Source organism: Sphingomonas aracearum (genome assembly GCF_003345355.1).
Taxonomy (GTDB): Bacteria; Pseudomonadota; Alphaproteobacteria; order Sphingomonadales; family Sphingomonadaceae; genus Sphingomonas; species Sphingomonas aracearum.
This window is the reverse complement of the sequence record NZ_QQNB01000001.1, coordinates 389,442-443,958: the sequence shown is the minus strand read 5'-3', so window position 1 is coordinate 443,958 and position 54,517 is coordinate 389,442. Positions and strand designations below refer to the sequence as shown.

56 protein-coding genes and 3 tRNA genes (2 of these 59 only partly in view) are annotated in these 54,517 nt (G+C 68.3%); 28 read left to right on the top strand and 31 right to left on the bottom strand.

What is annotated here, in order from left to right:
• The 4 genes from DVW87_RS02190 to proC all read left to right on the top strand — a co-directional run.
• A protein-coding gene (locus tag DVW87_RS02190) for a TspO/MBR family protein (protein WP_181814681.1) crosses the window boundary here: on the top strand, positions 1 to 463 show its 3' portion. The gene continues 92 nt to the left of window position 1, outside the view; 463 of the gene's 555 nt are visible here — the last part of the coding sequence; its start codon lies beyond the left edge, outside the window; the stop codon is at positions 461 to 463.
• A gap of 20 nt (positions 464 to 483) precedes the next feature.
• Positions 484 to 750: an accessory factor UbiK family protein gene (locus tag DVW87_RS02185; RefSeq protein WP_114686124.1), complete on the top strand. Its 267-nt coding sequence runs from the start codon at positions 484 to 486 to the stop codon at positions 748 to 750.
• 91 nt (positions 751 to 841) lie between these two features.
• Positions 842 to 1,345, top strand: coding sequence for a type III secretion system chaperone family protein (locus DVW87_RS02180; protein ID WP_114686123.1), 504 nt, complete (start codon positions 842 to 844; stop codon positions 1,343 to 1,345).
• A 4-nt stretch (positions 1,346 to 1,349) separates the two neighbouring features.
• A complete protein-coding gene (gene proC, locus DVW87_RS02175; protein ID WP_114686122.1) occupies positions 1,350 to 2,153 on the top strand; it encodes a pyrroline-5-carboxylate reductase in 804 nt (267 codons plus the stop codon).
• A 33-nt stretch (positions 2,154 to 2,186) separates the two neighbouring features.
• Here the strand turns inward: proC and DVW87_RS02170 are convergent, their stop codons facing one another.
• The 4 genes from DVW87_RS02170 to yaaA form a co-directional block, all read right to left on the bottom strand.
• Complete coding sequence (locus DVW87_RS02170) at positions 2,187 to 2,537, bottom strand: DUF952 domain-containing protein (protein ID WP_114686121.1); 351 nt, start codon at positions 2,535 to 2,537, stop codon at positions 2,187 to 2,189.
• Positions 2,534 to 5,290: a DNA gyrase subunit A gene (gyrA, locus tag DVW87_RS02165; protein ID WP_114686120.1), complete on the bottom strand. Its 2,757-nt coding sequence runs from the start codon at positions 5,288 to 5,290 to the stop codon at positions 2,534 to 2,536. Before gyrA ends, DVW87_RS02170 begins: the two co-directional genes overlap by 4 nt.
• Before the next feature lie 124 nt (positions 5,291 to 5,414).
• Positions 5,415 to 6,092 carry an SDR family NAD(P)-dependent oxidoreductase gene (locus DVW87_RS02160; RefSeq protein WP_114686119.1) on the bottom strand — a complete coding sequence of 226 codons (678 nt, stop codon included), beginning with the start codon at positions 6,090 to 6,092 and terminating at the stop codon, positions 5,415 to 5,417.
• On the bottom strand, positions 6,089 to 6,841 hold the full coding sequence (yaaA, locus tag DVW87_RS02155; protein WP_114686118.1) for a peroxide stress protein YaaA: 753 nt from the start codon (positions 6,839 to 6,841) through the stop codon (positions 6,089 to 6,091). The genes DVW87_RS02160 and yaaA overlap by 4 nt, the downstream gene beginning before the upstream one ends.
• 172 nt (positions 6,842 to 7,013) lie before the next feature.
• Here yaaA and DVW87_RS02150 point away from each other — a divergent pair, with 172 nt between their 5' ends.
• Positions 7,014 to 8,348, top strand: a complete 1,335-nt coding sequence (locus DVW87_RS02150) for a tetratricopeptide repeat protein (protein ID WP_114686117.1) — start codon at positions 7,014 to 7,016, stop codon at positions 8,346 to 8,348.
• 95 nt (positions 8,349 to 8,443) lie between these two features.
• On the opposite strand, the gene DVW87_RS02145 is transcribed toward DVW87_RS02150, so the two are convergent.
• Positions 8,444 to 8,908, bottom strand: a complete 465-nt coding sequence (locus DVW87_RS02145; protein ID WP_114686116.1) for an Lrp/AsnC family transcriptional regulator — start codon at positions 8,906 to 8,908, stop codon at positions 8,444 to 8,446.
• Between the two features lie 169 nt (positions 8,909 to 9,077).
• Between DVW87_RS02145 and DVW87_RS02140 the strand changes: the two genes are divergently transcribed.
• The 3 genes from DVW87_RS02140 (at position 9,078) to DVW87_RS02130 (ending at position 12,727) form a co-directional block, all read left to right on the top strand.
• Positions 9,078 to 10,895 carry a sensor histidine kinase gene (locus tag DVW87_RS02140; RefSeq protein ID WP_239017718.1) on the top strand — a complete coding sequence of 606 codons (1,818 nt, stop codon included), beginning with the start codon at positions 9,078 to 9,080 and terminating at the stop codon, positions 10,893 to 10,895.
• A 40-nt stretch (positions 10,896 to 10,935) separates the two neighbouring features.
• Positions 10,936 to 11,949, top strand: a complete 1,014-nt coding sequence (locus DVW87_RS02135; RefSeq protein ID WP_114687008.1) for a polysaccharide deacetylase family protein — start codon at positions 10,936 to 10,938, stop codon at positions 11,947 to 11,949.
• 94 nt (positions 11,950 to 12,043) lie between these two features.
• The gene (locus DVW87_RS02130) at positions 12,044 to 12,727 is read left to right on the top strand and encodes a tyrosine-type recombinase/integrase (protein ID WP_114686115.1); all 684 of its coding nucleotides are present in this window, start codon (positions 12,044 to 12,046) and stop codon (positions 12,725 to 12,727) included.
• Here the strand turns inward: DVW87_RS02130 and DVW87_RS02125 are convergent.
• From DVW87_RS02125 to DVW87_RS02120, 3 genes are read right to left on the bottom strand one after another with little or no spacing between them, the layout of a single operon-like run.
• Complete coding sequence (locus DVW87_RS02125) at positions 12,722 to 14,692, bottom strand: coiled-coil domain-containing protein (protein WP_147276182.1); 1,971 nt, start codon at positions 14,690 to 14,692, stop codon at positions 12,722 to 12,724. The genes DVW87_RS02130 and DVW87_RS02125 overlap by 6 nt on opposite strands.
• 37 nt (positions 14,693 to 14,729) lie before the next feature.
• Positions 14,730 to 14,861, bottom strand: coding sequence for a hypothetical protein (locus DVW87_RS18455; RefSeq protein ID WP_275402067.1), 132 nt, complete (start codon positions 14,859 to 14,861; stop codon positions 14,730 to 14,732).
• A gap of 11 nt (positions 14,862 to 14,872) precedes the next feature.
• Positions 14,873 to 15,235, bottom strand: coding sequence for a glycoside hydrolase family 19 protein (locus DVW87_RS02120; protein ID WP_239017717.1), 363 nt, complete (start codon positions 15,233 to 15,235; stop codon positions 14,873 to 14,875).
• A gap of 158 nt (positions 15,236 to 15,393) precedes the next feature.
• Here DVW87_RS02120 and DVW87_RS02115 point away from each other — a divergent pair, with 158 nt between their 5' ends.
• Positions 15,394 to 16,209, top strand: a complete 816-nt coding sequence (locus DVW87_RS02115) for a hypothetical protein (RefSeq protein ID WP_114686112.1) — start codon at positions 15,394 to 15,396, stop codon at positions 16,207 to 16,209.
• Positions 16,206 to 16,793, top strand: a complete 588-nt coding sequence (locus DVW87_RS02110) for a hypothetical protein (protein WP_147276181.1) — start codon at positions 16,206 to 16,208, stop codon at positions 16,791 to 16,793. The genes DVW87_RS02115 and DVW87_RS02110 overlap by 4 nt, the downstream gene beginning before the upstream one ends.
• 429 nt (positions 16,794 to 17,222) lie before the next feature.
• Here DVW87_RS02110 and DVW87_RS18660 read toward each other — a convergent pair whose 3' ends face one another.
• The 6 genes from DVW87_RS18660 to DVW87_RS02085 form a co-directional block, all read right to left on the bottom strand.
• The gene (locus DVW87_RS18660) at positions 17,223 to 17,537 is read right to left on the bottom strand and encodes a DUF6961 family protein (RefSeq protein ID WP_147276180.1); all 315 of its coding nucleotides are present in this window, start codon (positions 17,535 to 17,537) and stop codon (positions 17,223 to 17,225) included.
• 14 nt (positions 17,538 to 17,551) lie between these two features.
• The gene (locus DVW87_RS02105; RefSeq protein ID WP_114686110.1) at positions 17,552 to 17,815 is read right to left on the bottom strand and encodes a hypothetical protein; all 264 of its coding nucleotides are present in this window, start codon (positions 17,813 to 17,815) and stop codon (positions 17,552 to 17,554) included.
• A 212-nt stretch (positions 17,816 to 18,027) separates the two neighbouring features.
• A tRNA-Ile gene (locus tag DVW87_RS02100) sits at positions 18,028 to 18,104 on the bottom strand.
• A gap of 231 nt (positions 18,105 to 18,335) precedes the next feature.
• Positions 18,336 to 18,412: transfer RNA gene (locus tag DVW87_RS02095), tRNA-Pro, on the bottom strand.
• 140 nt (positions 18,413 to 18,552) lie between these two features.
• Complete coding sequence (locus tag DVW87_RS02090; protein WP_114686109.1) at positions 18,553 to 18,816, bottom strand: hypothetical protein; 264 nt, start codon at positions 18,814 to 18,816, stop codon at positions 18,553 to 18,555.
• Between the two features lie 144 nt (positions 18,817 to 18,960).
• Positions 18,961 to 20,358, bottom strand: a complete 1,398-nt coding sequence (locus DVW87_RS02085) for a M28 family peptidase (RefSeq protein WP_114686108.1) — start codon at positions 20,356 to 20,358, stop codon at positions 18,961 to 18,963.
• 142 nt (positions 20,359 to 20,500) lie between these two features.
• On the opposite strand from DVW87_RS02085, the gene ettA reads away from it, so the two are divergent.
• Entirely contained in the window at positions 20,501 to 22,180 is a 1,680-nt protein-coding gene (gene ettA / locus DVW87_RS02080; protein ID WP_114686107.1) for an energy-dependent translational throttle protein EttA, read from the top strand.
• Positions 22,181 to 22,208: 28 nt separating this feature from the next.
• Positions 22,209 to 22,625, top strand: a complete 417-nt coding sequence (locus tag DVW87_RS02075; RefSeq protein WP_114686106.1) for a ribose-phosphate pyrophosphokinase — start codon at positions 22,209 to 22,211, stop codon at positions 22,623 to 22,625.
• On the opposite strand, the gene DVW87_RS02070 is transcribed toward DVW87_RS02075, so the two are convergent.
• From DVW87_RS02070 to DVW87_RS02050, 5 genes are read right to left on the bottom strand one after another with little or no spacing between them, the layout of a single operon-like run.
• Complete coding sequence (locus tag DVW87_RS02070) at positions 22,622 to 23,194, bottom strand: Uma2 family endonuclease (RefSeq protein WP_114686105.1); 573 nt, start codon at positions 23,192 to 23,194, stop codon at positions 22,622 to 22,624. The two genes, DVW87_RS02075 and DVW87_RS02070, sit on opposite strands and share 4 nt — an antisense overlap.
• Positions 23,195 to 23,210: 16 nt before the next feature.
• Positions 23,211 to 23,990 carry an NYN domain-containing protein gene (locus DVW87_RS02065; protein ID WP_114686104.1) on the bottom strand — a complete coding sequence of 260 codons (780 nt, stop codon included), beginning with the start codon at positions 23,988 to 23,990 and terminating at the stop codon, positions 23,211 to 23,213.
• A gap of 58 nt (positions 23,991 to 24,048) precedes the next feature.
• A complete protein-coding gene (locus DVW87_RS02060) occupies positions 24,049 to 24,282 on the bottom strand; it encodes a hypothetical protein (protein WP_114686103.1) in 234 nt (77 codons plus the stop codon).
• A gap of 50 nt (positions 24,283 to 24,332) precedes the next feature.
• Positions 24,333 to 24,815, bottom strand: a complete 483-nt coding sequence (greB, locus tag DVW87_RS02055) for a transcription elongation factor GreB (RefSeq protein WP_114686102.1) — start codon at positions 24,813 to 24,815, stop codon at positions 24,333 to 24,335.
• Positions 24,816 to 24,820: 5 nt separating this feature from the next.
• Positions 24,821 to 26,809 carry a lytic transglycosylase domain-containing protein gene (locus DVW87_RS02050; RefSeq protein ID WP_114686101.1) on the bottom strand — a complete coding sequence of 663 codons (1,989 nt, stop codon included), beginning with the start codon at positions 26,807 to 26,809 and terminating at the stop codon, positions 24,821 to 24,823.
• 89 nt (positions 26,810 to 26,898) lie between these two features.
• Here DVW87_RS02050 and dapA point away from each other — a divergent pair, with 89 nt between their 5' ends.
• The 5 genes from dapA (at position 26,899) to DVW87_RS02025 (ending at position 30,148) form a co-directional block, all read left to right on the top strand.
• Positions 26,899 to 27,780, top strand: coding sequence for a 4-hydroxy-tetrahydrodipicolinate synthase (gene dapA, locus DVW87_RS02045; RefSeq protein ID WP_114686100.1), 882 nt, complete (start codon positions 26,899 to 26,901; stop codon positions 27,778 to 27,780).
• A gap of 76 nt (positions 27,781 to 27,856) precedes the next feature.
• Positions 27,857 to 28,285 (top strand): CBS domain-containing protein, encoded by a 429-nt coding sequence (locus DVW87_RS02040; RefSeq protein WP_114687007.1) that lies wholly within the window; start codon positions 27,857 to 27,859, stop codon positions 28,283 to 28,285.
• Positions 28,286 to 28,347: 62 nt separating this feature from the next.
• Entirely contained in the window at positions 28,348 to 28,830 is a 483-nt protein-coding gene (smpB, locus tag DVW87_RS02035) for an SsrA-binding protein SmpB (RefSeq protein ID WP_114686099.1), read from the top strand.
• Between the two features lie 46 nt (positions 28,831 to 28,876).
• Positions 28,877 to 29,389 carry a DUF2062 domain-containing protein gene (locus DVW87_RS02030; RefSeq protein WP_114687006.1) on the top strand — a complete coding sequence of 171 codons (513 nt, stop codon included), beginning with the start codon at positions 28,877 to 28,879 and terminating at the stop codon, positions 29,387 to 29,389.
• Positions 29,390 to 29,596: 207 nt separating this feature from the next.
• A complete protein-coding gene (locus tag DVW87_RS02025) occupies positions 29,597 to 30,148 on the top strand; it encodes a hypothetical protein (RefSeq protein WP_114687005.1) in 552 nt (183 codons plus the stop codon).
• 8 nt (positions 30,149 to 30,156) lie between these two features.
• On the opposite strand, the gene DVW87_RS02020 is transcribed toward DVW87_RS02025, so the two are convergent.
• The 3 genes from DVW87_RS02020 to DVW87_RS02010 form a co-directional block, all read right to left on the bottom strand.
• Positions 30,157 to 30,888 (bottom strand): extensin-like domain-containing protein, encoded by a 732-nt coding sequence (locus tag DVW87_RS02020; RefSeq protein WP_114686098.1) that lies wholly within the window; start codon positions 30,886 to 30,888, stop codon positions 30,157 to 30,159.
• Positions 30,888 to 31,658: an NUDIX hydrolase gene (locus DVW87_RS02015; protein WP_114686097.1), complete on the bottom strand. Its 771-nt coding sequence runs from the start codon at positions 31,656 to 31,658 to the stop codon at positions 30,888 to 30,890. The genes DVW87_RS02020 and DVW87_RS02015 overlap by 1 nt, the downstream gene beginning before the upstream one ends.
• 67 nt (positions 31,659 to 31,725) lie before the next feature.
• Positions 31,726 to 31,801 (bottom strand) — tRNA-Ala (locus DVW87_RS02010).
• Positions 31,802 to 32,046: 245 nt separating this feature from the next.
• Between DVW87_RS02010 and DVW87_RS02005 the strand changes: the two genes are divergently transcribed.
• Positions 32,047 to 33,189, top strand: a complete 1,143-nt coding sequence (locus tag DVW87_RS02005; RefSeq protein WP_114686096.1) for a DUF2171 domain-containing protein — start codon at positions 32,047 to 32,049, stop codon at positions 33,187 to 33,189.
• Positions 33,190 to 33,304: 115 nt separating this feature from the next.
• Here the strand turns inward: DVW87_RS02005 and DVW87_RS02000 are convergent, their stop codons facing one another.
• Entirely contained in the window at positions 33,305 to 34,648 is a 1,344-nt protein-coding gene (locus DVW87_RS02000; RefSeq protein ID WP_239017716.1) for a carbohydrate porin, read from the bottom strand.
• Positions 34,649 to 34,722: 74 nt separating this feature from the next.
• On the bottom strand, positions 34,723 to 35,628 hold the full coding sequence (gene ypfJ, locus DVW87_RS01995) for a KPN_02809 family neutral zinc metallopeptidase (protein ID WP_114686094.1): 906 nt from the start codon (positions 35,626 to 35,628) through the stop codon (positions 34,723 to 34,725).
• A 281-nt stretch (positions 35,629 to 35,909) separates the two neighbouring features.
• Between ypfJ and DVW87_RS01990 the strand changes: the two genes are divergently transcribed.
• Entirely contained in the window at positions 35,910 to 36,695 is a 786-nt protein-coding gene (locus DVW87_RS01990) for a 3-hydroxybutyrate dehydrogenase (protein ID WP_114686093.1), read from the top strand.
• Positions 36,692 to 37,357, top strand: coding sequence for a DUF4893 domain-containing protein (locus DVW87_RS01985; protein WP_114686092.1), 666 nt, complete (start codon positions 36,692 to 36,694; stop codon positions 37,355 to 37,357). The genes DVW87_RS01990 and DVW87_RS01985 overlap by 4 nt, the downstream gene beginning before the upstream one ends.
• Positions 37,358 to 37,368: 11 nt before the next feature.
• Here DVW87_RS01985 and DVW87_RS01980 read toward each other — a convergent pair whose 3' ends face one another.
• Positions 37,369 to 38,322: a cation diffusion facilitator family transporter gene (locus DVW87_RS01980; protein ID WP_239017715.1), complete on the bottom strand. Its 954-nt coding sequence runs from the start codon at positions 38,320 to 38,322 to the stop codon at positions 37,369 to 37,371.
• Positions 38,323 to 38,600: 278 nt separating this feature from the next.
• Between DVW87_RS01980 and DVW87_RS01975 the strand changes: the two genes are divergently transcribed.
• Entirely contained in the window at positions 38,601 to 39,986 is a 1,386-nt protein-coding gene (locus DVW87_RS01975; RefSeq protein WP_114686091.1) for a helix-turn-helix domain-containing protein, read from the top strand.
• Between the two features lie 8 nt (positions 39,987 to 39,994).
• Here DVW87_RS01975 and DVW87_RS01970 read toward each other — a convergent pair whose 3' ends face one another.
• The 4 genes from DVW87_RS01970 to DVW87_RS01955 are packed head-to-tail and all read right to left on the bottom strand — an operon-like array spanning position 39,995 to position 41,877.
• Positions 39,995 to 40,402 carry a hypothetical protein gene (locus DVW87_RS01970; protein WP_114686090.1) on the bottom strand — a complete coding sequence of 136 codons (408 nt, stop codon included), beginning with the start codon at positions 40,400 to 40,402 and terminating at the stop codon, positions 39,995 to 39,997.
• Between the two features lie 50 nt (positions 40,403 to 40,452).
• Complete coding sequence (locus DVW87_RS01965) at positions 40,453 to 41,409, bottom strand: aldo/keto reductase (protein WP_114686089.1); 957 nt, start codon at positions 41,407 to 41,409, stop codon at positions 40,453 to 40,455.
• Positions 41,406 to 41,588 carry a hypothetical protein gene (locus DVW87_RS01960; RefSeq protein ID WP_114686088.1) on the bottom strand — a complete coding sequence of 61 codons (183 nt, stop codon included), beginning with the start codon at positions 41,586 to 41,588 and terminating at the stop codon, positions 41,406 to 41,408. Before DVW87_RS01960 ends, DVW87_RS01965 begins: the two co-directional genes overlap by 4 nt.
• Positions 41,589 to 41,595: 7 nt before the next feature.
• Positions 41,596 to 41,877 carry a hypothetical protein gene (locus tag DVW87_RS01955; RefSeq protein WP_114686087.1) on the bottom strand — a complete coding sequence of 94 codons (282 nt, stop codon included), beginning with the start codon at positions 41,875 to 41,877 and terminating at the stop codon, positions 41,596 to 41,598.
• Between the two features lie 137 nt (positions 41,878 to 42,014).
• On the opposite strand from DVW87_RS01955, the gene DVW87_RS01950 reads away from it, so the two are divergent.
• The 5 genes from DVW87_RS01950 to DVW87_RS01930 all read left to right on the top strand — a co-directional run bounded on the left by DVW87_RS01950 (position 42,015) and on the right by DVW87_RS01930 (position 48,867).
• Positions 42,015 to 42,977, top strand: coding sequence for an ArsR/SmtB family transcription factor (locus DVW87_RS01950; protein WP_114686086.1), 963 nt, complete (start codon positions 42,015 to 42,017; stop codon positions 42,975 to 42,977).
• On the top strand, positions 42,974 to 43,915 hold the full coding sequence (gene metF, locus DVW87_RS01945; RefSeq protein WP_114686085.1) for a methylenetetrahydrofolate reductase: 942 nt from the start codon (positions 42,974 to 42,976) through the stop codon (positions 43,913 to 43,915). Before DVW87_RS01950 ends, metF begins: the two co-directional genes overlap by 4 nt.
• Positions 43,912 to 44,958: a homocysteine S-methyltransferase family protein gene (locus DVW87_RS01940; protein WP_114686084.1), complete on the top strand. Its 1,047-nt coding sequence runs from the start codon at positions 43,912 to 43,914 to the stop codon at positions 44,956 to 44,958. The genes metF and DVW87_RS01940 overlap by 4 nt, the downstream gene beginning before the upstream one ends.
• Positions 44,959 to 45,112: 154 nt before the next feature.
• The gene (gene metH, locus DVW87_RS01935) at positions 45,113 to 47,791 is read left to right on the top strand and encodes a methionine synthase (RefSeq protein WP_114686083.1); all 2,679 of its coding nucleotides are present in this window, start codon (positions 45,113 to 45,115) and stop codon (positions 47,789 to 47,791) included.
• 137 nt (positions 47,792 to 47,928) lie between these two features.
• Positions 47,929 to 48,867, top strand: coding sequence for a right-handed parallel beta-helix repeat-containing protein (locus DVW87_RS01930; protein ID WP_114686082.1), 939 nt, complete (start codon positions 47,929 to 47,931; stop codon positions 48,865 to 48,867).
• 372 nt (positions 48,868 to 49,239) lie between these two features.
• On the opposite strand, the gene DVW87_RS01925 is transcribed toward DVW87_RS01930, so the two are convergent.
• Positions 49,240 to 50,907: an alkaline phosphatase family protein gene (locus tag DVW87_RS01925; RefSeq protein ID WP_239017714.1), complete on the bottom strand. Its 1,668-nt coding sequence runs from the start codon at positions 50,905 to 50,907 to the stop codon at positions 49,240 to 49,242.
• Positions 50,908 to 50,976: 69 nt separating this feature from the next.
• Between DVW87_RS01925 and DVW87_RS01920 the strand changes: the two genes are divergently transcribed.
• Positions 50,977 to 52,965, top strand: coding sequence for a protein-disulfide reductase DsbD family protein (locus DVW87_RS01920; protein WP_239017713.1), 1,989 nt, complete (start codon positions 50,977 to 50,979; stop codon positions 52,963 to 52,965).
• A gap of 3 nt (positions 52,966 to 52,968) precedes the next feature.
• On the opposite strand, the gene DVW87_RS01915 is transcribed toward DVW87_RS01920, so the two are convergent.
• On the bottom strand, positions 52,969 to 53,442 hold the full coding sequence (locus DVW87_RS01915) for an Lrp/AsnC family transcriptional regulator (protein WP_114686079.1): 474 nt from the start codon (positions 53,440 to 53,442) through the stop codon (positions 52,969 to 52,971).
• A 121-nt stretch (positions 53,443 to 53,563) separates the two neighbouring features.
• On the opposite strand from DVW87_RS01915, the gene putA reads away from it, so the two are divergent.
• A protein-coding gene (gene putA, locus DVW87_RS01910) for a bifunctional proline dehydrogenase/L-glutamate gamma-semialdehyde dehydrogenase PutA (RefSeq protein WP_114686078.1) crosses the window boundary here: on the top strand, positions 53,564 to 54,517 show its 5' portion. It continues 2,619 nt past the right edge of the window; only the first 954 of its 3,573 coding nucleotides appear in the window; its start codon is at positions 53,564 to 53,566; its stop codon lies beyond the right edge, outside the window.

Below are 54,517 nucleotides of genomic sequence, written 5' to 3'. Positions count from 1 at the left end.
CTCCGGCCGCGTGGTGCCCGCCGGCGACGAGAGCGGCTGGTACCGGGCGCTTGCCAAGCCGGCACTGAACCCGCCCGGCATCGTCTTTCCGATCGCCTGGTCGATCCTTTACGTGCTGATGGGCGTGGCGCTCGCCATCGTGCTCAATGCACGGGGCGCACGGGCCCGGAGCGTGGCGGTGGCGCTCTTTGCGGCGCAACTCGTCCTCAACCTGATCTGGACGCCTTTGTTCTTCGGCGCGCATCAGGTGACATGGGCGCTGTTGGACCTGATCGCGCTGATCGTTCTGGCGATCGCGACCACGATGGCCTTCGGTCGCGTGCGGCGGGTCGCGGCATGGCTGATGGTGCCGTATCTGGTATGGATCAGCTTCGCCGCCTGCCTGACCTTCGGCATCCGCCAGCTGAACCCCGATGCCGAGAACCTTGCGCCAACCAGCGCGAGCACCCAGATTCAGCTCTGATTTTCAGGGATTCACAAGCCATGCAGACCGAGAACAAGCTTTTCGACGATTTCGTGAAGGTCGTGAACGGCGCCGCCGGCACCTTTGCCGGCATGGGACGCGAGTTCGAGGCCCGTGCCCGCGAAAAGGGCCGCGAGTTCTTCGGCGGCACGGATTTCGTCAGCCGCGACGAGTTCGAGGCGGTGAAGGCCATGGCGGCCGCCGCCCGCGACGAGAACGACGCGCTGCGCGCCCGCATCGAGGCGCTCGAAGCGGCGGCACGGCCGGCGGCGGAGCCGGCCGCCTGAGCCGCTTGTCCACAGCTTTCCGCTTGCACGGGTTGCCCGCTCCCGGGGGCTGGGGCAGGATGCTGGGCGGGGCACGGCAGGCTGGGGAGGCATGATGCTCGACGAGCACGAATTCGGGCGCGAGGACGCGGCGCCGATCGACATGCTGGAAAGCTATTTCGCGGCGCATGGCTGGGAGCACGAGCGGCAGGACGAGGAGATCGTCGCGCGGTTCAAGGGCAGCTGGACGCAGTACGAACTGCGCGCGTTGTGGCGCGAGGATGACGGCGTTCTCCAGTTCCTGGCCTTTCCCGACATCCGCGTCACCGAGGAGCGCCGGGCGGCGATCTACGAGACGATCGGGCTGGTCAACGAACAGCTCTGGGTCGGTCATTTCGAGCTGTGGGCGTCCACCGGGGTCCTGCTCTACCGCCACGCCGCGCTGGTCGACGGGGAGGACGGCACGCTGTCGCTCGGCTCGGCGGAGCTGATCGTGGACAGTGCGATCGACGAATGCGAACGCTTCTACCCGGTGTTCCAGTTCGTGTTGTGGGGCGGCAAGAGCCCCAAGGAAGCGCTCGCCGCGGCGATGACCGAGACGCAGGGCGAGGCCTGATCCGTTGATCGACGTTTCGCTGCTGCTGGTGGGCGCCGGCAACATGGGTGGTGCCATGCTGCGCCACTGGCTGGCGAGCGGATTGCCGGCGGAGAGGATCACGGTGGTGAGCCCCAGCGGTCGGCCAGCGCCTGCGGGCGTCAAGGTCGTGCGCGAAGTGCCCGAGCCCGATGCCGGTCTCGATTACGATGTCGTCCTGCTCGCGCTCAAGCCGCAGCAGCTCGCTGCGGTGCGTGGCGGCGCTTTGTCGCGGCACCGGCCGAAGGTGCTGATGTCGGTGCTTGCGGGTGTCGACGAGGCGACACTTTCCGGACTGTGCGAGGCGGAGGCGGTGGTCCGCGCCATGCCGAACCTTCCCGTCGCCATCGGGCGCGGCGTCACGGCGCTTTACAGCTCAAGCCAGGATGCGACGGTGCGCGAGGTGGCGGAGGCGCTGTCCTCGCCCCTCGGGTTGGTCGAATGGATCGCCGAGGAGCGCCTGTTCGATGCGGTGACGGCGCTGTCGGGCTGCGGGCCGGGCTTCGTGTTCCGTTTCGTCGAGGCGCTGGCATCGGCGGGAGCGGCGCTCGGCTTGCCAAAGGATCAGGCGATGCGGCTGGCGCTGGCGACCGTCGACGGTTCCGCCCGCATGGCGATCGCCGCCGAGGAGCCACCGTCCGTTCTCGCCGATCGCGTGGCCAGCCCCGGCGGATCGACGCGCCAGGGCCTCAACGTGCTGGACCGGGACGACGCTCTGGTGGAGCTGATGAAGGCGACGCTTGCCGCCTCGGCGAAGCGCAACGCGGAGCTGGCGGCAGCAGCGCGCTGACAACCGGCGCAGGTTCCGGCTTTTGCCGGAATATCAGCCCGTGACCGGCAGCCTCACCTGACCGTCGTCCTCGCGCTCCAGCGGGGAATAGGCGACCACCGCATCGAGCGGCAGCGTGCCGTATAGGTGCGGGAAAAGCTGGTCGCCGCGCGACTCTTCCCAGCGCACCTTGTCCTCCAGCGCCTCGAGGTCCACGGCGGCGACCCACAGATCGGACTGGCCGGCGAAGTGCTTGTCCACCGTCCCCGTCAGCTGCTTGTGCGTCGACAGGTGGATGTACCCGTCCTCGCGGTCCACCGGCGCGCCGGCGAAATTGCCGGTTTCCAGTTCCGCCACCTGCTCGGCGGTGAGCACCTTGTAGGCGAGGGTAGGGTGTTCGCTCATTCGCCGTCCTCCGGGCCTGCAATGCTGTCGTCGGACGTGTCAGCGTCCGGCACCGGCGACAGTTCCATATCGGCCTGCGTGCGCAGGTCGGCCTCGGCCTCGCCCTCCGTTTCCTCGACGCGCGCGGCCGAAACGACATGCTCGTTCGCGGCGACGTTGAACAGCCGCACCCCCGCCGAGCCGCGGCCGATCACGCGCAGATCGCCGAGCGACATGCGGATCAGCTTGGCCTGGTCCGTCACCAGCATCAGCTGGTGACCGCGCGTTGCCGGGAAGCTCGCCACCACCGGGCCGTTGCGCCCGATATTGTCGATGTTGGTGATGCCCTGACCACCGCGCCCGGTGCGGCGATATTCATAGGCGGAGCTGAGCTTGCCATAGCCGTTAGCGCAAACGGTCAGGATGAACTGCTCGCGATCCTTCAGCTCCTCGAAACGGGCCGGGTCCAGATCGGGCTCGCCCTCCTTGTCCGCCTTCCACGGCGCGAAGCGCAGATAGGCCTCGCGCTCCTCCGAAGAGGTGCCGACCCGGTGGAGGATGGAAAGCGAGATCACCTCGTCCCCCGGCTTCAGCGTGATGCCGCGCACGCCGGTCGAATTGCGGCTCTGGAACTCGCGCACGTCGTCGCCGGCGAAGCGGATCGCGCGGCCCTGTCGCGTGGCGAGCAGGGCATCGTCCTCGGCCTCCAGCAGGGCAACGCCGATCAGCCGGTCGTCGGTGTCCTCACCCTCGAACTTCATCGCGATCTTGCCGGCGGTGGGAACGTTGGTGAACGCGTCCATCGAGTTGCGGCGCACGGAGCCCTTGGCGGTGGCGAACATGACGTGGAGCTTGCCCCACTCCGCCTCATCCTCCGGCAGGGGCAGCACGGTGGAGATCGTCTCCCCTTCGGCCAGCGGCAGGAGGTTCACCATCGGTCGCCCGCGTGTGGCGGGACCGCCTTCGGGCAGGCGCCACACCTTCATGCGGTACACCTTGCCGAGCGTGGAGAAGAACAGGACGGGCGTGTGCGTGGAGGTGACGAAGAGGTTCGTTATCGCATCCTCGTCCTTGGTCGCCATGCCGGCGCGGCCCTTGCCGCCCCGCGCCTGGGCACGGAAGCTGTCCAGCGTGGTACGCTTGATATAGCCCTGCACCGTGACGGTGACGACCATGTCCTCGCGCTCGATCAGGTCCTCGTCGTCGATCCCATCGGCGGCCGCGGCGATCTCCGTGCGGCGCGGGGTGGCGAACAGCTGGCGCACGTCGGCCAGCTCCTCGCGCATGACGGCGTAGAGCTTGGCGCGGTCGGCGAGGATGGCCAGCAGCTCGGTGATCGAATCCGCCAGCTCCTTCAGCTCGTCGCCGATCTCGTCGCGGCCAAGCGCGGTGAGGCGATGCAGGCGCAGGTCGAGGATCGCGCGGACCTGCGTTTCGGACAGGCGGTAGACGTCGCCGGAGATTTCGGTCTCGATCGCCTCGACCAGGCGGATATATTGCGCGATCTCGCCGATCGGCCACTCGCGCGCGAGCAGCGCGGCGCGCGCCTCGGCCGGCGAGGCGGAGCCGCGGATGATGCGCACCACCTCGTCGAGGTTGGTGACCGCAATGACCAGGCCGAGCAAGATGTGCGCGCGGTCGCGGGCCTTGGCCAGCTCGAACTTCGAGCGGCGGGTGATGACCTGCTCGCGGAAAGTCACGAACGCGGCGATGATGTCGCGCAGGTTCAGGAGCTCGGGCCGGCCGCCGCGGATCGCCAGCATGTTGGCGGCGAACGAGCCCTGTGCGGGGGTGTGGCGCCACAGCTGGTTCAGCACCACTTCGGGCGTCGCATCGCGCTTCAGGTCGATGACGATGCGCACGCCTTCGCGGTTGGATTCATCGCGAATGTCGCTGATGCCTTCGATCCGCTTGTCCTTGGCGGCCTCGGCGATCTTCTCCACCAGGGCGTTCTTGCCCTGTTGGTAGGGGATTTCCGTCAGCACGATCGAGCGGCGGTCGCCGCGGCCTTCCTCGATCTTGTGGCGCGAGCGCACGATGATGGAGCCACGGCCGCCCTCATAGGCCGAACGGGTGCCGGCGCGGCCCAGGATAATCGCCCCGGTCGGGAAATCCGGGCCGGGCACGATCGCCATCAGCTCCTCGGTGGTGATCGCGCCGTTGTCTAGATAGGCGAAGCACGCATCGATCACCTCGCCGAGATTGTGCGGCGGAATGTTGGTGGCCATGCCGACGGCGATGCCGCCCGCGCCGTTGACGAGCAGGTTGGGAAAGCGCGCCGGCAGCACCTGCGGCTCGCGCTCGGACCCGTCATAGTTGGGCTGGAAGTCGACCGTATCCTTGTCGAGATCCTCGATCAGGTAGTTGGTCGCGCGGGCAAGGCGCGCCTCGGTGTACCGCATGGCGGCGGGCGGATCGGGGTCCATCGAGCCGAAATTGCCCTGGCCGTCGATCAGCGGCAGGCGCATGGACCAATCCTGCGTCATGCGCGCCAGGGCGTCATAGATCGCGGTGTCGCCGTGCGGATGGTATTTACCGATCACGTCACCGACGATGCGGGCGGACTTGCGATACGGCCGGTTGTAGAAGAACCCGCTTTCCTGCGCGGAGAACAGGATGCGGCGGTGCACCGGCTTCAGGCCATCGCGAACGTCCGGCAGCGCGCGCGCCACGATGACGCTCATCGCATAGTCGAGATAGCTGGTCTTCATCTCCTCGACGATGGAGATGGGGGAAATGTCGGACGGGTCGGCGAGGATGGTCTCGTCGGTCAATGCTCACGCTTTCGGGAAATTGGGTTGTCGCCGTGGTGTAACGATCCGGTGACTACCTGCCAACCCCGCGTACGCCCGCGCGTGGGGGCGTGCACGCGTACGCGCGCGTGCGAAGGGGCTGGAGCTAGGGCACGATCTCTGCGCCGTCCCAGGCGAAGATCTTGCCGCTGTCGGGCGGGCGCAGGCCGTCCAGGACGTCCAGCAGCTGCACCGCCGCGCGGTCCGGCCGGAACAGGTCGCGGCCGCTCTGCTGGAAGGGTTTGGAGAGCGCGGTGTCGACGGTGCCGGGGTGCAGCGCCACGACGATCGAGCGGTCGTTGCGCCGGCGCTCCTCGATCGCCAGCGTGCGGATGATCTGGTTGAGCGCGGCCTTGGCAGCGCGATAGCCGTACCAGCCGCCGAGGCGGTTGTCCGAGATGCTGCCGACACGCGCGGTCAGCGCGGCGAACACGCCGCGCCCCGACTTGGGCAGGATCGGCAGGAAGTGTTTGGCCACCAGCGCCGGGCCGATCGCGTTGACCGCATATTGCCGGGCAAGCCATTCGGGGTCGAGGTCGCGAAAAGCCTTCTCGGGCCCGTGATCGCCTTCATGGAGCAGGCCGGTGGCGACCAGCACCAGATCGGCACCAGCCGCATGTGCGGCGGCGGCGGCGATGCTCGCCTCGTCGAGCAGGTCGAGGTGCTGCAGGCCCGGAAGGCTGCGGCCGAAGCGCAGCACGGTGGCGCCTTCCTCCGCCAGCGCCTCTGCCAGCGCGGCGCCGATCCCGCCGGTGGCCCCGATGATCGCGGCGCGGGTGCTCATGCCTCGGCCCGCCGGAAGGACCAGCGGTTGTTCTCGCTGGCCTCGCGATCGAAGCGGTAACCGTCGGCGTCGAAGCCGCGCATGTCGTCGGTTGCGGCGATCCGGTGTTCGCACATCCAGCGCGCCATGGTGCCACGCGCCTTCTTGGCATGGAAGCTGACGAAGCGGCCGTCCGCTTCGTGGAACTCGACGTCGATCACCCGCACGTCCTGCGGCAGGCGGTCGCGCGCGACCTGCCAATATTCCTGGCTGGCGAGGTTCAGGACCGCGCCGGAGCCCTCCTCTGCCACATCGCCCGCGATCGCGTCGGCCACCCGGTCGCCCCAGAACTCGTACAGGCTCTTGCGCCGGGGTGCCCAGCGCACGCCCATCTCCAGCCGGTAGGGCCGGATGGCATCGAGCGGGCGCAGCAGCCCGTAAAGCCCGGACAGGATGCGGACGTGGCCTTGCGCGAACTCGATCGCTTCGGCAGGCGCGCTGGCGACGTCGAAGCCGGTGTAAACGTCCCCGGCAAAGGCGAACAGCGCGGGACGCTCGACCGCCTCGGCAAAGCCGGCGAAGCGATCCGCGTTCAGCTTGGCGAGCTTGGGCGAGATGTGCATCAGCTCGGCCAGCTTCTTCTGCGACAGGTTGGCGGCGGCGCGCGCCAGCCGATCCGCCTCGTTCGCAAAGCGCGGGGCGGTGGCGGCCAGCGGCGGCAGGGGCGTTTCATAGTCCAGCGTCTTCGCCGGCGAGAGGAGCGCGATCATGCGCTGCCGGTAGAGCGCCGCCGCCCTGCGTTCAATCGGCGTTCAGCGGCCCGGCAACAAAGGCTTTCCCGATCCGGTCCGTCGCTTGAACCGCCCGGTCCTGCGGTCTAGATGCCGCCCGGTACGATTGAACGGCCCCTGCCGCACAGATTGCCGCAAAAGGAGAGTTTCCATGAAGACCTTTCCCCGTTTCGCGCTCGCCGCAGCGCTGCTCGCCGGGGCGAGCGGCCTGGCGCTGACCCCGGCGCTGGCCAAGGACAAGAAGAAGGAAGAGCAGACCGGCCCGCAAAAGCCCTCCGTCAGCAATGCCGACGCGCTGAAGCAGATCCAGGCCGCGCAGACCGCGATCGGTGCCAAGGATTACGCCACCGCCACCACCGCGCTGACCGCCGCCGATGCAGCCGCCAAGACGGATGGTGATCGCTATTTCATCACCGCGCTGCGCCTGCAGATGACGGCGGGCCAGCTGGCGCCCAACGATCCCACCGCCGATGCCAAGCTTGCCCCGCTGCTGGACCAGCTGCTCGCCAATCCGGTGACGCCGCAGGAGGATCTCGGCCGCTACACTTATTCGCGCGGCAACATGTACTACAACGCCAAGCAGTTCCCGCAGGCGCTGGCCGCGTTCCAGAAGGCGCAGCAGCTCGGCTATCAGAACGAGAACCTCGCGCTGCAGATCGTCCGCGCCAAGACCGAGGGCGGTGACGTCGCGGGCGGGCTTGCCGACCTCGAAAAGTCGATCCTGGCGGAAAAGGCTGCCGGGCGCCCGGTGAGCGAGGACCAGTATCGCTTTGCCATCTCCCGCTACTACAAGCTGGGCGACAATGCCGGCACGCAGCGCGTGACCGCCATGTGGCTGCACGATTTCGGCACGCCCAAGAACTGGCGCGACGCGATCTACACCTTCGGCTTCCAGGGCGCCGGCGCCAAGCGCATCGACTCGCGCCAGCGCGTCGACCTGTTCCGCCTGATGCGGGCCACCAACTCGCTCGTCGGTGCCGATTACCTGGAATATGCGCAGCTCACCTATGACACCGGCCTGGCGCGCGAGTCCGTCTCGGTGATGGACGAGGGCGTGAAGAACGGGAAGATCCCGGCCGCGGGCGGCAAGCCGACCGGTTCGGCCGCGCAGCTCCTGGGCCTGGCACGCCAGCAGCTCGGCACCGAAGGCACCGCCGAGGCGCAGGAGGCCAAGGCCAAGCGCACCGGCACCGGCCGCGCGCTGGCCGACGTGGGCGACTTCTACCTGGGCAACAACAACTGGGCCAAGGCGGCCGAGCTGTACCGCGCGGCGCTTGCCGCTCCCAAGCCGGGCACGCCGGCGATGAACGCGGACGAGGTGAACACCCATCTCGGCATCGCGCTTGCCAATGCCGGCGACAAGACGGGCGCCAAGCAGGCGTTCTCGTCGATCAAGACGGCGCCGCGCACGGAGATCGCGCAGCTCTGGACCGTGTGGCTGGACGCGCCCGCCAACGGCGCGGCTGCCCCCGTGGCTGCCAACTGAGGCGGCTCCACCGACGGGACGGGAAGGGCGGCAGCGATGCCGCCCTTTCTTTTTGACCGCAGCTTCCGCCACGGCGTGGGGCCGCGCGGAGGCGGCTAGTCGAGAACGGGAATGCCCGGCTGGTTCTTCGCGGCGCGGATCGTCAGCGACGTCTTCACGCTGGCGACGTTGGGGGCGGGCGTGAGATGCGTGGTGAGGATGTCCTGAAAGCTCTTCAGGTCACCGGCGACGATCTTGAGGATGAAGTCGATCTCTCCGTTCAGCATGTAGCATTCGCGGATCTCGGGAATGTCCGCCACATGCGCCTCGAAGGCGGCGAGATCGTGCTCCGCCTGGCTGCGCAGCGACACCATCGCGAAAACGGTGATCGGAAAGCCCAGCGTCGCGGGATCGAGCTCGGCATGGTAGCCGCGGATCGCCCCCGCTTCCTCCAGCGCGCGAACCCGCCGCAGGCAGGGCGGGGCGGTCAGCCCTACTCGTTCGGCCAGGTCGACATTGGTCATTCGGCCGTCTTCCTGAAGCAAACGCAGGATGTTGCGGTCGATGGAGTCGAAGGTCATTGCACGCATACTCCCCCGCAGCCTCGCTTTCGAATGGGCTGCCTTTATGCTAGATAATAAAATTGCGGCGGAACGCAATTGTCCCACAATGCGACGTGCCGAAAAGAGCTGATTCTCACCCCCGCCGGGGCGAGTTAATGATCTCTTACGACGACGGCCGCCGCGTCGCATGAAGGACAACGTTTTGCGTTTCGACGACAGCCTCGACACCGTTCTCGCGCAGGATACCAGCACGCCGGTGGGCGCGCAGATCGCGTGGCGGCAGCTCGTCGATCTGGTCGGCCGCGGGCGGGTTTCCGCGCCGGAAGCGGCAATCGCGCGGCTGCGCACGCTGCGGGACAAGGTGCCGGCCGCCGTTCGCTCCGCAAGCGCCCGTGCGGTCGCCGCGGGAGCGCCGCAAGGGGCGATCGTCGGCTTCTTCGCGGAGGACGATGCCGCCGTCGCCGCGCCCGTGCTGCGAACGGGAAGGCTGGCCGACAAGGACTGGATCGCGCTTCTGCCCGGCCTTGCGCCGGGCAGCCGCGCGGTGCTGCGCCACCGCCGCGATCTGGGCGCGGCCGTGCGCCGCTCGCTGGAAAGCTTCGGGCCGGTCGATTTCGTGCTGCCCGCCGGGGAGGGCGCGGGGTTCGGTGCAGACGCGCAGGAGCTCGGCGACCCGGAGGAGGCGCCTGCACCGGCGGTGCCTGAGCCCGTGCCCGATGTTCCGCAGGAGCGCTCGCCCGAACCTGCGCTGCCCCCCGCGCCCTCCGCGCCGCAGTCGCCCGGCTCCTTTGTCGCCTTCGGCCATGTCGCGCGGGAGTTGCCGGTGGTGGCCGAAGCGCTGCGCCATGCCGGTTCGGCCGACCGGGAGCAGCCCGGCGGCACCTTCCGCATTTCGGATCTGGTCGCGCGGATCGATGCCTATCGGCGCCGGCGCGAGGAGGGCGGCGAGGCGCCCGAGCCGGTGGCGGCACAGGCGCAGCCGGCAGCGGCAGCGGAGAGCTTCCGTTTCGAGACGGACCAGGCGGGCACCATCCGCTGGGTGGACATCGCCGCGCGGGCGGCGCTTGTCGGCCTTTCCCTCGATCTGGCCGCGCCTGCCGGCCTGGGGCGGGTGGATGCCAGCGCGGGCGGTGCTTTTCGCGGACGCCAGCCGTTCAGCGGCGCGCGGCTGGAGATTTCCGGGCGGTCGCCCGTGGCGGGAAGCTGGCGCCTTTCCGCGGTTCCCGTGTTCGCGCAGGAAAGCGGCCGGTTCACCGGCTATCGCGGGGTTGCCCGCCGCCCCCGTCGCGAGGAGAGCGCCGCCTCTCCCGGTCCGGCACCCGATGCCTTGCGGCAGCTGGTTCACGAATTGCGCACGCCCACCAACGCGATATCCGGGTTTGCCGAGATGATCGAGGTGGAGATGCTCGGCCCCGTGCCGCCCCCGTATCGCGAACAGGCGCAGACGATCCGGCGCCATGCGGGCGATCTTCTCGCGGCGATCGAGGACGTCGACCTTGCCGCGCGGCTGCGCAGCCGCCGGCTGGAACTGCGCGCCGGCACGGTGCCGCTGACCGCACTGCTCACGCGGGTGGCGGAGGATCTTGCGCCCTTGGCGAGCCTGCGCGGCGCCACCCTGGTGCTGCCGACGGAACAGTCGCTGGCGCTCGCGGCGGACGAGGGGGCGGCAGAACGGCTGGCGGCACGGTTGATGGCGACGCTGATGGCGGCATGTGCGCGCGGTGAGGCGCTGATCGTGTCGGCCGAGCCCGCGGGCGAGCATGTCGCGCTGGCCTTCTCCCGGCCGGCGGCGCTCGCCGGCCTGTCGGAGCAGGCGCTGCTCACCGCGGACGAGGATGCGCCCGCACAGGCTGGCGCGCCTCTGCTGGGCACCGGCTTCGCGTTGCGGCTGGTGCGCAACCTCTCGGTCGAGCTCGGCGGCGCGCTGGACATTGCCGAGGATCGCTTGACTTTGCGGCTGCCAGCCGCCGTTATCGACAAGGTGGCACGGGCAAGCGCGAACTGACCGGGTGAAGGGGCGGGTGCCAGCGGCCGCCGGCTACGCCATGCCCGCCCCTCTTGCGGGCGAGCGGGCGGAATGGTCCGCCGAGTTCGGTCGCCGCTTCACGGTTTTCGTCGATACCGAGGAAGAATTCGACTGGCGCGCGCCGCTTTCGCGCGGCAACCGGCAGGTCACGGCGATGCGCGCGATCCCGGCGGCGCATGCCCGTTTCGCCGAGTGGGCCGTGCCGCTGACCTACATGGCGGACCATCCCGCGGTCGCGGAGCCTGCCGGGGCGGACATCCTGCGCGGCGTGCTGGCGGACGGCCGGTCGGCCATCGGGGCTCAGCTCCACGCCTGGGTGACGCCGCCGTTCGCGGAGACGCTGACGCCTGCGAACAGCTTTGCCGGCAACCTTCCCGAGGGGCTGGAAGCGGCCAAGCTGGACGCGCTGACAAGCGCGATCACCGAGGCGACCGGTGCCGCCCCGATCGCGTTCCGCGCCGGGCGCTACGGCCTGGGGCGCAACAGCCTGCGGCTGCTGGCGGAGCGCGGCTACCGCCTCGATAGCTCGGTTCGCGCATACTACGACTATGGCGGGGAGGGCGGTCCGGATTTCCGGTCGATCGGCAACGCCGCCTTCTGGCGCGACGGCATCCTCGAGCTGCCGTTCACGACATTGTTCACCGGGCGTGCGCGAGTTGGCGGCACCCGGCTGTTCGACCAACTCGGCCGGGTACCGCGGGGGCGAGGCATCGCCGCGCGGCTCGGCCTGCTGTCGCGCGTTTCCCTCACCCCGGAGGACATGCCGCTGTCCGATGTGCTGGAAGCCATTGCGGTGGCGGACGGCGAAGGGCTGCGCATGCTCAACTTCGCGTTCCACTCGCCCAGCCTGGCGCCGGGCCATACGCCCTACGTCCGCGATGCCGGCGATCTCCGCCTGTTCTGGCGATGGTGGGACGAGGTGCTCGCCGCGCTGGACCGCCGGTCGATCCGCCCGGCCAGCCTCCACGACGTCCTGGCGGCGGCAACGCCGTCCGTCGGTGGTGGGCCCGGCACCCACTTAACTGAGGCCTAAAAGCCGCAGAAAACCGTGGCCGTTCGCGTTGTGTTCTCTTACGGTACCCCCGTGGATACCCCCACGTGTGAGTCGATAGGAAGAACGAACGGCCATGCCGCTGACCGCCGCTGAAGTCCGCAACGCGAAGCCGGGCGACCAGCCCTACAAACTGGCCGACGGTGGCGGGCTCTATCTATTCGTCGCCAGGAGTGGCGCGCGGTCGTGGCGCCTCAAGTACCGCTTCGGCGGCAAGGAGAAGCTGCTGACCTTCGGGCTCTATCCGGAAGTGAGCCTTGCCGAGGCGCGCGACCGGCGCGACGAAGCGCGCACTGTGCTCCGCCAGGACAAGGATCCGGCGATCGAGCGAGCGCTTGCCCGCCGCAAGGCGGTAACGGCAGCCGCGAACACGTTCGAGGCGGTGGCGCGGGAATGGCACGCCGCCGAGCGCCCGCGCTGGTCGCCTGGGCAGGCGCAGCTGGTCCTACACGTTCCTGCTGGCGCCGAGCTCGGCCCTGTATGGCTTTTCGACCGCCACGCCGACGCTGGTGGCCAACAGCTGGAGCGCGCAGTGATGCTTGGGCGGCTGATCCTCGCCGCCGCCGCGCTGTGGAGCGCGGTGCTGCCGTGCGCCGCTTCGGCGCAGGCGATCGTCACCCGGCCGGCGGTGCTGCGTGCGAACCCGCCCGGCCTGCGGGTTTTTGCCGCGATTGCGGCGCTCCCAGACATTGCGCCGGTACAAAACTGGCGTTTCCGCCCCTATGGCCTGAGACCGAGCAGAAGGTTCGCGCCTTCATGACCGGCTACCAAGCGCAACCGGAAAGGATTGCCGCGTGATGCCGCGTTCAGCCCGCGCCGGTTGCCGGCGGCGGCTCAATGACGCCGGCCGCGCATCGCTCCCACACCCGCAAGGTGTAGGTCTCCATGCTTTCGCCCTCTTCGGGGGAGCCTCCGTATTCAGCGGCCATGATGTGGTCGAACAGCTTCTGAGCCGCCGCCATTTCGGTTGTGGTGAGCGCCCGATGGGGCATGGCCTGATTCCTTCTGCTGTCGTCGCCGCCAACCAGAAGTCCGCTGCCGCCGTGTCCACGCCGAAATACAGGCGGAGCACGCTCGACTTGCGCGAGGGGCTGAGCATGCCCGTGACCTGCACCTGGCCATCTGACCCGGTCTGCTCGATCGTGAGCTGGGCATAACCCTCTTCGCCGTTGGCGGACCGCAGAAGGAAATTGATCGTGTTGGTGTGGCCATCGACCTCGGTCGAAACCTGCTCCAATGAAGAGGCTTCGGCCTTGCCGGCGTCGAGGTCGGCAATGGCCTGATCCTGCCGTCCCACGGCTGCGCTCACGGCGGTTAGACCGGACACGGGATCGTTGACGCTTGCCTCCAGCAATTCGAGGCGCTCGCTGGTCGCACGGGCCAGCTCGGCCCGTGCCTCCTCCTCCAGGATCAGCCGGGCGCGTGTGGCAGCAAGGCCGGTCGTGGCGTCATTGAAAACCGCCTCGCCGGCCGAGATCCGCTGCACCAGCGATTGCGTCGTGTCCGCGAGCACCTTGGTCAGATCGCTGGTCGCCGCCTCGGCCCGGCCCATGCGAGCAAGCAGCGCCTGCCTCGCGATGGCGGATGCCGCCTCGTTCGCAACGAGGGTGGTGGTAAACTCCGTCTGAATTTGCACCAACTGCGCCGCGCGCGCGCGATCCGCCTGATCGCCAGCAAGCAGCGAACGGAGCAGCGCCTCATCAGCGTCATCCTGCCGGCCGATCTGCTGCCGGATTGTCGTCTGCACGCCCGCAATCCCGCCCTTGGCATCGATCGAGGCCTGCTCCAGAGTGGCGATGGCCGCGCCCTGGTCACGCGTCGTCACGACAAGGCCGTCGATCCGATCCGCGCTCACCTTGTCGCCGGCGATCCGAAGCGCCGTCTCCTGCACGCTGCGCGCATCGAGCAGGCCGATCTGGACACCGAGCTGAGTGCGGGCGATTGCCTCAGCTGCCTCGCCGCTCAGGATGCGAGTATAAAGTTCCTGGCGGATCAGCGCCGTCTCCACCTGCACGGTGAGCCCTACGCGCCCCGCCGCCGCGGCGCTGATGCTGGTGGGCGTGCTAGCCGTCAGCGCCGTGCGCATCGAGGTGACAACGCCTTGCCCAGGCAGCAACCGCCCGCCGCTGTCGGTGCGCAGCGCCCGCAGGATGGTGCCGTCCGTGCCGCCGATCTGCTGGGCGCTCACCGGTGCGACCGCGCCAGGCGCCGCGACAGTCGGCGTGCCGCCCGATGGTGCGGTGTAGACCGGGATGGCAGAGGTGCCCAGCCCGCCGCCGCCAAGGTTGAACGTCGGGGTGGCGGCGAATGCCGGCAGCGTGCCGGTGATGGCAAAGCCGGTGTTGGCAATCGAGCCGATGACGGCAGTCCCGGCGGGGAGTGGCGGCAGGCTGTTGACGTTGACCACCTGGCGACCACTTGGGTCGCTCAGACCGCGGCGGACCGCGGCACCGTCATAGAAGCCCTGCATGGAGACGTTCGCCGGAGCGGTCGTGCTGCCGCTTGCCCCGGTGGAACTCGGATCGCCAGCGGCACCGCTTTCGCCGCCGTTGCTGGGCGAACACGGCACCCAGATGGAGCCCCCATCCGTGGAGCAATAGGTCGCCTGCCCGGGCAGAAAGCCGGCGGGCGCCTTAGCGGGCGTGCCGGGCGCGATCTGCGCTGTGGCAGGCATAGAGAGACAGGCGAGCGCCGTCGCGCCCGCCCAACGAAGCAGGATCTTCATGCTGGTCCTTTCGAGAGAGAGAGAGAGAGAGCGCGGCTCAGGCCGCCGGCTTGTCCTTTTTCAGCGCGTCGAGCGCCGGCTTGATCGCTGCGATGATGACCGGGGCAGCAGCGGCGAGCTGAAGCGCGGCGGCCACAATGGTGCGCAGGTTGAGCTTGATCTTCGGCATGGGTCTTCTCCTCAGGTGAGCAGGGTGCGGGCAGCGATCAGGCGCGCTTTGCGATCGGCTAGGCCATTGAGGCCGCCGTTGATGGCGCGGGTGAGCCCCTCCACGTCGTCGCGATCGGCGAACGAGTTGAGGTTGTGGGCGGACCAGTACGCGCAGGAGGCCATCAGACCGATGCTCGGCACGCTCGCCAGATCAGGGCGGCGCTCAAGATCAATGCCGATCGCGCGGCCATAGGTGCGATAGTTCGCTCGGCCGGTCACCTGGATCGGGCCACGCCCCTTGAACCGGACGCCGTCGCCGGCCTGCGTGTTGCCGAGATCCTTGCGACCCTCGTACCCGCGCTGGGCGGCCGTCGGGCCCCAGATTTCCTCCATGTAGCGGAAGCCACCGCTCTCGTGTCCGAACTGGGCGAGCCCGTGCGCGAGCCGCTGGCTCGTGTCGAGCAGCCCTACGCGAGGAAAATGGATAGCGGCGGAGAGGCCGAGTCCAGGCGCTGGTCGCCGAACAGTTTGACGCCGCCCGCGGCGTGCCGATGCTCCACCCCTACTCGCTCGCGGTGCAGCGACCTTGGTATGTCAGCGGCGATGGCATCCACGAGACGGCACTCGGGTTTAATGTGCTGCGCCGGGAGATCGTGCGTACGATCATCGGGCGGATTATCAACGGGGCGTACCCTGCAAAGCCGTTTGAGGCGCTGCTAGTCGAAAAGGCAGAGGCGACCGCTTATTTCGGAGACAAGCAGGCGGCGCTTAACGCGCTGTCCGCTTTGCCGGACACTTCCTATCGCACGGTAATGCTAGCGCGGGTGAATGCGGTTGCGGCACCAATAGACCAAGTGCAGATCGCCTTGGGATCGACTGCCAGCCGGACAACGCCGAACTGGAATGTCGTACCCACCGCAGCCACGGCAGGCTCCAGCCTGTCGAGCCTCACCCGCGTCGACGGGGCGGTTGCAGTCGGCGTGTCGGTGCTGGTGACGGGCGCGGGCACCAGCGTATCGGCAAGTGGCGGTACGGATACCGGATACGACTCCGGACCTGTGCCCGACGATATCTCCGTCCAGAGCGTGCGAGCGGATACCGGCGTTACCTGGTCGATCGAGATTACCGTGCCCGGTTCCGGCTATACCGTGGAGGCCCTGAGCAATCAGGTTGGCACCTTTGCCACCCGCACAGCTGCGATCAGCGTCAACGGCTCCACCAGGACGCGCAATCCCAGCGACAATTTGGTGGTGGACACCTGGACCGGCATTGCCCCGATCGGGGGCAAGATCACCGTCACGCTGACAACCGCAGCCGGCAGCAGTCGGTCCTACCTGTCAATGATCCGCCTCACGAGGACGCAATGATCCGACTGTTTTGCGCAAGCCTAGCCATTGCACTGGCGGCGCCTGCCGCGGCGCAGCTGGCTGTGGTGCCCTCGCCGGTGGATACGTCCGCGATCCAAAGCCAGATCGCCGCAGCCGTTATCAAGGCAGAGCAGGCCGCCGCGGCGGCCGCCCAAGTGCAGGCGGCGGTGCCGCAGCCGGCTACCACGGTCGGCTCGGCCGAGATGGTGGGGGGCCAGGTCGGTACTGCCACAACCTATAAGCGCGGCGATTGGGTGCCGGCGCGGATCAGCCGGACGGGCAGCTGCGTGCTGGCGGCCAGCAACGCCTGCATGGCCGCCTGGACCAGCGCCTTTGCCGTTGGCACTGCACCGGTGATGCTCGGCGATCCGGTGGCGATCAACACGGCAGCGTTGCAGCCGATCGATTGCGACATCACCGGCGCGCCGACGGCGACCGGCGTGCCGGTCAAATGCTGGATTGCTCAAAGCTCCGCGTTGACGCTGACTGCGCTGACTGCGGGCAAGATCGATGTGCTGCCGTTTGGGGCGGCCAGCCTAGCGGGCACGACAGTAACGGTGTCGGCGATCCCACCTTCGCAGTAGAGGGCGAGCGCGAACGCTCGCCCTTTAGCCGGCGGCTTTGCTACGCGCGATCGCCTACCCGCGCAGTCGGCGGTGCAAGCGCTGCCAGTCGGCCTCCGTACGCGGAAACGGATCGGCGGGCGTTGGCGGCTCGGGTGAGGCGCGCAGGTTACCACCAGTCCTACCACAGGCGCCGCATCGCAGGCGGGCTCGCAGCGCCTCCAGCTGGGTATTCCAGCACCGAAGAAGCAGATAGCGATGCACTCGGTGCGCATCGAGTGCGTGCACTCGCCCGCAGCCGCAGGTGATCTTGAGATTGGCCTTGTGTTTGATAAGATCGGAGAGATTGTCGAGCCGAGTGTTAGCGGACATGCATCGAATCGCCTGCTGAGTTCAAGCGGAACAGAGCAGGAACGCGCTCGCGTTGCCAGCTGCAGAATCGCCGCAGGCCTATCCCGCAAGCAGCGCCCACACGCCACGCGCGCCGGACCAGAGCATCCCAACAGCCTGCCAGGCGACCAGCCCCGCCAAGGCCACCGCCTCGATCAAGACCAGCGCTCGGCGTTGCATCAGTTCGTCGGCCGCGCCCGCGCTGCGAGCAGCTGATCGAAGCGCTCCGCGATCTCGCGCCAGCGCTGCACACCGCCTTCGTCGCCGGCCAGCGCCCAACGCGCCGATGCGCTCGGCGATGAACGCAGGGGCGGCGTCGCCGTGGCTTTTCTCCACAAGCACCGCTTCTGCCCAGCGCTCCCGATCCGCGTTCATCCGTTCAGCTTGCCTCAGCCTTCCCCTGGCGTCCACGGGTCGCGGGCGCCGAGCAAGCGCTCGTCCACCTGCAGGTGCTTGGCCAGCAGCAGGCGATCGTCCGGATCCAGCCATTTGGGCGATCCTCGCTGAACATACTGCTGCATGTAGGCCGCGCTCCTGCCGAGCAGGGCGGAGAGGGACGTGAGCGTAATGCCCCGTTCGGCGGCGATCGCGCCCAAGTTCTTCCGCGCCATGTCCGCGGTGATCACCAGGCGAGCGCGGGGCGGGGCGGTCATGCTGGGATCGTAGCGGCCGCACCGCCGCGAGCAAGGCGCTGACGCCTGCGAACTCGATACCCCCACTTTCCCGCCCAATACCCCCGCCGCTACCCCCAGGTGATCCGCGAATGTCAGCAGGCTCGTGAGAACGTCTGAGAAACATCCGCACAGAGGGGATTGCATCGCAGGAGAGCCGGTGAGAACATATGGGAAAGTATGAGAACTTCGCGTGGTGGGCCCGGCAGGACTTGAACCCGCAACCTAGCCGTTATGAGCGGCCAGCTCTAACCAATTGAGCTACAGGCCCACACGCCGCATGCACGCACGAAATAGCACAGCTATGCTCGCGCCGTGCAAGGCTCGGCCAGCGCAGCACCGCTGCAACTGACGGCGCGGCTTTGCCGCGACGGGCGTGGGAAAGCAAGGCTTCGGTCGGGGCGCCGCGGCGAAGCCGCGCGGTCGGTCGGCGCTTGAGCGCCGCCGGCCGGTCCCGCCTCAAGCTCGCCGATGGCTCCGCCATCGTCTTGCCGGCGGAACGTGGTCGGGGAGACAGGATTCGAACCTGCGACATCCTGCTCCCAAAGCAGGCGCGCTACCAGACTGCGCCACTCCCCGACGCGTGGCATGGCCTTAAGCGGCCGTTTGCGCGGGCGCAAGCATGCGCTGCGGCGCTGAACCCGACGAAAAAGGGCGCCCCCGAACGGGAGCGCCCTTTCGTAGCAGATGCTGTCCGGACGCAAGGCCCGGGACAGGCATTACTGCATGTTGTCGGCCTTGGCGTCGGCAGCGTCACGGACGTTGTCGGCAGCGGCGTTGAGGTTGTCGGCCGTCGCATCGGCGTTCGCCTGCATCGCGTCGGTGCCGTTCGAGGCGGCGTCCTCGATGTTGTCGGCAGCCATTTCGAGGTTGTCGGCGACCATGTCGGCGTTGTTCTCGACGGCGGCGGCTTCCGGCGACTTCGAGCAGGCGGCCACGGACATCAGGCCGGCGGCGGCGAGAACAAAGGCGATCTTCTTCATGCGGTTGCTCCCAAGCAAAACCATAAACGCGTCCAGCCTGATTGCCGTCGCGAGCGTGCGGTCATAGCGGACGCGTAACGTGCGTCAATTCCCATTCATTCGCCGGCAAGGTCGCGGAACAACGGTTCGTCTCATCGCTCCGGATCAACCCTTCGGCGTTACCGGTCCGATCTCCTCCGGCGCATCGGCGACAACGGCGAGCATGGCGGTCCATGCCGCGACGTTCTGGCGAAGCTGAACGGGATCGATGAGGGCGAGCGTGTCCTCGGGCGTATGGTGATAGTCGAAATAGCGCGTGCCGTCCTGGTTGAGGTCGATCGCGGCGACCCCGGTGCGCAGCACGGGGCCGACATCGGTGCCGTCGCCGCCCACGCCCGTGCCGCGCACGATCCCCAGCGGGGCAAGGGCGACCGCGAGGCGATCCGCGACCGCCCTGGCGCTGTCCGGCAGGTTGGTCTCGAAGCGCCACACGCGATCGGCGCCGAAGTCGCTCTCGCCGGCCGTCGCGTGGCGTTCGTTCGCATGCGCCCTGGCATAGGCCGCGCCGCCGATCCCGCCCATCTCCTCGTCGCCGAACCATACCACGCGGATCGTGCGGCGGTGCCGGCCGGCTTCCATCAGATACTTGGCGGCCGCCGTGGTGATGCCGATGCCCGAGGCGTCGTCGATCGCGCCGGTGCCGAGATCCCAGCTGTCGAGATGGCCGCCGATCAGCACGATACCGGCATTCGGATCGGTGCCGGGCACCTCGGCGATCACGTTCCCGCTCTCGCGCGTGCCGATCTGGCGCGGGGTGAGCGTGAGATGGAGGGTGACCGGCTTGCCGCGCTTCACCATCCGCTCCAGGTTCTCGGCGTCGGCGACGGAGAGCGCGGCCGCCGGGATCGGCGTCACGCCGGGCGCGAAGTTGGTGGAGCCGGTATGCGGCCCGCGTCCGTGATCGGTGCCGATCGAGCGGATGACGATGGCCGCCGCGCCCTTGGTCGCCGCGACGTTCGGGCCGGCGAAGCGGGCAATGCCCTGGCTGCCATAGCTCGATCCGTCCTGCGTGGGCTGCATGGAGTTGGAGACAAAGGCGATCTTGCCGGCAAGGCTGCCCGGGGCGGCGTTCAGCAGGTCGTTGAAGGTTTCGAAGAAGACGACCGGCGCGGTGAGCCCGGCGGGCGGCGTCGCGCCGGCATTGCCGAGCGCGGCGAGGCGCAACTTCTGTGGAAAGGGCGAAACCACTTCCGCCAGCTCCACGCCGCGCTCCCATACCGGCAGGGTGTAGGTTTCGACCCGCACGTTCCTGAAGCCCAGCGCCTTCAGCCGCGCCACTCCCCAGGCACGGGCGCGGGCCTGCGGGTCGGAGCCTTCGGGACGCGGGCCGATCTCGGTGGTGAGGCCTTCCACGATGTCATACGCGATGTGATCGTCCAGCGCCTTGTCGCGCAGCTTGCCGACCGCGGGATCGACCTTCACCGGCGCGGGCGCCGTCCGCTGCCCAAGCGCGGGGCCGCCCAGCAGCGTCGTGGTGGCGAGGGCAAGTGCGATCCGCTTCATGGAAGAACCCCTTTTCGTTTCGCAACCGGCTTAGGCAGCGGCGGGGGCGGCGACAAGCGGGGCCGTGCGATTGCCTTCGCCGCGGCTCCCCATTACATCGCTGGCAACTTCCCGCATCTCAAAAGACGGAGCCCTGCCAGACATGGCCGCCCAATACGCCTTTGTCATGAAGGACATGACCAAGACCTTCCCCGGCGCCCCCAAGCCGGTGCTGAACAACATCAACCTGCAATTCTACCAGGGCGCCAAGATCGGCATCGTCGGCCCCAACGGCGCCGGCAAATCCACGCTGATGAAGATCATGGCCGGCGTGGACAAGGATTTCGCCGGCGAGGCATGGCCGGGCGAGAACATCACTGTCGGCTATCTGGAGCAGGAGCCCGAGCTCGATCCGACCAAGTCGGTGCTGGAGAACGTCAAGGACGGCGCGCGCGAGACGGCGGACATGGTGGATCGCTTCAACGCGATCTCGGCCGAGATGGGCGATCTAAAGGACGACACCGATTTCGACGCGCTGATGGAGGAGATGGGCGACCTTCAGGCGAAGATCGACGCGGTGGACGGCTGGACGCTCGACAACCAGCTGGAGATCGCGATGGAGGCACTGCGCTGCCCGCCGTCCGACTGGCCGGTGACCAGCCTGTCGGGCGGTGAAAAGCGCCGCGTCGCGCTAACCCGCCTCCTGATCCAGAAGCCCGGCATCCTGCTGCTGGACGAACCGACTAACCACCTCGACGCCGAAAGCGTCACCTGGCTGGAAAACCACCTCAAGGAATATGCCGGCGCGGTGCTGATGATCACCCACGACCGCTATTTCCTCGACAACGTGGTTGAATGGATCCTCGAGATCGATCGCGGCAAGTATTTCCCGTATGAGGGCAATTACTCGACCTATCTCGAGAAGAAGGCCAAGCGCCTCGAGCAGGAGGATCGCGAGGAATCCGGCCGCCAGAAGGCGATCAAGGACGAGCTGGAATGGATCCGGCAGGGACCCAAGGGGCGCCAGACCAAGTCCAAGGCGCGTATCGCCAAGTTCGACCAGCTGGTCGCCAGCCAGGAGAACCGCACCCCCGGCAAGGCGCAGATCGTCATCCAGGTGCCCGAGCGCCTGGGCGGCAAGGTGATCGAGGTGGAGAACGTCTCCAAGGCTTACGGCGACAAGCTGCTCTTCGAGGACCTGTCCTTCACGCTGCCCGCCGGCGGCATCGTCGGCGTGATCGGGCCGAACGGCGCGGGCAAGTCGACATTGTTCAAGCTGATCACCGGGCAGGAAACGCCGGATACCGGCAAGATCGACATGGGCTCCACCGTGCGGCTGGGCTATGTCGACCAGAGCCGCGATCACCTCGACCCCTCGAAGAACGTGTGGGAGGAAATCTCCGACGGGCTCGATTACATGAAGGTCAACGGGCACGATCAGTCGACCCGGGCCTATGTCGGCGCGTTCAACTTCAAGGGCCAGGACCAGCAGAAAAACGTCGGCAAGCTGTCGGGCGGCGAGCGCAACCGCGTGAACATCGCCAAGATGCTGAAGCGCGGCGGGAACGTGCTGCTGCTCGACGAGCCGACCAACGACCTCGACGTGGAAACGCTGGGCGCGCTGGAAGAGGCGATCGAGAACTTCGCCGGCTGCGCCGTGGTCATCAGCCACGATCGCTTCTTCCTCGACCGTTTGGCGACGCACATCCTCGCTTTCGAGGGCAACAGCCATGTCGAATGGTTCGAGGGCAATTTCGAGGCCTATGAGGAGGACAAGCGCCGCCGTCTGGGCGATGCTGCCGACCGTCCCACCGCCCTGGCGTATAAGAAGCTGACGCGCTGACGCGCTACGGCAAGAAGCTCACCCGCTGATGACGCGCGCCTCCGGCCATGGCGACACGCTGTCGCGCTGGCTGGAGGCGGAGGGCATCGTGCCGGTGGAAGGACCGGGCGCCATCGCCGACGTGGCGCGAATCCGTGCGTTGCTGATCGAGGCGGCGGGCGAGGGCCGGGCGTTGAGCTATTCGGAGCTGCTCGGCCAGCTCGGCCACCGCTTCACGAGACCGAAGATGCGCGCGCTATGCCGGACGCTCGACGCGATCGACCGTGACGGGTCGGCGCGCGGCGAACCCGAACTGGCGGTGCTGGTGGTGCGCGAAACCGATCGCCTGCCGGGCGCGGGCTGGTGGAGCGGGAGAGCGGACGCGCCGGCCTGGAACGGCCCTGAAGCGCGCGCCTATGTCGAGCGGCTCCAGCGCGCCTGCTTCGATTGGCGCTGGCGCGGCTAGAGGCCGCCGGTGTCGACGCACAGCCCCGCGACGGTGGCGGCGTCCAGCCTCTCGCCGAAGGCGATCTGGCGTCGTTCGGCGTAATTCTCCACCGACGGCGCCCACATCTGGTGGATGACGCCGGCATTCACGTCGACAACCCAATATTCCGGCACGCCCGCCCGCGCATAGACGGCCTGCTTGCGCCCGAGATCGTGGCGGAGCGTGGCATCGGCTACCTCGACGACGAGCGCCAGCGAGTCGAGCGGGATCAGGCCCGTCCCCTCCGGCTCGTTCGTGATGGCGATGTCGGGCACGGGGACGTCATGCGGAGGCATCGCGACAGACCCCCCGATCAGCGCCTCCAAACCGCTGGCGCTTTCGAGCAGCGCATTGCCGAGGACGAGTGCAAGGCGGGAGGTGATCCGCGCGCGCGGCTTGTGCCGTACATTCGTGTAGACGATCCTGCCGTCGATCAACTCGGTGCGGGCGTAGGCGTCGAGCGATCCCAGCCGGTCGAGGGTGAGGTAATCCTCCACTCGCAGCTTTACCGGCAATGGCTCGGTTGTGAGCGGAACGGCCTCGATCATTGCGTTCGAACCGGACTCAATGCACCCGGCGGACGAACACGCGGCCATCGTCGCGCCGTTCGGTCTGGAAGTTGGGCACCGCCTCGATCAGGTCCGACAGGCGTTTGAAGCCGTAGTTGCGCGCATCAAAGCTGGAGCGATTGGCGGCGAGCTGTCCCATCGCCGACAGGCTGACGAAACCGCGCGCATCGCGCTTGCTGGCGTCATAGGCGTCGATCAGCAGCTTGACGAGATCGGCATCGAGCGACGCGGTCTTGCCCGGCGCCTTCGCCGCTGGCGGACGCGCGCCGATGGTCGGAGGCAGGGCTTCGGACAAGGGCACCTCGACGCTCACCGGCACGGAGGCGCGTCCGTCCGCCATCAGCGCATCGACATCGATGAACCGGGTGCAGGCCTGCTTGAAAGCTTCCGGCGTCTTGCCCGAGCCGAAGCCGTACACAGGCAGGCCGTCCTGCCGGATGCGCATGGCCAGCGGCATGAAGTCGCTGTCCGACGACATGATGCCGAACCCCTGGATGCGCCCGCGGAAGAGCAGGTCCATCGCATCGATGGTCATCTTCATGTCGGTAGCGTTCTTGCCCTTGGTTAGGTCGAACTGCTGCTGCGGCTCGATTCCGTGCTTCACCGTCATGTCGCGCCAGCCCTTCAGCGCGGGCTTGGTCCAGTTGCCATAAACGCGGCGGACGTTCACCGTGCCCAGCTCCGCCAGCACGGTGAGCACCGGATCGAGCGCGTGCCAGGAAGCGTTGTCCGCGTCGATCAGCAGCGCGATGTTGCGGGTGGTTTCGTCGGCCATCTTCTATCTCCCGGTCCGCGGCCTTGTGGCGCAGCGCGGACCGGGAGGGAAGCGCCGATCAGTCGCGCGGGCGTTGCGTGCGGCGCGCCTGGTCGTTGTTGATGTCGTCCTGCTTGGTCGGCCGCACGTCGCCGTCCGGATCATCCACCTGGCCGAGATCCGCCTGGGAGCCGATGTCCGTCTGGAGCCGTCCGCCGCTGCTCGACGGCACCGCATCGCCACCGGGGATCATGCCCTCGATCACGTCCTTGTCGTCGTGGTCCCGCGCATCCTGGGTTCGATCGCCTGCCATGTTCTCTCTCCTTCGTACTGAAGAACGGGCGGGTCGGCAGGCGCGTTCCGTCAGTTCGCCGGATAGGTGATCGCCATCACCTCATATTCCCGCTCGCCGGCGGGCAGGGTCACCCGGCGCAGGTCGCCGATCGCGGCACCGCGCAGGGCCCGGGCGATCGGCGCGTTCCAGCCGACCTTGCCCGCGCCCGCCTCCGCCTCGTCGTCGCCGACCAGGGTGAGCGTGCGATGGTTGTCGTCCTCGTCGGCAATCGTCACGGTGGCGCCGAACCACACGCGCGAGCGATCGGGCGCTCGCGCGGGATCGACCACCTTGGCGGCCTTCATCCGCTTCGACAGCCAGCCGAGCCGCCGGTCGATCTCGCGCAGGCGCTTGCGGCCATAGAGATAATCGCCGTTCTCCGATCGGTCGCCATTGCCCGCCGCCCAGCTGACGACGTCGACGATCTTCGGCCGTTCGGTGCCGAACAGCGCATCATATTCGGCGCGCAGCGCGGCATAGCCGGCCGGCGTGATGTAATTGGGACGGTCCACGCGGCTCAGCCCGGCTGGTTCTTGCCGAGATACCAGCTGAGGCGGTTGGGTCCGCGGCTTTGCGCCTGCGCCGGGTTGAGGAGGTCGTAGACCACCATGTTCTCGAGTACCCGCTGCACATAGTTGCGCGTCTCGAGGAAGGGGATCGCCTCGACCCATTCCACCACATCCACCGCCCCGGTGCGCGGGTCGCCATTGGCGCGCAGCCACTTGTTCACGTTGCCGCCGCCGGCATTGTAGGCGGCGATGGCGAGCGGCCAGCTGCCGTAATTGTTGTAGATGCGCTGGAAATAGCTGGAGCCGAGCTGGATGTTGTAGTCGGTGTTCACGTTCAGCGCGGAGGCATCATAGGCAAGGCCGAGCTTGCCGGCCTGCTCGCGCGCGGTGCCGGGCATCAGCTGCATCAGCCCGCGCGCGCCGGTGCGGCTGACGGCGCCGCGATCGAACTGGCTTTCCTGCCGCGCGATGGCGTGGATCAGCGTCCACTGGCTCGCCTGCGTTGCCGGCACCTTCACCGTCGGGAACCCGAGGGCGCTGTATTCGGTGAGCCCGTTCTGGAGCGCACTGCGGCCCACCATCACGCCCAGATCGGGCCGGCCGAGCTGGCGCGCGAGTTCGTCGGCCAGGACATGATCGGCATCGGTGGTGGCATCCGCGGCGATCTGGCGGACGAAAGCGGTCTGGTCCTGCCAGTTGTTGATATAGCCGAGATATTGCGCTGCGCGGACCACGTCCTTGCTCTGGAAGCTCGAGCGGTAGAGCGGATCGACCTGCAACGGCGGCGGCGCGCCGGGTGCTACCAGCGGACGCCCCAGCCGCTCGTTGGCGAGCTGGCCGTAATATTGGTCGCGCAGGCCGGCCGCCTGTTCGAACCAGGCGCGTGCCTGCGCCGCATTGCCGCCGGCCTGCGCGGCGCGGCCGGCCCAGTAGAGGCCCTTGGAGCGGGTGGAAGGCGTCTGCGAGCCGCGGCCATAGCGGTCGAACATCACGGCCGCATCCATCGGTCGGCCGAGCTGCTTAAGTGCGGTCTGCCCCGCGAGCCAGGCCAGGCTCGTATAGTCGTCGCGCTCGCCATAAGGACGCTTGCTGACGTCGGTGCCCGCCGGATAGGCGTCGTCCACCTGGCGGGCGATGTCGTAGGCGACCTGGTAACTGCCGGCATCCGCCGCCGCCTTGGCATTGGACAGCAGCACTTCGTACCATTCCTCGACATTGCCCGGCCGTGTGGCCAGCGACCGCGAACGGGCGAGCCACGACTGCGCCGCGGCGCCGTTGCCGGTCTTGCGCAGCCAGATTGCGCGATCGGCGATATAGCCGGCATCCCGCGCACCCAGCGTCTCCGCCGCGGCCGCCAGTTGCGAGGCCTCGGGCGCATTGTTGCGAAAGGCGAGCCGGGCCGCGAAGATCGGGCGGGCGCCGGGCGACGTGAGCGGCAGCTCGCGCGCGGCCGTCAGCGTGACATTCTGCCACAGCAGCGCGTCCATCCGCGCATCGTGATCCTCCGGGCGGAGCGCGCCCGAGAAGTAGGTCAGCAGCTTGGATTCAGCGGTGGCCGGCAGCGCGCCCTTGCGCCACGCAGTGCGGGCTGCCTGTTCGGCATCCGCGCGACGGCCGACGCTCGCCAGCGCCTCGGCGTAGAAGGCGCCGCCCTCGCCGGTGAGCGGCGGAAACTTGTCGAAAAAGGCCGTGATGTTGGCCGGCGCCGCGCCCCGCGAGAGGGCGTTCTCGGCGCTACGGCGCAGCGCGTTCTCCTGTGGCCAGCCGGGATGGGCGAGGAGGAAGCTGGCATAGCTGTCGAAGGGCAGGATGCTGGTCTGGCCCAGCGCCTTCCATTGCGCAATCGCCTGCGCCATCTGCGCATTGTTCTGCGCCGACTGCTGCAACGCCTGGGTCGCCTTGCCCCAGCCGAGCTGGTCCTGCGGCACGCCGGAAGTTGCGACAAGAGCCGATACGCCGGCCAGGGCGAGCGCGGATTTCACCACCGATGGTATCATATGGACAGGATATGGCCATTCTCCCTATCTGTCGCCACCCAAACGAGAAAAATGCGCGCGAGTTGGCGCGGTGCAGGAGCATTTCAGCCATGTTTTCCGGATCCATTCCGGCCCTCGTCACGCCGTTTCGCGCAAACGGTGCGTTCGACGAGCAAGCATTCCGTGTCTTGATCGACTGGCAGATCGCGGAAGGATCATCGGCGCTGGTGCCCTGCGGCACGACGGGCGAGGCCGCGACCATGCCCAAGGACGAGCATTTCCGCATCGTCCGGGTCTGCGTGGAACAGGCGGCCGGCCGCGTGCCGGTGATCGCGGGTGCTGGCTCCAACGACACGCGCGTGGCGAGCGAAAACATCCGGGCGGCAAAGGAGGCCGGGGCGGACGCCGCGCTGATGGTGCCGCCTTATTACAACCGCCCGAACCAGGAAGGCATCTTCCGCCATTTCGAGGCGGTGGCGGGCGCCTGCGACCTGCCGATCGTGCTCTACAACGTACCCGGGCGCACGGTGACGGACATGGCGGTGGAGACGATCGGCCGGCTGGCCGATGCCTTTCCGCAGATCGTGGGCATCAAGGATGCCACGGGCGTGCTGTCGCGGGTGTCGGCGCAGCGGGCGGCGTGCGGGCCGGAATTCGTACAGCTTTCCGGCAATGACGAAACGGCGCTTGCCTTCAACGCAACCGGCGGACGTGGCTGCATCTCGGTCAGCGCCAATGTCGCGCCGCGGCTCTGCGCGGAGTTCCAGGCGGCGTGCCTGTCGGGCGACTATGCGACGGCGCTTGCGCTGCAGGACCGCTTGTTCCTGCTGCACACCGCCCTGTTTACCGATGCCTCGCCGGGCCCCGTCAAATATGCGCTTTCCCGCCTCAAGCCGGATTGTCCGATGCACCTGCGCCTGCCCATGACGCCGACGGGCGACGCGAGCCGCCGTGCGGTGGACCTGGCGCTGGAATATGCCGGGCTCCTCTAAGGAGCACTTCCAAAGCACGACGATCCATGTTCTCCTTTGCGCCAGGCCCAGGAAGAGGCGGGAGAGGAGCGTGGAAATGACGATCGCGGCGATCCTGAAGAACAAGGGCGGGCAGGTGACCAGCGTGCCGGCAGAGGCAACGGTGGCGCAGGCCATCGCGCTGCTGGCGGAGGAGCGGATCGGCGCCGTGCCGGTGATGGCGGACGGTGCGATCGCCGGCATGTTTTCCGAACGCGACGTTATCCGGTGCCTGCAAAGCGCCGGCGCGGCGGTTCTCGACCGCCCGGTTTCCGACCTGATGACCTCGCCCGCGATGAGCGTCGAACCGGGGGAGTCGGTCATCGGCGCGCTGGCACTGATGACGCAGCGCCGCATCCGGCACTTGCCGGTACTGGAGGCCGGACGGCTGGTCGGGATCGTCTCGATCGGCGATCTCGTGAAGTTCCGGATCGACCAGATCGAGGCCGATGCAAGCGCGCTGAGGAACTACATCCAGGGAGCATGACGGTCGGGAAGAGGCGAGGGGGCTAGCCACGACTTGCGTGGCCGCCTACATCCGCCCGTTCCATGGCGCGTCCAAAACCTGCTCAGTTCGAGAAAAAGAAGATCGTCGCCGAGAATCGCCGCGCGCGATTCGAGTATTTCGTCGAGCAGGTGTTCGAGGCCGGCATCGCGCTGACGGGCACCGAGGTGAAGTCGCTGCGGTTCGGCGAGGGATCGATCGCCGAAAGCTATGCCGAGGTACGCGACGGGCAGGTGTGGCTGATTAACGCCAACGTGCCCGAGTTCAGCCATGGCAACCGCTTCAACCATGAGCCGCGGCGCCCGCGTAAATTGCTCCTGCACGAGCGCGAGATCAACAAGATGCATGGCGCCGTGGCGCGTGAGGGCATGACTCTCGTGCCGCTGTCCGTCTATTTCAATGCGCGCGGGAGAGCGAAGGTGGAGCTGGCCTTGGCCAAGGGCAAGAAGGCGCACGACAAGCGCGACACGATCAAGGAACGGGACTGGAAGCGCGAGCAGGGACGCATCCTTCGTGATCGTGGCTGATCGCGGCGGCCTGTTCTCGCGTGCCGCCGCCTGGTGGCGCCGCTCCATGCCGACGCGTGACGGACTGGAAGCGAGTTTTTCCGGCAACCGGTTCATGCGACCCGTGGCGCACCGCGTGCTCGCGCCGGAGCTGTGGCGCTTCACCCGTCGCTCCGTGCCGCGCGGCGTGGCACTCGGCGTGGTGACCGGCATCCTGTTTCCGGTGGCGCAGATCGTGCTGTCGGCCGTGCTCGCGCTGCCGTTCCGCGCCAACATCCCCACTGCGGCGGCGACGACGTTTATCACCAACCCGCTCACGACCCCGCCCTTGTGGGTGGCCGCCTATTGGATCGGCAAAACGGCGCTGCGCCTGGATCAGGTGGTGCCCGGTGCGCCCGTGGCGCAGGCGGCGGCGGCGAATACGAGCTGGATGCACTGGCTGTGGGCGGGTGCGCTGCCGGCCACCGTGCTGGGACTGCTGATCATCACGCTGGTCGCCGCGATCGGCGGCTATTTCCTCAGCGCGCTGGGCTGGCGGCTGTGGATCGCGCGCAAGTGGAAGCAGCGTCACCGGCACTGAGGCAGACTACCTCGCCAGCGCCGATGCTCTTGTCGCACTGCCCTGCGACATTTTCGATCCGACTCCCTCCGTTCGTCGCAAGTTTTGTTGCATCGCAGCAGCTTCTGTGATGCTTTGTGAACGCCCGGCGACGGTGTCGTTAAGGATGGTGTTAACCATCCGCATGCACGATTGCCGCCGGGCCAACTGGCGGGTGGGGTGATCGGCATGGGTTCTCGAATGAAGCAGGCCACGGGCGCGATGTCGCTGGCCGAGATGAAGGAATTTGCGGGCTTTCCCGCATCGACGCAGCGCTATGTTCGTCGTTCGCTGGATGTCGGGCTGGACCGCGATGATGCGATGAGCCGCTGGTCCCGCGATGTGGTGGAGGCCGCCTCGATCCGCGCGCAGGCAAAGCTTTATGGGCGTTTGCCGGAAATCCGGGCCTTGTTGCCGGACGACAGCGGGCTGGAAGCCGTGGAGCCGTTCCTCGCGCCGCTGACCAGCGTCACGGCGTTCGACCTGGGGCAGGGGCGGCTCACCACCTTTTCCGCCTATCGCTTCCTGTACGAGCGGCTGCTCGGAGCGGAGGTCCGGCCATGGCTGCCCGCATCGTTCTGCGCCGCAGCCGCCTTGCCCCATCTTCATCCGGACCTGCGCCGCCGCCTGTTGCAGTCGATCAGCGAAGCGGCGGCGACAGCCTCCGGCTGGTCGACCCGCGCGCCGGTCTTCTATCCGAAATGGGTGGAGAAGGTGGGCGCAGCGGCCGCGCGCCACTGAGCCTGCGATCAGCGGCAGGCGCGCCAGGCCACCATGCTGCGCCGCTGCTCGTCGAGATGCAGATGGTCGTGGTGCGCGGCATTGTAATCGGGGCTGAGGGTGGTGGCGAACAGGCGGCAGGCCCCGTTGCGCACGCGTCGCAGGAACGTGCCCTTCGCCCCGCGATCCGGCCAGTCGCCGGCCACGGTGATGCGGGTGCCGTCCGCAAGCTGGAAGCCGGCGATGTCCAGGGCGTTGCCGCGGGCGTGCTGGCTCCAGAAGCGCGCGTCCCGCCCGGCGATGCGGCGGCAATTATAGCTGCCGAAATGCTCGAACCGCACCACCGGCTGGCCGAGCAGCCGTTGCGCTTCCGGCTGAACGACGTTCCACTCCCACATCGCCATGGCGGCAGCGACCGGGCAGGACATGCCGACGCCCGCCGGCACGAAACCGATGCGCCGGGCGCCCCCTGCCTCCAGCCGCACCGCATTGTCATATCCGCAGGTCGGACCCGCCGACACGGGAGCGAGCGGCGTGAAGCGCACCCCGGCTTCGCGCAACAGCGCATGACACCGCGCCGTGTCCTGTCCCAGCGCGGCAAGCTTGCGGCCGGTGAAGGCGCCGACGGGCTCGGCCAGGTCAAGCGGCGTCCAGGGCAGATCCTGCGGCCGGCCGCGCAGCCATCCCCAGGCGACAAGCGCCGCCGTCAGCAGCAGGGCGGCGACGAGGGCGGCGGCGACGAAGTGGCGAACGGCGGCCATCAGCCGCGCCGTGCGTCCGACATCGCCTGCGCCGTCACCGGATATCCGAGATCGTCCGGAATCACGAGGTGCGGCACCCCGCCACGCTCCTCCCGCCACGGCGTCACCGTTCGGATCGGCCATGCCCGCGCATCGGCCAGCGCCTCGTCGAAGGTGCGGAACTGGGCCAGCCGCTCAAGGTTGCGGCGGGTGGGGAAGATGAGGCTGGCGCGGCCCGCATCCGCTTCCGCCAGCACGTCTGCCGCCGACATCCAGAAGACGCGCACGTTTTCCGTATTATCCACCACCGGCTCGGGCGCACGGGAAGGCAGGGCCGCCAGGTAGAAGCGCGTATCGAAGATGCGGGGCAGGGCATGGTCCGGGCGCCAGCGGGCGAACGGCTCCAGCGCGGCAAGGTCCAGCCGTAACCCCGCACGCTCCAGCAGCGCCGCGAACGGTTCGCCGGCGACGAGCCCTTCGCGCAGGACGCCCAGCGTGGAATCGTCCGGCAGAGGCGTCAGGCCGAGCGCCAGCCCTGCCTCCTCGATCGTCTCGCGGATCGCCGCGATGCGGGCGGCGGTGTCCTCCGGATCGCCGGGATGGGCGGCGGCGAGCGCCCGGTCGCCCGGGTCCACCCGGCCGCCGGGAAAGACCAGCGCTCCGGCCGCGAAAGCCATGGCCTTGGCGCGTTCCACCATCAGCAATTCGGGCGCATCCGGGGAGTCGCGGAAGATCACCAGGGTGGCCGCGGGGATCGCGGGCGTTGGTGCGGAGGATGGCAGATCGGGCATGACGAGGCGGCAGGGCTACCGCCTTTGGCGGCTTGCGTCACGAAGGATCATGGCGAACAGGTGCTGGTGGTGGAGCTGAGGGGAATCGAACCCCTGACCTCTGCAGTGCGATTGCAGCGCTCTCCCATCTGAGCTACAGCCCCGCACCTGTTCCGCAGGCAGCCGCGGCCGCCGGGAGCGACGCCTGTAGCAGGTCCTGCGGGCGATGCAACCGTCTGCGACCGGACAGCCCGAACTTTCGATTGCGACAGGATGCGGGCCTCGCGCGGCGAATACCGGCCCGATCGGCAGGCCGGCAGGAACACGCCCGACCTCCCGACCATTTAGCCGTTGGTGAGCGGGCGCGATGGAGCGCGCCGCCCCGGATCTTGTCTGTAGGAGGACAATCATGAGCAACGATCGCTATCTGCGCGGCACCGGCTCGCAGAACGACGCCTATGATCGGGACGCCGGCGAGCGCGACTATGCGCGCGATTACGGGTCGGGCCGCGGCTATTCCAGCGCGCGCGACTATGAAGCGGCAGACGAAGGACGGCGGGACCGCGGCGGCTATGGCGGCGGGCGTTCCTTTGGCGGCAGCCGCGAAGCCGGCGGGCGCGACACCTACACGCGCGATTGGGGCCAGCAGGGCTATGGCGCCCGCGAGTACGGCAGCGGCGGCTATCGCGAGCAGGGCAGCGGGGCCGGCCGGCGCTTCGATCGCGGCGACTATAACCAGGGCGGCGGCAACGACTGGTATGGCGGCAGCTACGGCTCCGATGGTCGTCGCTTCGAGGATGTCGGATCGAACCGCCACCGGGACGACGACAACTATCCGCGCGATTATAGCAGCAGCGCGCGCGGCGAGCGCTATGGCCGCCAGGGCCAGGACCGCGACCGCGGCGGTCGCGATTACGGGCGCCAGCCGCAGGGCTATGACTATCAGGAACGCGGCTTCTTCAACCGCGCCGGTGATGAGGTCCGCTCGTGGTTCGGCGACGAGGATGCGGAGCGTCGCCGCGAGATGGATAGCCGCTATGACGAGCGGTACGCCGGCGGCAACCCGCGCGATCACGGCCATGACGACGATTACCACAGCTGGCGGCGCGGCCAGATCGACGCGCTGGACCGCGACTATCACGAATATCGCCAGGAGAACCGTTCGCGCTTCGCCAGCGAGTTCGGCACGTGGCGCACCAACCGCCAGGGCCAGCGCGACATGCTGACCAGGGCGCGCGAGCAACAGGAGGTGGTCGGCTCCGACGGCGAGCATATTGGCACGATCGATCACATTCGCGGCGATCGCCTGCTGCTGACCAAGAACGACGCCGATGCCGGCGGCCGGCACCATTCGATCCCGTCCAGCTGGATCGTCTCCGTCGATGACAAGGTGACGATCAACAAGACCGCGGACGAGGCCAAGCGCCAGTGGCGGAACGAAGAGAACAACAGTGCCATGTTCGGCGAGACGAAGCTGAACACCGCCAAGGCCGACGAGAACGACCAGACGGGCGCACGCAACCTCAACAAGAGCTTTCCGGGTACCTACTGACGCCCGGCACGGAGCCGCTGCCCCGAGGTCGGGCGCGAAGGGGTGGTCGCGGGGAAGCGCGGCCACCCTTTCTTTTGCTTGCGTCCGCTTCGCCGTCGCGGTGAAGGGGAGCGGATCAGAGCGTGATGGCGGCCTTCATGCCCAGCACACCGACATCCTTGGCCGCGCGCACGCCGCCGGGCTGGTGAACCCATTGCACGTTGGGCCGCAGTTCGAGCCAGTCGGCCGGATGGATGCTGTAATAGACCTCGGCGGCATATTCCGCGTCCCGTGCGGGAATGCCCGTAAGCCGGTCGGTCTGCTCCGCCCGGCTGTTCACGTTGGTGCGCGCAACCGCCACACCCAGCACGTCGCCGGGCACCGCTGGCACCAGTCCCTTGTAGAACAGGCCGAGCGCGATCTGATTGTCGGTCAGCGTGGTCGCCCGATCCGACTGGGTGTAGTTCGCGAACATGCTGAGCCCGGTGGCCGCCTTGCCGTCCTTTGACGTGCCCGTCAGCTGCTGCTGCACCGACACGTAGACGCCGTACCGACTGGACCGGCGCAGGGGCGACAGGCCGGTAATCGGCACGGGCCGGCGGTTCACGTCCAAGAGGATGTCGTCCCCGTCCGCCGTGCCGATCCACCCGCCGACCTTGTAGGACCCGACATGGCCATCATTGCCGCCGCGGCTCCAGCCCGCTTCCACCGGGATCAGCACGCCCGTGGCGCCCTCAAAATGCGCGACGAAGAAGCCGTTGTCGAGGTTCCGGGGATTGATCTCGTAGACGGCGCCCTGGACGTAGAAATCGCGGGGCAGGTCGACATGGACCCGCGCGCCCCATTGGCCGACCGGCCAATTGTACCAGTAATCGCCGTTGAGATTGCCCGGCGGGGCGCCGCAGAAGCTCAGGTTCTGGAAGTGGCAGGAGAAGACGGCGAAGTCCTCGCCCGGGTTCGTCCGGCCGAGCTTCACCTCCACCCGATCGCCGATCTTCTGCTCGTACCACAATTGCGTGACGCGCACGGTCTGCCCGCGGCCATACACCTCCTGCACCTGTTGCAAGGTGTTGAGGCCGGCATCGGTGGTCAGGTCGTACCCGCGCCGCCACGTGATCGTGGCCTGAAAGGCGCCGCCCTGCAGCCCGACCAGCTTGTCGAGATCGAGCAGCGCGCCGACGTCGAACTGCCCGGTTTCGCGGAACAGCTTTCGCTCGCCGCCCGCGAAATTATAGCCGCTTTCCGAGGCATAGCGGGCGGTGAGGCCGATCCCCTGTTCGCCCAGCCGCGTGCGGATCTTCTGCCAGTCGCCGATGAGGCCGGGCGGGGGCGCGCTTTGCGTGTTGCCGATCAGCGCGGAGGGCGAGGTATCGCGATTGGAGTGGATGTCCGTGCGCGGGCGATGCCGGGTATCGGCCGCGGAGGTGTCCGGCGTAGGCGCGTCCGGTGCGGGCGCGCCCACATCCACCTGCTGCGCCATGGCCGCTGTCGGAACGCACGTGAGCGCAGCGGTGGCTGCGAGCAGCAAGGCAGAACGTGTCATCCCGGTGGCCTTCAGATCGCGCCGGAGAAGGTATCGCACTGCGCCGGATCGCCGCTCTCCAGCCCACGGCGCAGCCAGCGCATCCGCTGTTCGGACGTGCCGTGGGTGAAGCTGTCGGGCACGACACGCCCCTGCGCCTCGCGCTGCAGCGTGTCGTCACCGATCGCCTGCGCGGCCTTCATGCCTTCTTCCACGTCACCCGGTTCGAGGCGGTTGCGGTTCTGTGCGGCCCAGACGCCGGCGTAGCAGTCCGCCTGCAATTCCAGGCGCACGGATGCGGCGTTGCCTTCGGTCCGGCCGGCGCTCTGCTGGATCTGCTGCACCTTGTCAGACGTGCCCAGCAAGTTCTGGATATGGTGGCCGAATTCGTGCGCCACGACATAGTATTGCGCGAAGTCGCCCGGCGCCCCGAACCGTTGGGAGAGCTCGTCGAAGAAGCCCGTGTCCAGGTAGATGTCGTGGTCCGTGGGGCAGTAGAACGGTCCCATCGCCGCCTGTGCGGCACCGCAGCCGGATTGACCCTGCCCGCTGAAGAAGCGCAAGCCCGGCGCCTGGAAGCGCTGACCCGAGCGAGCGAACATCGCCTCCCAGGTGTTTTCCGCATTGCTGAAGGCCTGGCAGGTGGTGCGCCTTTCCGGCGAGGCCTCGCAGATCGACCGTGCCCCGCCTCCCTCGCCGGCGGGCCGGCCGACCTGCGTGGTGGGGGCATTGCCGCCGCCGGAGAACATGCCGCCGAGATTGCCGAGGCCGCCGAACACGGCCAGCAGAATCAGCACCACGACGATCCCGCCGCATCCGAAGCGGCTGCCGATCAGCGGCAGCAGCCCGAACAGCAGGCCGCCGCCCCCGCCGCCGAACCCGCCTCGGCTGGACGCATCGCCGACATCGATATCGTTGTCGTAGTCGTCGAGGCGCATCTGCGGCGATCCGGGTATCGTTACTGATGCGGCATGAATGCGCGAGAGAAGCCGGAGTTGCACCGCGACGGGGAAAGTTGCCGCTTCGAAGCGGAAGGGATGCGGGGAAAAGCGCAGGTCGCAACGGGTTTGCCGGGCGCGCTTGACAATGCGTGCTCCGGATGGCGCAACGGTTGCGAGCGAGGGCGGGAGACCCCTTCCGACCGCCGCGTGGCATGACCGAACCAGTACCGGCGCTTTGTCCGAGTTGATGTGCCGGGCGAGAAAAGGGAAGGAAGCCTATGTTCCTGCGGGGAAAGACTGCGATCGTCACCGGCTCGACCTCCGGCATCGGGCTTGCCTGTGCCAGGGCGCTGGCCGCCGAGGGCGCCGCGGTGGTCATCAACGGTTTCGGCGAGGCCGCGGCGATCGACGCGGAGCGGGAGAAGCTGGCCGGGCTGAGCGGGGCCGCGGCGCTGTACGATCCCGCGGACATGACCCGGCCGGAGGAGATCGCCCGGCTGGTGCAGCGCGCGCATGACGAGCTGGGCGGTCCGGACATCATCGTCAACAACGCCGGCGTGCAGTTCGTGTCGCAGGTGGCGGAGTTTCCGAACGAGAAATGGGACGCGATCCTCGCGATCAACCTGTCCTCGCCCTTTCACATGATGAAGGCGGCCATCCCCTTCATGCGCGAGCGGAAATGGGGACGGATCATCTCCACCGCCTCCGCGCACAGCCTTGTGGCCAGTCCCAACAAGGCCGCCTATGTCGCTGCGAAACATGGTCTTTCCGGACTGACCAAGACAGTCGCGCTGGAGGTCGCGCGAGACGGCATCACCGCCAATTGCATCTCGCCCGGCTATGTCTGGACGCCGCTCGTCGAGAACCAGATCCCGGACACCATGAAGGCGCGCGGGCTGACGCGCGAGCAGGTGATGAACGACGTCCTGCTGGCCGCCCAACCGACCAAGGAGTTCGTCACGCCCGAGCAGGTCGCGGCCTTCGCCGTGTTCCTGTGCCGCGAGGAAGCGAAGGCGATCACCGGCGCCAACCTCTCCATGGACGGCGGCTGGACGGCGGCATGAGGCGTCACGCGGCAACGGCGCTGGCGATCGGCGTCGCGCTGGGCGGCTGCGCACGGTCGCGACCCGCTTCCCCGGCAGAGCCGCCCGCTCCGCCCGTCGAAGCCGCGCATCGGCGCGCGCCGTCGAGCGCCGATTGGCGGCGCATCGCCACGCCGGCGGACCGCTTTCGGTTGCGCGAGTGGCGCACCGCCTGGGTCACGGCGTTCGGCCGGGCGCGGCAGGCCGGCAATGGAAAGGCGATCGCGGCGCAGGGCGTCTTGTTCGACCCGGATCAGCGGCTGCAAGGCGCGCTGCCGCCGGCCGGGGATTACCGCTGCCGCGTGTTCAAGGTCGGGGCGAACGGCACGGCCAGCGGGGAGTTCACCGCGTATCCCTGGTTCCGGTGCCAGGTGGCGCGCGAAGGCGCGGTGCAGAGCCTGACCAAGATCGGCGGATCGCAGCGGCCGGTGGGCCTGGTGTTCAGCGACACGCCTGACCGCGCGATCTTCCTCGGTACCATGATGCTAGGGGACGAAACGCGGCCGATCGATTACGGCCGCGATGCCGGGCGGGACATGATCGGGGCCGTCGAGCGGGTAGGGCCCAGCCGCTGGCGCGTGGTCCTCCCGTATCCGCGGTACGAGTCGATCCTGGACGTGATGGAACTGGTGCCCGCGGCCTAGGAGCGGTTTCCTCAAGCCGGCGCTGGCGCGCCCGTCTTCAGCACGGCGGCATTCTCGCGCTTTTCCGGCCGGATGTAGATGGAGGAAAGGATTGGCAGTTCCTGTTTGAGCTGCGTCTCCATCGTCTCGATCAGCGTTTCGGCCTCTCCCATGGTAACGGCGTCCTCGAAATCGGCGCTGATCGCCACGAACACGCTGTCGGGCGCGGTATGAACGGTGCGCACGTGATTGACGTGGGAGATGGCTGGAAAACCGTCGAGGATGCGGCGGACATCGCCGACGATCCGCGGGTCGGCCCCTTCACCGATCAGCAGGCCCTTCGCCTCGCGCGCCAGCAGCGCCGCCACCAGCGCCAGAACAAGCCCGATCGCAATGGAGGCAAGGCCATCCAGGCGCGGATCGCCGGTGGCATGGCTGACCCATACGCCGATGGCGGCGATCACGAGCCCGATCAGCGCGGCAGAGTCCTCGAACAGGACGATGAAGGTCGCGGGGTCCTTGGATCGATGAACGGCACTCCACAGGCTCTGGCCGCGATGCGCGGCGGTGAACTCGCGCATGGCGATCACCCAGGACGTTCCCTCCAGCAGAAAGGCGATGCCGAGGACGACATAGTTGACGGTGGGGCTCTGGAGCGGCTCCGGCTCGACATAATGAAGCCAGCCTTCGTAGATCGACACGCCCGCGCCGACGGCGAAGATCAGGATCGCCACCACGAACGCCCAGAAATACAGTTCGCGGCCATAGCCGAACGGATGCGCCTCGTCGGGCGGGCGGTGGCCGCGCTTCTGCCCGTACAGCAGGAGGATCTGGTTGCCGCTGTCCACCACCGAATGAAAGCCCTCCGTAAGCATGGAGGACGATCCGGTGAGCGCGGCCGCGACAAACTTCGCCACCGCGATGCCGAGGTTCGCCAGCAGGGCGGCGATGAGGACGAGGTTGGACTCTTTCTTCGCTTCGGCCACGATTTTCTCCCGCGCGGTCGCTCCGCAACGAACGAAGCAGGCATTGGCCGCACGAAAATGCCCGCCGCAAGCCTTGGCTGCGGCGGGCACCTTTCCTCCCCAGGAACTCTTTCGCGGTAAGATGGCCGCTTGAAACCGGTAGGCGGGCTCTAGCCGTGTGCCGGCATTTCGCGGGAGGGCGGCTGGCGATGGCGACGGGTTGCGGTGTGTGGATCAACCGCTCAGTCGCTTGTTCTTCTGTAAACAATTGACAATAAGGCGTGGCCAGGAGGTGACACTTGGCCGATCGCAAGCTTTTCGCCGGACATGCCGTTCGCCGGCTCCGGCGTCTGAACGGCCTCACCCAGGCCGCCATGGCCGAAGTGCTGGCCATCAGTCCCAGCTACCTCAACCTTGTGGAACGCAACCAGCGCCCGCTGTCCGCGGCGCTGCTGGTGAAGCTGGCGGAAAGCTTCGACTTCGATCCGCGTGCCCTTTCCGCCGGCGAGCCGGGTGGTGGCGAGGCGGCGCTGCGGCGGCGGCTGACCGATCCGATGTTCGCCGATCTGGAGATCGACCGCAACGAGATCGAGGAGTGGCTGGCGGGCGCCCCGGGCGGGGCCGAGGCGTTCGCCCGTGCCTATGACCGTATGGGGCAGGGCGGCACCGACACCGGCGGCCCGCAGGATGCGGTGAGCCAGGTTCGCGGCGAGATCGAGCGTTGGCGCGGACATTTCGCCGATCTCGATGCCCTGGCGGAGGCGGTGGCGGACGAACTGCGGATGGGGGCGGGCGACGTATACGGCGCGATTGCCGAGCGGTTGCGGGTGAAACACCAGCTGACGATCCGCATCCTGCCGGTGGATGTCCTGCCGGACCTGCTCCGCCGGCTGGACCTGCATGCCCGCCAGCTCCAGCTCAGCGAAACGCTGGATTCGGCGTCGCGCACCTTTGCGGCCGCCTGGCAGCTCGGCCAGATCGAGGCACGGGCGGAGATCGACGCGCTGGCAAAGGGCGCGGGCCTTGCCGATCGCACGGCCGAGCGCCTCTTCCGCCGGCATCTGAGCAGCTATTTCGCCGCTGCCGTGATGATGCCCTATGCCCGTTTCCTGCGGGCGTGCGAGGCGACCGGGTACGATCTCGAACTGCTGCAGCGGCGGTTCGGTGCCGGGTTCGAGCAGGTGGCGCATCGGCTGACGACGCTGCAGCGCGTGGGGGCGCGGGGGTTGCCGTTCTTCATGGTGCGGGTGGACCGGGCCGGGCAGGCTTCCAAGCGCTTCTCCGGCGCGAGCGCGTCGCCGCTCGCCGAGGCGGAAGGACGGTGCCCGCTATGGCGGCTGCTGCATGCGTTCGACCGTCCGGGCGAGCTGGCGGTGCAGCTTGTCGCGTTGGAGGACAATTCCCGCTGGCTCACCCTGTCGCGCACGGTTGTGCCGCAAGGGCGCCGCTTTGGCGGGGTTCGCGCGGAGTTCGCCGTCGGCTTGGGCCTGGCGGCGGGGCAGGCGGGGAGTTTGGCGGCGGCGCGGGGGATCGATCTTGCCGGAGAGGCGACACCGATCGGCCTTGGCTGCCGTGCGTGTTTCCGCCACGATTGTCCGCAGCGCTCCGCGCCGCCGGCCGGTCGCGCGCTGTTGCTGAACGAACGGGAGCGCGGGGTGACGGCGCTGACGTTCGGCGGTGATTGATTCCGCGCTCAGGCGGCGTGCAGCAACTCGTGGCGGCCAAGCGCCGCCACGCGATCAAGGTGATCCAGGATACGGCGGCGGAAGGCGACCGCGGCCGGCTGGTACTCGGCCCAGTGCAGCGCGAGGTCCACATCGTTCCAGCGCCGCTTCGAATGGCGGAACTCCTCGGTCAGGAGGATGCACTCCGTCTTGAGCTCGGTGCCGAGCCGCCGTCGCGCGGGATCGATCCCGGCCGTCAGGGGCTCGAAGATCTCGCGGTGCACGAAGAGCTGAAAGATGGTGAGCACGCGCGCCATCTCGTCGCGCGAGCGGACGATCTCCGCCACCCCCGCGGGTGTGCATTCCGTCAGATACGGCCGGACGCGATCGATGATCGCGACCATGCGCTCCCGGTAATCCTCAAGGCTGTCGAGCATGGTGCCTCCCGCTGCGACTTTGGCAGGCAGAGGTGACCAAAAGTTGAACCTCAGGCGCCTGCGTCGTCGAGCCGTGCCAGTTGCTCGACGGAAAGCGTCAGCCGCATGGCGCCGAGCAGTTCCTGGAGCTGCGCCACGCTGGTGGCCGAGGCGATCGGTGCGGTGACGCCCGGCTGCGCGAGAAGCCAGGCAAGCGCGATCTGTGCAAGGCTCGCGCCGGTTTCGGCCGCCACGCCGTCCATCGCCTCCAGCACTGCGCGCCCCTTGCCTTCGAGAAGCTCGCCCATGCGCCCGCCGCGAACGCTCTTGGCCAGATCGTCCCGGGACCGGTACTTGCCCGTCAGGAACCCCGAGGCGAGCCCGTAATAAGGCAGCACGCCGATGTTGTTCTCCACGCAATAGTCCTGAAGCTGCCCTTCGAACCGGTGGCGGCTGACGAGATTATATTCCGGCTGCAGCACCTGAAAGTGCGGCAGGCCAGCCGTTCTGGCGGTTTCGACCGCGGATTTCAGCCGTGCGGCGTGGAGGTTGGAAGCGCCGAGCACGGCGACCTTGCCCGCCTCCACCAGGCGCGCGAACGCCTCGACATAGGCCTCCTGCGGGGTGCTCTCGTCATCCTGGTGCGCGTAGTACAGGTCGATCTGCTCGACGCCGAGCCGCTTCAGCGAGGCGTCGCAGGCAGCGGCGATGCGCGCGGGGGCGAGCTTCTCGCCACCCTCGCCGGGCAGCATGCCGACCTTGGTGGCGACCTTCAGCTTGCGCCCGCGGGAGGCGAACCATGCGCCGAGCATCGCCTCGGACTCGCCGCCCTTGTGCCCGTCCACCCAGGCGGAATAGACATCGGCGGTGTCGACCAGCGTACCGCCGCCCTCGGCAAAGGCGTCGAGCACGGCGAAGCTCGCTTCCCGGTCCGCCGTCCAGCCGAACACGTTGCCGCCCAGCACCAGCGGGGCGATGTGCAGATCGGAGGCGCCCAGGCGGCGCTGCTCGGGTTGGCTTTCGGTCATTGAGCTCCGTCCTCGTTGTCGCCGTCGATGCCGACGGCGTTCGCCTCCACGCTGTTGGCGTCCAGCATGGCCGCGGCCTCGTTCAGCGCCTGCGCCTCGCCCGCCGAGGTCGCGCCCGGCGGCGGGTCGCCCGTGCCGCAAGCGGCGAGCAGCAGGGGAAGGAGAACCGCGGCCCGCACGTCCCGATCAGTCGTCGATCGCGTTGCCGGCATCCCGCAGCGCTTCGCCCGTCCGGTCTGCGGCGCGATCGGCGCCGTTGGCGAGGCGGTCACCGGCATTGTCCATCGTTGCCTCGGCGGAGCCGAACGCGCGGTCGGCAGCGGCATCCGTGTCGTTGATCGCCTCGCCCATCGTGGCGTTGACGTCGCCCGCCACCGTGTCCGCGGCTTCGGCGGTTTCGTTCTGCGCCTTGGGGCTGCACGCGGCGAGAGCGGCAACGGCGGCGAGGGAAACGAGAATCTTCTTCATGCAAGGTCCTTTCGGAGACGGAACGATTATTAGCGGGGTAGATGCCGCGCTGATCGGGATCAATACGCTTGGCCCCGGCACGGGTTTCGCCTTCACGCTCGTTGACCGCATATAAAGATATCTTTATATCCTTTCGCATGGCGCTGGCCCTCGACATCTTCCGTGCCCTGGCGGACCCGACGCGGCTGCGCATCCTTGCCTTGTTGCGGCGCATGGAGCTGTCCGTCGGCGAACTCGCGCAAGTGCTGGGGCAAAGCCAGCCGCGCGTCTCCCGGCACGTGAAGATCCTTGCCGACGCGGGCCTGGCCGAGCGGCGCAAGGAGGGGAGCTGGGTGTTCGTGGCGCTGGGCGAGCCTGGGCGCGTCGTGCCGGTCGGGCAGGCGCTGGACGCCTGGAGCGGAATGGAACCGGACCTGTGGGCGGAGGCCGACGCCGCGAAACTCGCGGCCGTTCGCGCGGACCGGGCGGCGAGCGCCGCGCAATGGTTCGAGGCGAATGCCGGGCAGTGGGACGCGATCCGCTCGCTCCATGTCGCCGAAAGCCAGGTCGAGGCGGCGATGGCGGACGTGCTGGGGGGCATGCCGGTCGATACCCTGGTGGACATCGGCACGGGCACCGGGCGCATCCTGGAGCTGTTCGCCGGGCAGGCGCGGCATGCGGTTGGCATTGATCGATCGTCCGAGATGCTGCGCCTCGCGCGCGCCAAGTTGCAGGGCGCGGCCGAATTGCGCCAGGCGGACCTGTATGCCCTGCCGCTCAAGGACGATGCGGCGGACGTGGCGGTGATCCACCACGTGCTGCACTTCGTGGAGGCGCCCGATCAGGCGATCGCGGAAGCGGCACGGGTGCTTGTAGCGGGCGGACGCCTGTTGATCGCCGATTTCGCCGCGCACGACCGCGAGGAGCTGCGCCTGCGCGACGGACACATGCGGCTCGGCTTTTCGGATGAGCAGATTCATGGCTGGTTCGAGGCGGCAGGCCTGGCGCCGGCGCGGGACGAAACGCTGGAAGGCGGCGAGTTGACGGTGAAACTATGGTTGGGGCGCAAGCGCGGGGCGTCGATGCAAGGCCCGGCGGCGCAGGGAGTGAAGGCGGCATGACGATCTCGGTTTCGCAGCTGGCGGAGGCGCAGCGCGCGCTCGCCTCTCCCTTGTTCGCCGATGTCGGCGGGGACGCGCGCATCTCGTTCGAGTTCTTCCCGCCCAAGACGGAGAAGATGGAGGAAGCTCTTTGGGAGACGGTGCGCACGCTGGAGCCGCTTGGCCCGCGTTTCGTCTCCGTCACTTACGGTGCGGGTGGGTCCACGCGCGAGCGCACCCATGCGACGGTGGCGCGCATCCAGCGCGAAACGTCGCTCGCCGCCGCGGCGCACCTCACCTGCGTGGAGGCGACCCGCGAGGAGATCGACGCGGTTGCCGATGAATATTGGGCAGCCGGCGTGCGCCACATCGTCGCCCTGCGCGGCGACGCGCCCGACCAGAAGGCAGGCTATGCGCCGCATCCGGGCGGATACGAGAATGCGGCCGCCCTGGTGGAAGGCCTGCGCCGCCGCCATCCGTTCGAGATTTCGGTCGCCGCCTACCCCGAATGCCATCCGGACTCGGCCGATAGCGCCGGCGACCTCGACAATCTGAAGCGCAAGATGGACGCGGGCGCCACCCGGGCGATCACCCAGTTCTTCTTCGAGCCGGAAACCTTTTTCCGCTTTCGCGACGCGGTGGCTGCAGCCGGCATGGACGTGGAGATCGTGCCGGGCATCATGCCCGTGTCGAACTTCGCCAGCGTGAAGCGGATGTCGGCGATGTGCGGCACCGACGTGCCGGCCTGGATGGGGCGGCTGTTCGAGGGGCTGGACGACCATCCCGCGGCGCGCCAGCTGGTCGCCGCCACGCTCGCGGCCGAGCTTTCCCGCCGGCTCTATGCGGGCGGGGTGCGCGACTTCCACTTCTACACGCTCAACCGTGCCGAACTGAGCTACGCCATCTGCCACCTGCTGGGCATTCGTCCGCAGCCGGCTTCCAAGGAGCAGGCGGCATGAACGCCGAACAGCGGTTTCGCGCGCTTGCCGCCGAGAAGATCATGGTGTTCGACGGCGGCTACGGCACGTCGATCCAGGGCTATGGCCTGACGGAGGCGGACTATCGCGGCAGCCTCGATCTCGCCAAGGACCAGAAGGGCAACAACGACCTTCTGTGCCTCACGCGGCCCGATGTGATCGGCGCCATCCACGCGGCCTATGTCGCGGCGGGCGCGGACATGATCGAGACCAATACGTTCAGCTCCACCCGCGTGGCGCTGGCCGATTATGGCTGCGAGCATCTGGTGCGCGAGATCAACCTGGCCGCCGCCAGGCTCGCGCGCGAGGCAACCGACGCGGCCACCGCCAGGGACGGGCGCGCCCGCTTCGTGGCCGGCTCGATCGGGCCGACCAACAAGACTTTGTCCATCTCCCCGGACGTGAACGACCCGGCATTCCGCGAGATCGACTATGACACGCTGAAGCAGCATTATCGCGAACAATGCGATGCGCTGATCGAGGGCGGGGTGGACTTCCTGCTGGTCGAGACCTGCTTTGACACGCTGAACGCAAAGGCCGCGGGGCTTGCCGCCAAGGAAGCGGAGGAAGCGGCGGGCCGTCCGGTGCCGGTGATGATGAGCTTCACCATCACCGACATGTCGGGGCGCAACCTGTCCGGGCACACGATCAACGCCTTCTGGTACTCGCTCCGGCACCTGAAGCCGCTGACCATCGGCGTGAACTGCGCGTTCGGCGCGGACCTGCTCAGGCCATACCTCACCGAGCTGGCCAGGGCGGCGGATGCGCTGATCCTCGCTTATCCGAACGCCGGCCTGCCCAACGAGCTCGGCCAGTATGACGAGCTGCCCGAGCGCACGGCGGAGCTGATCCGCGAGTGGGTGGACGAGGGCCTCGTCAACATGGTCGGCGGCTGCTGCGGCACGACGCCCGCGCACATCGGCGCGGTCGCGAAGGCGGTGGCGGGGCACGCGCCCCGGGTGCTGCCGGAGGTGCCGGTCGTGACAAGGCTGGCCGGCCTCGAGCCGATGACCATGGCGGCGTGATGGTCGATCCTCCCCGCTGTGCGGGGAGGGGGACCACCGGGCGCAGCTCGGTGGTGGAGGGGCGTCTCCACGAACGATCCCGCTGGTGGAGAGGCCCCTCCACCAGCCTGCGGCTGGTCCCCCTCCCCTTGCAGGGGAGGATCAAGGAAGACGAATGACTACCCCCACCCAGTTCATCAACATCGGCGAGCGGACCAACGTCACCGGCTCGGCCAAGTTCAAAAAGCTGATCCTCGCCGGCGATTATGCCGCCGCGATCGAGGTCGCGCGCGAGCAGGTGGAGAACGGCGCGCAGATCGTCGACGTCAACATGGACGAGGGGCTGCTCGACGCGCATGCCGCGATGACCACGTTCCTGAAGCTGATGACCTCCGAGCCGGATATCGCGCGCGTGCCGGTGATGATCGACAGCTCCAAGTGGAGCGTGATCGAGGCGGGGTTGAAGTGCGTTTCGGGCAAGCCGATCGTCAACTCGATCAGCATGAAGGAGGGCGTCGACAAGTTCCTGGCCGAGGCGAGGAAGTGCATGGCCTATGGTGCCGCCGTCGTCGTCATGGCCTTCGACGAAGCGGGGCAGGCGGACACGCGAGACCGCAAGATCGAGATCTGCTGCCGCGCCTATGACCTGCTGACGGGCATCGGCTTTCCGCCCGAGGACATCATCTTCGACGCCAACGTGTTCGCGGTGGCGACCGGGATCGAGGAGCACAACAACTACGCGGTCGACTTCATCGAGGCGGTGAAGGAGATCAAGGCGCGTTGTCCACACGTCCACTTCTCGGGCGGGCTTTCCAACCTGTCGTTCAGCTTCCGCGGCAACGAGCCGGTGCGGCGGGCGATGCACTCGGTGTTCCTCTACCATGCGATCCCCGCCGGGCTGGACATGGCGATCGTCAACGCCGGGCAGCTCGACGTCTACGACACGATCGACCCGGACCTGCGCACCGCCTGCGAGGACGTGATCCTCAACCGCGATCCGGATGCCGGCGAACGGCTGGTGGCGCTGGCCGAGAAATATCGCGGCACCGATGCGGCGGCGGAGAAGGCCGCCGAGGAATGGCGCGGCTGGCCGGTCATCAAGCGTCTGGAACATGCGCTGGTCAAGGGCATCGACCTTTATGTGGTCGATGACACCGAGGAGGCGCGCCAGGCGATCGACGCGCGCGGCGGCCGGCCGATCGAGGTGATCGAGGGGCCGCTGATGGACGGCATGAACGTGGTCGGCGACCTGTTCGGATCGGGCAAGATGTTCCTGCCGCAGGTTGTGAAGTCCGCGCGCGTGATGAAGAAGGCGGTGGCGCACCTGCTGCCCTTCATCGAGGCGGCCAAGGAGCCCGGCGCCAAAGGCAAAGGCCGCATCGTCATGGCGACCGTGAAGGGCGACGTGCACGATATCGGCAAGAACATCGTCGGCGTCGTCCTGCAATGCAACGGCTTCGAGGTGATCGACATGGGCGTGATGGTGCCCTGGTCGGACATCCTGAAGGCCGCCAACGAGAACGATGCCGACATGATCGGACTGTCCGGTCTCATCACGCCGTCGCTGGACGAGATGGTCACGGTGGCCGAGGAGATGAAGCGCGCGGACATGACCATGCCGCTGCTGATCGGCGGGGCGACCACGTCCAAGGTGCACACCGCCCTGCGCATCGCGCCGGCCTATGACGGTCCGGTGGTGCATGTTCTGGACGCCAGCCGCGCGGTGGGTGTTGCCACGACGCTGGTCTCGGAAACGATCCGTGACGATTATGTCGCGAAGATCGCCGACGATTATGCTGCTGTGCGGCGCGCGCGCGAGGGCAAGGGGGCGAACGATCTCCTGCCGATCGCCCGGGCGCGGGACAACGGCTTTGTCGCCGACATGGCGCTGAAGCCCACCGCCCCCGCCAGGCCCGGCCTTCACGTCTTCGAGGATTGGGACCTCGCCGATCTGCGCGAGACGATCGACTGGACGCCGTTTTTTCGCGCCTGGGAGCTGGCCGGCAACTTCCCGGCCATCCTGGAGGACAAGGTGGTCGGTGAAAGCGCGACGTCGCTCTACGCCGATGCGCAGGCGATGCTGGACACGATCATCGCCGAGAAATGGCTCACCGCCAGGGGCGTGGCCGCCTTGTGGCCCTGCCATCGCGACGGCGACGACGTCTGGGTGCAGCTCGCACACTCCGCCGACCACCGCAGCCCGGGCGGGGCGGCGGCCGGACCGGGCGCGGTGCCGGACCTCGATCGCACCAACGAGCAAAGCGTGCGCCTGCCGTTCCTGCGCCAGCAGATCGCCAAGCGCGAGGGCCGCGCGAACATGTGCCTCGCCGACTTCATCGATCCGGCGGGCGACTGGATGGGCGGCTTCGCCGTCTCCATTCACGGGATCGAGCCGCATCTGGAGCGCTTCAAGGCGCAGGTGGACGATTACAACGACATCCTGCTCAAGGCGCTTGCCGATCGCCTTGCCGAGGCGTTCGCCGAGCGACTGCACCAGCATGTCCGGACCACGCTGTGGGGCTATGCGCCGGACGAGCAACTGACCAACGAGGCGCTGATCCGCGAACAATATCGCGGCATCCGCCCGGCGCCCGGCTATCCGGCCTGTCCGGAACACAGCCTCAAGCCGGTCCTGTTCGAGATGCTGCAGGCGGAGGCGAACACGGGCGCAACGCTGACCGAGAGCTTCGCCATGCTGCCGACGGCGGCGGTGTCCGGCTTCTATTTCGGGCATCCGCAGGCCGAATATTTCGGCGTGGCCCGGATCGGCGCGGATCAGGTGGAGGATTACGCCCGCCGCCGCGGCGTGGATGTCGAAACCGCCACGCGGTATCTCCGGCCGAACCTCGATTGATCGCACAGGCATGACGCAAGGCGAGAGGTGTTGCGGGTTGGGACAGTTGGCCGGTCTGCTCACCGGCAAGGAGCATCCGCCGCTGGCTTAACCTTCTTTTCCTCTCGCCCTGCGTCCGCCGCGAGCGACAAGGGGCCATGCGCTACCTTGCCCCGCTCCTGCTCGCCGCCCCCATGCTCCTCGGCACCGCCGCTGCCCCGGCGCCCGATGCTCCGTTTACCATCGCCGAAACGGGGCAGGGCTTCGGCACGCTGGACGAGGCGGTGCAGTCGGTGCGGATGGGGCGCGCGACGATCCTGATCGCGCCGGGCGTCTATCACCAATGCACGGTGCAGGCCGGCGGCGTCATCACCTTCAAGGCGCGGGAGCCCGGCACGGCGATCTTCGAAGGCACGGCGTGCGAGGGCAAGGCCGCTTTCGTGTTGCGCGGGCAAGGCTCGACGGTGGACGGCCTGGTGTTTCGCGGCTTCCGCGTGTCCGATGGCAACGGCGCGGGCATCCGCACCGAGATGGGCGACCTCACCGTCACCCACTCCATGTTCCTCGACAGCCAGGAAGGTATCCTCGGCGGCGAGCCCGTGGGGCAGCGGATCACGATCGATCATTCCACCTTCGCCGGCCTCGGCCAATGCGACGAGGCGCCGAACTGCTCGCACTCCATCTACCTCGCCAACAAGGGCGAGGTTGTCGTCACCAACTCGCGGTTCGAGCGCGGGACGGGCGGTCACTACGTCAAGATCCGCAGCCCGCGCGTGACGATCAGCGACAACAGCTTCGACGACAGCAAGGGTTCGAAGACGAACTACATGATCGACCTGCCCGAAGGCGGCACGGGTACGATCACCCGCAACGTGTTCCAGAACGGGCGCAACAAGGAGAACTGGACCGCCTTTATCGCCATTGCGGCGGAGGCGAAGACGTATCCCGCGACCGGCCTGACCATCGCCGGCAACACCGCGAACCAGGCGTCGGGGGTGAGCCGCACTCCAGCGTTCGTGGCCGATTACACGCACCAGCGTATCGCGCTGGACGGCAACAAGCTGGGCGCCGGCATTCGTCCCTTCGAGCTGCGCTGAGCCTAGCGGGGGGCGGGGGCTTACCCGCCGGTGTTCAGGGCTGCGGCCGCCCGCACCGGGGGCTCGATGCCGCGGGGTCGCTCCAGCCCGCCCCGCGGCCGGTGACCCGGCCGAGCTGGCGATAGGCCGTACGTGACCCACGCGCGAAATCTCACCTCAGAAGGCCGGAGTAGCTCCACCTTCGTGTCGCGCGAGCGCGCACCGGGGTGCACCCGCAATCCCGACACGCCGATCCTGTGCCTCAGGGGTGCCGCGGCCTCTGGCGATGCGGCGCGGGCGCTGGCGGCCGAGCGGCAGTCGCTCTTGCGATAGGGCGCTATCGGCACGGCGTCGGCCCCCTCGAACGGCGAGGGGGCCGTTCGCCGGCCTATTTCATTCCGCTGGACAGGTGCTGCCCGGTCCGCCGTCCAGATCGAGGCAGCGGCCGTCCACGCCCGGCATCGGCAGACCGATCGTCGCCGCCAGGGTCGGTGCGATGTCCACCGTCTCCACCGACAGGGGCTGTTCGAACCCGGTCAGCCCGCGTCGCCAGAACAGGATCGGCACGCGGCGATCATAGTCCCAGGGGCTGCCATGCGTCGCGACATAGCCCGGCCCCGGCTTCGGTATCGGCACCACCCGCGGCTTGAGCAGGAGCACGATGTCGCCGGAGCGCTTGGCATCGTAGGACGCGCGGACCCGTTCGGCGAGCGTCCATGTTTCGGGCGGCGTGGTGGCAAGCGCCGTTTTCTCGATTTCCGCGCGCGTCAGCGCGGCGGCGACCTGCGGCAGCGCCTGAAAGCGCTTCTTGGCTTCGGCGAGCACCAGCGCGCGCTGGCGGGGGAGCAGCGCGGGATCGACGAAGATGTTCCCTTCCGAGTTGTAGAGCACCGGACCCTTCAGCTTCAGCGCGGCGCCGATCGCCTTGCCCATGTCCTCCGCGCTGATATTGTCGGAAACGCGCGCGTCCCTCGGCATGGCGCGCTGCTGATGGCGCTCGGGCGCGTCATGGCCGCCATGGTCGGCGGTCAGCACCACTTCATAGTCCACCCCGGTCGCGTCCAGGGCGTTCAGGAACTGGCCGATCGTGTGGTCGAGGCTGGCGAGCTGCAGGCACATTTCCAGCCCCTCGGTGCCGAGCGAATGGCCGACATAGTCGGTCGCCGACGCGCCGACATCGATGATGTCGGTCTGCGCGCCCTGGCCCAGCTTCATGTCGCGGACGAGTTGCGTGGCGAGATCGAAAACGGCCGCGTCGAAGGCGGGAGAGGCGCGGAACGGCCTGGCATCGCCCGGCGCCCGCTCGAACCGGCCGCGACCGATCGTGAAGCCGCCCGGCATGTCGACCGCGCGATCGTGCGCGACGCAGAAATCCGGCACCGGCAGGGCGGGCTGGCCCCGTGCGATCACCTCGTTCGTGGCAGCGTTGACGCGGGTGACCGCTTCCGGCGCGGGCCGGCCGGCATAGGAGGCGAAGGCCTTGCCGTCCCACCACCACAGCTCGTCCACATTGTGCCCGCCCATCATCACCGCGGCGCGATCCTTGCCGGCGACGGAAACGACGCGGGTGGCCGGGTTTGCCGCCCTCATCCGCTCGCCAAGCGTCGGAACCTTCAGGTGCTTGTCGGACACGGTGTACCGCTCGTGATCGGAGCCGATGACGCTTTCGTCCTCGGCGCAATAGACCGTCTTGTCGGCGCGCGGGGCGGCGAGGTCGAGCCAGTTGTTGGCGATGATGCCGGTATGGGTCGGGCGATAGCCGGTCAGGATAGTCGAGTGTCCGGGACAGGTTTCGGTGGCGGCATGGCTTTGGTAGCCGGACGGGAAAACGACGCCGGTCAGGAGCCGGGCGAAGCCCTCGCGGAAGTGGTTGCGATATTCGGCGAACAGGTCGGCGGAGAACTGGTCCACCGAGATCGCCACGATCAGCTTGGGCGGGTTCTGTGGTGCCGTCGCGACCGCCGATGGCGCGACCTCGATCGGCCTGGGGCCTTCCTGCGCAAGGAGCGGGGCGGCCGCGAGGCCTACGGCAAGGGCGACAAGCGAGGACAGGCGTTTCACGGCGGCTCCTTTGCGATCGGGTGCGCCCGCGCCTATGGCCGGAGCGTGGCGATGGGACAAGGATGGCGCATGCATCGGTTGCGTAACATGCTCGTGACGATGCTGCTCGTGCTGTTGGCATGGCCGGCCGCGGCGCAAGGGGGCGGGCGGCACATCGCCATGCGGCTGGTGGCAGAAACCGCCCACCCCCGCGCAGGCGACACGGTGCCGCTGGCGATCGACTCGCGGCCGCAGCCGGGCTGGCACGGCTATTGGGAATATCCGGGCGATGCGGGCTTTCCCGCGACGCTCACCTGGACGCTGCCCCGCGGCATGACGGCAGGCAAGCCCGCGTACCCGTTGCCGACCACACTCACCGTCGCGGGGTTGATGAACTATGTCTATGAGGGCCCCTTCGCGCCGCTGATCGACCTTCGCGTGCCGGCCGGGCTCGCGACGGGCACGCACCTGCCGGTGCGGCTGCATCTTTCGTATCTCGTCTGCACCGAAACCCTGTGCGTGCCCGAGGCGCAGGATCTCGCGCTCGATCTGACGGTGGGCGCAGGGGCGGTTGCGGCGGCCAAGCGGGCGCGGTTCGACCAATGGCGGCGTGCCATACCGCGCCCGCTCGAGGCGCAGGCGAGCTATGCCGTCGAGGGAGGACGTCTGCGGCTCGCCGTGCCTTACCCGGCGGGGGCGCCGGCCACCGACGTGCGCTTCTTTCCGCTGGCGAACGGGCTGATCGACAATGCCGCCCCGCAGCAGGTGCGCCGGGACGGGGACCGGCTGGTGGTGGAAACCAGGGCCGGGCAGCCCGCGGGCCGGATCCATGGCGTCCTGCGTATCGGAGGCGGGCAGGGGCTGCGGCTGTCCGCGGTGCCCGGTGCCGTTCCGGCGGCGCAGGGTTGGGCTGCTGCGGCGGCCGTCGCGTTCCTGGGCGCGCTGCTTGGCGGGTTGATCCTCAACGTCATGCCCTGCGTGTTCCCGATTCTGAGCCTCAAGGCCCTGAGCCTGGCCCGCGGGCACCTGGGCGAAGGCGAAGCGCGTCGCGAGGCGCTGGCCTATACCGGGGGGGTGGTGCTGGTGTGCCTGGCCCTGGGTGGCCTGATCCTGGCGCTGCGCGCAGGCGGCGCGGCGGTCGGCTGGGCGTTCCAATTGCAGGACGCGCGCGTCGTTGCGCTGCTTTTGCTGCTGACGGTGGCGCTGGCACTCAACCTGTCGGGGCTGTTCGAGCTGCCGGTGCCGCGCTTCGCGGCGAAGGGGGGCAGCGCGGGGGCGTTTGCAACCGGTGCGCTGGCCGCGTTCATCGCAACGCCTTGCACCGGGCCGTTCATGGGCGCGGCGCTGGGTGCAGCCTTGGTCCTGCCGTGGCCCGCGGCATTGGCGGTGTTCGCCGGGCTCGGGCTCGGGCTGGCGCTGCCGTTCCTGCTGCTGGGCTTCGTGCCTGCGCTGCGCCGCCGTCTCCCGCGGCCGGGCGGCTGGATGGAAACCTTCCGCCGCGTGCTCTCCGTGCCGATGTGGCTCACCGCGCTGGCACTCGGCTGGGTGCTGGGGCGGCAGGGCGGAGTGGATGCGCTGACGATCGCGTTGGCGGGAGCCCTGGCGGCGGGGCTGCTATTGTGGGTGGCCGGAGCCCGCCAGCGGAGCGGCCGATCGGTGGGCGTTCTGGTTGCAGGCGTGGCGCTGGTCGCGGTCGCGACGACCTTCGCCGTTGCCGGGCGGAGGCCGGACGGGCCGGGGACCGCGAGCGCCGGCGCGGAGCGGTTCAGCGAAGCCGAACTCGCGAGACTGCGTGCGGAGAAGCGGCCGGTGTTCGCCTATTTCACCGCCGATTGGTGCCTGACGTGCAAGGTGAACGAAAAGGCCGCGATCGAAACGCAGGCCACGCGCGCGAGCTTCGCTGCCAAGGGCATCCGCGTGCTGGTGGGCGACTGGACCGATGGGGATCCGGTGCTCGGCCGGTTCATCGAGGCGCATAATCGCGCGGGCGTTCCGCTGTACCTCTATTACGCACCCGGCGCCGGCGAGCCGCGCGTGCTGCCGCAGGTGCTGACGCCGGGCATGTTGCAGGCGTTGTAAGCGTCACGAACCGGCGTCGCGCAGCGTTTCCATGACCACGAAGGTGGACGTGCTGGAGACATGCGGCAGGCTGGAGATCCTCTCCCCCAGCACCGCCCGGTAGCGGCGGATGTCGGACGTGCGCACCTTCAGCAGATAATCGAAGGAGGCGGCGAGCATGTGGCATTCCTCCACCTCCGGGATCTTCAGCACGGCTTGCCGGAACGCCTCCAGCGCCGCCTCGCGCGTGTCGGAGAGTTTCACCTCCGTGAAGGCGACGTAATCGAGGCCAAGCGCGGCGGGATCGATCACCGCGCGAAAGCCGCGGATGATCCCGCGCTCGCGCAGTCGTTTGAGGCGCGCCTGGCAGGGCGTCTTCGACAGGCCGACCCGCTCGGACAGCTCGCCGATCGGCAAGCGGCCGTCCTCCCGCAGAGCGTGGATGATCCTGTGGTCGATCAGGTCGATGTCGTCGCGAAGTGAGGTAGCTCTGGTCATCCGGGTTGTCTTACCACCAAGTTATGGTTCGATCGAGCTGATCCTTGGCGAAGAACAGGCACGCGCTTATCTCCTGGCAGTGCTAATCGCGCGCCAGGTTTTCTGAGAGGTCCAGATCTTCATGTCGCAGGCTTTCGCTTCCTTTGCTCCTCCGGTCGGGGCGCGTACTCCGCTGCGGCGGGCGATCACGGCGGCGACCCGCCGGCCGGAGCGGGAATGCCTGGCGGCGCTGCTCGATCAGGCCGAACTGTCGCCGTCGATGGCCGAGGCCGTTCGCGGCACGGCGACGGCGCTGGTGACGGCGCTGCGCGCGCGCGGGCCGGAGGACGGCGTGGCCGCGCTGGTGCGCGAATATGCGCTTTCCAGCGACGAGGGCGTGGCGCTCATGTGCCTCGCCGAGGCATTGCTGCGCATCCCCGACAAGGAAACGCGCGACGCCCTGATCCGCGACAAGATCGCGCCGGGCGACTGGCGTGCGCATGCGGGGGATGACCGCACCTTGTTCGTCAACGCGGCGACCTGGGGCCTGGTGCTCACGGGCAAGCTCACCGCCGCCACGGAGCAGAAGGGGCTGGGCGCCGCGCTGACCCGCGTGGTGGCGCGGGCCGGCGCTCCGGTGATCCGGCGCAGCGTGGATGCAGCCATGCGCCTGATGGGCGAGCGCTTCGTCACCGGCGAGACGATCGCCGAGGCGCTGGAGCGCGCCCGGCCGCTGGAAGAACGCGGGTTCCGCTACAGCTACGACATGCTCGGCGAGGCGGCGACCACGGCGGCGGACGCGCGCCGCTACCTGGCGGACTATACCGCCGCGATCCATGCCATCGGCAAGGCATCGGCGGGGCGGGGGCCGTATGAGGGGCCGGGCATCTCGATCAAGCTTTCCGCGCTGCACCCGCGCTATACCCGCGGGCAGGCCGAGCGGGTCATGGCGGAGCTGCTGCCGGACGTGAAGGCGCTGGCGGTGCTCGCAAAGGGCCATGGCATCGGCCTGAACATCGACGCGGAGGAGAGCGACCGGCTGGAGCTGTCGCTGGACCTGCTGGAGAGCCTGGCCGCCGATCCCGATCTCGCCGGC

Bases quoted from the DNA above. Each gene is read 5' to 3' on its own strand.
- DVW87_RS01950 (WP_114686086.1), top strand. From the start codon at position 42,015: ATGGCGCTGGCCCTCGACATCTTCCGTGCCCTGGCGGACCCGACGCGG.
- DVW87_RS02030 (WP_114687006.1), top strand. From the start codon at position 28,877: ATGCCGACGCGTGACGGACTGGAAGCGAGTTTTTCCGGCAACCGGTTC.
- DVW87_RS02060 (WP_114686103.1), bottom strand. From the start codon at position 24,282: ATGGCAGGCGATCGAACCCAGGATGCGCGGGACCACGACGACAAGGAC.
- DVW87_RS02145 (WP_114686116.1), bottom strand. From the start codon at position 8,908: ATGACCTTCGACTCCATCGACCGCAACATCCTGCGTTTGCTTCAGGAA.
- DVW87_RS02070 (WP_114686105.1), bottom strand. From the start codon at position 23,194: ATGATCGAGGCCGTTCCGCTCACAACCGAGCCATTGCCGGTAAAGCTG.
- dapA (WP_114686100.1), top strand. From the start codon at position 26,899: ATGTTTTCCGGATCCATTCCGGCCCTCGTCACGCCGTTTCGCGCAAAC.
- DVW87_RS02005 (WP_114686096.1), top strand. From the start codon at position 32,047: ATGAGCAACGATCGCTATCTGCGCGGCACCGGCTCGCAGAACGACGCC.
- DVW87_RS02085 (WP_114686108.1), bottom strand. From the start codon at position 20,358: ATGAAGCGGATCGCACTTGCCCTCGCCACCACGACGCTGCTGGGCGGC.
- DVW87_RS01990 (WP_114686093.1), top strand. From the start codon at position 35,910: ATGTTCCTGCGGGGAAAGACTGCGATCGTCACCGGCTCGACCTCCGGC.
- DVW87_RS02150 (WP_114686117.1), top strand. From the start codon at position 7,014: ATGAAGACCTTTCCCCGTTTCGCGCTCGCCGCAGCGCTGCTCGCCGGG.
- DVW87_RS01955 (WP_114686087.1), bottom strand. From the start codon at position 41,877: ATGAAGAAGATTCTCGTTTCCCTCGCCGCCGTTGCCGCTCTCGCCGCG.
- DVW87_RS02090 (WP_114686109.1), bottom strand. From the start codon at position 18,816: ATGAAGAAGATCGCCTTTGTTCTCGCCGCCGCCGGCCTGATGTCCGTG.
- DVW87_RS02185 (WP_114686124.1), top strand. From the start codon at position 484: ATGCAGACCGAGAACAAGCTTTTCGACGATTTCGTGAAGGTCGTGAAC.
- DVW87_RS02105 (WP_114686110.1), bottom strand. From the start codon at position 17,815: ATGACCGCCCCGCCCCGCGCTCGCCTGGTGATCACCGCGGACATGGCG.
- DVW87_RS02075 (WP_114686106.1), top strand. From the start codon at position 22,209: ATGACGCGCGCCTCCGGCCATGGCGACACGCTGTCGCGCTGGCTGGAG.
- DVW87_RS02135 (WP_114687008.1), top strand. From the start codon at position 10,936: ATGCCCGCCCCTCTTGCGGGCGAGCGGGCGGAATGGTCCGCCGAGTTC.
- yaaA (WP_114686118.1), bottom strand. From the start codon at position 6,841: ATGATCGCGCTCCTCTCGCCGGCGAAGACGCTGGACTATGAAACGCCC.
- DVW87_RS02025 (WP_114687005.1), top strand. From the start codon at position 29,597: ATGGGTTCTCGAATGAAGCAGGCCACGGGCGCGATGTCGCTGGCCGAG.
- DVW87_RS02125 (WP_147276182.1), bottom strand. From the start codon at position 14,692: ATGAAGATCCTGCTTCGTTGGGCGGGCGCGACGGCGCTCGCCTGTCTC.
- DVW87_RS02065 (WP_114686104.1), bottom strand. From the start codon at position 23,990: ATGGCCGACGAAACCACCCGCAACATCGCGCTGCTGATCGACGCGGAC.
- DVW87_RS01920 (WP_239017713.1), top strand. From the start codon at position 50,977: ATGCATCGGTTGCGTAACATGCTCGTGACGATGCTGCTCGTGCTGTTG.
- DVW87_RS02140 (WP_239017718.1), top strand. From the start codon at position 9,078: ATGAAGGACAACGTTTTGCGTTTCGACGACAGCCTCGACACCGTTCTC.
- DVW87_RS02115 (WP_114686112.1), top strand. From the start codon at position 15,394: ATGCTCCACCCCTACTCGCTCGCGGTGCAGCGACCTTGGTATGTCAGC.
- DVW87_RS02015 (WP_114686097.1), bottom strand. From the start codon at position 31,658: ATGCCCGATCTGCCATCCTCCGCACCAACGCCCGCGATCCCCGCGGCC.
- DVW87_RS02170 (WP_114686121.1), bottom strand. From the start codon at position 2,537: ATGAGCGAACACCCTACCCTCGCCTACAAGGTGCTCACCGCCGAGCAG.
- DVW87_RS02180 (WP_114686123.1), top strand. From the start codon at position 842: ATGATGCTCGACGAGCACGAATTCGGGCGCGAGGACGCGGCGCCGATC.
- DVW87_RS01940 (WP_114686084.1), top strand. From the start codon at position 43,912: ATGAACGCCGAACAGCGGTTTCGCGCGCTTGCCGCCGAGAAGATCATG.
- DVW87_RS01930 (WP_114686082.1), top strand. From the start codon at position 47,929: ATGCGCTACCTTGCCCCGCTCCTGCTCGCCGCCCCCATGCTCCTCGGC.
- DVW87_RS01965 (WP_114686089.1), bottom strand. From the start codon at position 41,409: ATGACCGAAAGCCAACCCGAGCAGCGCCGCCTGGGCGCCTCCGATCTG.
- DVW87_RS01985 (WP_114686092.1), top strand. From the start codon at position 36,692: ATGAGGCGTCACGCGGCAACGGCGCTGGCGATCGGCGTCGCGCTGGGC.
- ypfJ (WP_114686094.1), bottom strand. From the start codon at position 35,628: ATGCGCCTCGACGACTACGACAACGATATCGATGTCGGCGATGCGTCC.
- metH (WP_114686083.1), top strand. From the start codon at position 45,113: ATGACTACCCCCACCCAGTTCATCAACATCGGCGAGCGGACCAACGTC.
- smpB (WP_114686099.1), top strand. From the start codon at position 28,348: ATGGCGCGTCCAAAACCTGCTCAGTTCGAGAAAAAGAAGATCGTCGCC.
- DVW87_RS01915 (WP_114686079.1), bottom strand. From the start codon at position 53,442: ATGACCAGAGCTACCTCACTTCGCGACGACATCGACCTGATCGACCAC.
- DVW87_RS02000 (WP_239017716.1), bottom strand. From the start codon at position 34,648: ATGGCGCAGCAGGTGGATGTGGGCGCGCCCGCACCGGACGCGCCTACG.
- DVW87_RS02110 (WP_147276181.1), top strand. From the start codon at position 16,206: ATGATCCGACTGTTTTGCGCAAGCCTAGCCATTGCACTGGCGGCGCCT.
- DVW87_RS18455 (WP_275402067.1), bottom strand. From the start codon at position 14,861: ATGCCGAAGATCAAGCTCAACCTGCGCACCATTGTGGCCGCCGCGCTT.
- DVW87_RS02040 (WP_114687007.1), top strand. From the start codon at position 27,857: ATGACGATCGCGGCGATCCTGAAGAACAAGGGCGGGCAGGTGACCAGC.
- DVW87_RS02120 (WP_239017717.1), bottom strand. From the start codon at position 15,235: ATGGAGGAAATCTGGGGCCCGACGGCCGCCCAGCGCGGGTACGAGGGT.
- DVW87_RS02050 (WP_114686101.1), bottom strand. From the start codon at position 26,809: ATGATACCATCGGTGGTGAAATCCGCGCTCGCCCTGGCCGGCGTATCG.
- DVW87_RS02160 (WP_114686119.1), bottom strand. From the start codon at position 6,092: ATGAGCACCCGCGCCGCGATCATCGGGGCCACCGGCGGGATCGGCGCC.
- DVW87_RS01970 (WP_114686090.1), bottom strand. From the start codon at position 40,402: ATGCTCGACAGCCTTGAGGATTACCGGGAGCGCATGGTCGCGATCATC.
- ettA (WP_114686107.1), top strand. From the start codon at position 20,501: ATGGCCGCCCAATACGCCTTTGTCATGAAGGACATGACCAAGACCTTC.
- DVW87_RS02130 (WP_114686115.1), top strand. From the start codon at position 12,044: ATGCCGCTGACCGCCGCTGAAGTCCGCAACGCGAAGCCGGGCGACCAG.
- DVW87_RS02020 (WP_114686098.1), bottom strand. From the start codon at position 30,888: ATGGCCGCCGTTCGCCACTTCGTCGCCGCCGCCCTCGTCGCCGCCCTG.
- DVW87_RS18660 (WP_147276180.1), bottom strand. From the start codon at position 17,537: ATGAACGCGGATCGGGAGCGCTGGGCAGAAGCGGTGCTTGTGGAGAAA.
- metF (WP_114686085.1), top strand. From the start codon at position 42,974: ATGACGATCTCGGTTTCGCAGCTGGCGGAGGCGCAGCGCGCGCTCGCC.